Origin of the sequence: Pseudanabaena sp. UWO311, assembly GCF_006937785.1 — a bacterium.
Classification (GTDB): domain Bacteria; phylum Cyanobacteriota; class Cyanobacteriia; order Pseudanabaenales; family Pseudanabaenaceae; genus Pseudanabaena.
Genome location: NZ_SJEE01000013.1, coordinates 1 through 57,671, shown reverse-complemented (window position 1 = coordinate 57,671; position 57,671 = coordinate 1). Strand labels below are relative to the sequence as shown.

Here is a 57,671-nt window from a genome sequence, read left to right as displayed (position 1 = left end):
GTAATTATTTCGCTCTCTTTAGGAAACGAAGGACTAGCTTACTGCCGTCCCCATGATCGCCGTGCCGTCCAGCGCCGCTTCGAAAGCGGTTTGCAGCAACTGATTAAAATGACCCAAGATTTGGGGGCGATACCTGTGATTGGAGGTTTATACCCCAATGGAGACTATAACCCTGAGCATAACTGGCTTTTGCGGGATACCCACTATCGCATGTTGCGATGGGGCGTTCCGATTCTCGACTGGCTAGATGCTTTAGATGATGGCTATGGAGGATGGAAATCTGGCATATCGCTGGATGTCGCACATCCTAATACTGCTGGTCATAAACTGATGTTTGAAGCGATCAACCTCGATATCTTTAAAATTAATCATGAGCAGCGATCGCAAGAGCAAGCTGTCAAATCCCATAGCAGTAACACCGAAATTGCTATCTATGTCGATAAATATGGATTTCAAGTATTTGCTAACCCCGAAGCTCAGACTCTACGAATCATTAACAATTCCAAACATGATTACAACATCACTCCAACTTGGAAGGAATTACAAGAAGCCCTGAAACGTAAAGCTGATTTAACTTTTGGTACGACGTATATTGCTAAAAATGATGAGCTAGGCACAGTTCCATTGCTTTCAGTGGGATTTAATGGAACAATTGAGAACACAGTTAAAATTCCAATTGGAGTCGATCTGCAATATTGCTCTGCGCTCAAGTTTTTTGCTCCTCAAAACGCAGAAATTCTTTACTATGATGGACATCTAGGTATTCTTAAGGAAGGCGATCGCACAATCCGTATTATCAATGAATCTGAAGAAGAATATAACATCCATCCGATGTGGAAAGAAATTCGGGCGGCGTTAGCTGCTATGCCTGCGGGAGTTTATCACGATCCTGCCAATCCAGAAGCACCATTTCGGACAATGATGATTGGCGAGCAAGGTTTAGAGAGCAGAGTCAAGGCTCCAGTCAAATCGACAATGTTGCTCAAATACAAATGTAAACTATCAGAAATTAACCGTATTGCCATTTTGCCATTAGGCGATCGCTGTGCGGCGAGAATGCTCCTGTACAAAATGGAATATGATGGGCCAGCGTTCCCCTTTGATTTGGCGCGTTCCACAAATCTAGGCGATGTGTCAGATATGGTAATGAATGATTTCCGAGACATGTGGAACCCTGATTATCTTCATTATAATATTGAAGAGGGGAGGGTCTATCATTCCAAATGGTCTGGTCTATCCTTTGGTCATGAAGTCGAAGACACTGACGATCCTGCGAATAATATGCAGCCGATTCATGAAAGAATGCGGGTTCGCTATTCGGCGCGGGCAAAGAGATTTTTATACACTCTGGATCATTGCGATGAAGTTTTATTTGTGCGTACTGGCGTAACTAATCGAGACTATGTGCTAGACCTGATCGAGAAGCTAACGATTAAATGCAAGGGCAAGCCATTCCGAGTATTGCTTATTTCCAAGCAAACATCTGACGAGTTTGCGAATATTCCCAATCTACTCCATTACGATCTTCACTTCAGTCCCGACTGGATGTATGACAACCAAGACTATTGGATGGAATGTACTAAAACCATGAAGGAGATTCTCGAATCTCTTGGTATATCTAGTCAAAATCTATTCTGGTGTCCACCAAATCCTTAAACGAAAAAGCCGCGCTGAGAGCGGCTTTTTCGTTTACAGTAATTACCGACCAAACGAACCACAAGAAAACATTTAAAAACATTGCTAAGCAATGTTTTTAAATGTTTTCTTGGTTTGGGTTTAAGCGCAAAGCGCTGTAAATTTAACGTTCCCAGCGAAACTTGCGATCGCTTTCTTGGATAGCCAGATCGTTAATGCTAGCAAAGCGCCGCATCATCAAACCATTTTCGGCAAATTCCCAATTTTCATTGCCATAGGCACGATACCAAGAGCCAGATTTATCATGATATTCATACTCAAATCGCACCGCAATCCGATTATCCATAAAACACCACAGTTCTTTTCTCAAGCGATAATCAAGTTCTTTCTCCCATTTACGCTTGAGAAATTCTCTAATCTCATCGCGTCCATTTACAAATTCATTGCGATTACGCCATTCGGAGTCTTCGGTATAGGCAAGAGCTACGCGATCGGGATCGCGAGTATTCCAAGCATCTTCGGCAGCTTGGATTTTGGCTTTGGCAGTTTCTAGGGTAAATGGTGGCAGTGGTGGTTTAGTTTCCATGATGTTTAAGATTTAGGTAAAAGTTAATTAGATGCGTTAATTAGAGGCGATCGCAGTTTCGATGAAGTTTTGCCAAGTAGCGTTGGGTTCCCAGACGGTCGTCATGGTTGCACGAGCCTCTGATACAGGGACTCCTAGCTTCAAGTAACGATAGAGATACATAAATGCTGATACGCGCATATTCATCGCACAATGGACAAAAATTGGTTGGTCTTTATGATTTGCCATCACATCGCAAAACTGGTTAAAGTCTGCCATTGTGGGATTATCCCAAACTACGGGGATATTGATATAATCCATTCCTAAACTAGTTGCGATCGCCTGTTCCTCTGGCAGAGCATTGGACGCAGTCGGGGGTGCTAAATTGAGAATAGTCTTATAGCCAGCTTGACTAATTAATTCCAGCTCTGCGGCAGTTGGCTGACCGCTTGTGGCTAAATTGGTCGAGATATATCGATAGTTCAGAATATCTTTTATCCCTTTTTTAGGACTAAGACGCGATCGCATTATCTGCCATGTCGAGCGACCATATAGAACAATGTTAGAAAGAATACTTTGTGTCTTCATATTTTTAAAAGCAGTGACAAGCACAGAAAATAGATTAGCTCAGATGTCCAACTTTGACATAAATTAGACAGCCTGACTTACTAAACGGAGTATGCCGACTACCACTAGGATTCCGCAACCAAGTACCCTTGGGGTAAGCGCCAAACTCATCTTCAAAGACTCCATCAACCACAAAAATTTCTTCGCCGCCTAAATGCATATGAGGCTGGAACTGAGTACCCGCATCCCATTTAACTAGGGCGACATTTTCGGTTCCATAGCTATGCAGGGGCATTACTTGTAATCCCTTGACTAGTCCATTAGCCCAAGGCGTTTGCTTCGTGGCGATCGCAACTCGTTGTTGGTCATCAGGATGCATTTGCCAGAGCTTGACTAAAATTGTGCAACCCTCTTTGCTAAAAGGCGTATGGGTTGACCCAACAGGATTACGAATATAGGTTCCCGCAGGATAGTCGCCATACTCATCGGAGAAAATACCTTCTAAGACCAAAAACTCTTCGCCGCCGCCATGGGTATGCGCGGAGAAATTACTGTTTGGAGCATAGCGCACGACTGATGTTGCTCTAGCCACTTCTTCGCCATCTCGTTCGAGCATTCGGCGCTGGACACCAAACATAGGAGCATCCACCCAATCGAGGGATTCACTTTCGATGACAACGCGCTGACTCAAATCTGCATGAAGTTTCATAATCATGAGTTTTTAGCCTCGGCTAGAAGTTGCTCTAATTCACTAATTCTAGCTTGCATTGCTTCTACCTCTACTTGGGAATAGCGAACGGGAATATGTTGCGGACAGTTCCAATCACAGCCTTCGATTTCAAAAACGATCGCACGTTCTACAGTAGCTGCATAGTCAGGATCTTGGACTTGAGCAAGGATCATAGGATCGTCTTCCACAATCCTTGCGCGACCAAGGATTTTCAAACGGCGGCGATTCCGATAATCCATTAAAAATAGAAATGCCTTATCATGTTCTGAAAGGTTGCCCACCGAGATATACTGCACATTGCCGCGATAATCAGCAAAGCCCAATGTCTTCTCATCCAGAACCTTTAAAAATCCTGCCTTACCGCCGCGAAACTGAATATAAGGATAGCCATTGGAAGTAACAGTACCGAGATAAAATCCTTCCATACTCGCGATAAACTGAGCAACATCGGGAGTAACCGTATTATTGTCAGCCCCATTCGCCACAAAGCGCTCGTAGTTCTCACGGGAACCCATTTTTTCTTGCATGGCTTTCACGGCTGGAGTGAAAGCGATCGTGCCAAATTGTCTGGGCATAGGTTTAATTCCTTGTGTACTTATGGAGTTCTTGAAGGTACTGTTGACATTCCATCGTGCTGTTTGATCGATCCCACAAATTAGTCTGAAAGAGATTGGCAAACCATTTCCACATAAAGCTAGTTACTCCATGCTAGATTACTGAGAATTTGACTGATTAATTAATGAAACAAGAGCATCTAAAACCGATCGCAATGCAATTTCTGTTGCAGGATCAATTAATTTACTCTCATGGTTTAGCTTCGCAGAAATAGCGGGGATACAGAGTATTGTATCTTCGGCGATTGCTGCCATCATCACTCTAAGTGTCTGAACAAGAGAAGCATTTGCCTTGGCTCCACCATCAATGGAAGGAGAAGCACTGATTACAGCCGTGGGCTTATGCATAAACTCGCCCGATGAAACGATCCAATCGAGGCCATTTTTGAGAACCCCAGGTACGCCGTGAGCATATTCAGGTGTACAGAAAATTATGCCATCAGAATTTTGAATCTGCGATCGCCAATCAATCACTGAGACTAAGGCGTTTTCACTGTCAATATCAGGATTGAAGTGTGGCAAATTGGCAATACCATCATAAATTTCGATATTCACAATATCGGGTGCTAATTCTTTCATGGCTTGCAAAATAGCTGAATTAGAAGATTTAGCGCGAATACTGCCAGATATTGCCAAGATTTTCATAATATTGTTGGTTCTAATGATCGGAATTCGCGATCGCGCTCATGCCCTAGTTTTATAGCATAGGAACATAGCCAGAAAGTTTCTGAAATCTCTCCATCCAACTCAAAACATGAGAGTAAGCATCAAGTTCAATTTTGCCATCCTTGGCTAGTGAAATATAGGGATAGATAGCAACATCGGCAATGGTAGGGTGATCGCACTCTAACCAAGTTCTAGTACTCAAATGTTGGTCAAGTTGCTTGAGAATGAAATGAGATTTTTCAGTAGCGCGTTCAATATTTATCTTAGTTCCTGCCCCAAATAAATAGAAAAGTCTGGCATTCTCTGTGCCTTGCCGCACTTCACCCGCAGCGGTAGATAACCAACGAACCACTTGCGCCATTGGTAATGCATCTGTAGGAAACCATTGTTCGCCGCCATACTTTCTTGCTAAATAAACCAAAATCGCCTGAGCATCAGCAAGTTGAGTTTCGTCATCGATCAGCAAAGGTACTTGTCCAAATGGATTCATTGCCAAATATTCTGGAGATTTATGTTCTCCTTTCATTAGATCGACTCTCACCCATTCGTACTCAAGGTTGAGTAGTGACAACATTAAACGCGCTTTGTAGCTGTTCCCAGAGATTTCGTGACCATATAGCTTAATCATTAATTTGCCTATTTTTTTTGTGAGGAGCAAAGTTAAATTTACTGTACCGTTCGCTCGGTATATTGATACTGTACTGTGCGTTCGGTATAGTGTCAATAGGTAAATATAGTTCTCGCAAAAAACAGCCCCTAAAGAATGATTAGCAGAGCTAATCATTCTTTAGGGGCTACACAAACAAATCTATGTCCAAACAAACCCATGTACCAACTTTGCTCAAGCTGTTTCGTCAGTTTGGTTATGAAGGTGTAACCCTTTCCAAAATTTCTCAAGAGACGGGACTGGGGAAAGCTAGTCTCTATCACCATTTCCCTAGAGGCAAGGCAGAAATGGCGGAGACAGCTCTTATGCATGTCAACAATTGGCTAGAGACGAGCATTTTGGAAATTCTCGATCGCCCCGAACCACCGATCGCTAAATTTCAGTCCATGAGTGAGGAAGTGGGCAAATTTTTTAATGAGGGACAAAATTCTTGCCTCTGGGCAGTTTTGGTGATGCAGCAGTCGAGTGATGACTTATTTCACGCAGAGATTCGAGGTGCTTTTTCGCTATGGATTGATGCGATCGCCAAGGTTCTAGTCACCGCAGGATTAGATGAAAAATTGGCAAAGGAACGCGGCGAAGATGCGATGATTGGTATGCAGGGAGCTTTGATTTTGTCGCATGGTTTGAGAGATTTCGCCCCGTTTCAGCGAGTTCTTGAACAGTTACCACAGCAGCTCTGTCGGGATATTTACAGCAATTTGCTTTCAACCCCGCCACGAATAAGAATATAAAACCCATTGCGGGGCTTTACCCTGCGCCATTTCTTGTGGCGGGTTTGATCGAACAATGCTGTAAATATTGGGCTGAGCGAAGTAATCAAAATCCCATAAGGGTTTTGCAATTTTTTAGCGGATTTTCAACCGATGGTGATTAGGATAACTAGAACGCAAGGCGCTATATTGGAGTTATAAAAAAGCGATCGCCTTTTAAATAAATTTCTGGCAAATTTCTGGGCAAATGACTAGGATTAAACAAGTAACCCGTCTGCAAGCACAAATTAATCAAGCAATTCAAGCTAATCAGCAAGAAGCGATGGAACCTTGTGTTGTCGCGGCTTTTTATCATTTTACAGAATTGCCAGATTATGAATCATTGCGGAATCCGCTTAAAGAATTTTGTGACGCTCATCAACTCAAAGGCACGATCCTGCTTGCCAAAGAAGGCATTAACTCCACGATCGCAGGTAGTCGTGATGCGATCGATGCCGTACTAGTGTATTTACGAAAAGATCCTCGCCTTCAGAACTTAGAGCATAAGGAATCCTATTGCCAAGGAGTTCCATTTCAAAAAATGAAAGTACGACTCAAAAAAGAGATCGTCACTTTGGGCGTTCCCGACATCGATCCACGGTATCGAGTTGGCACTTACGTAGAACCTAAAGATTGGAATGAATTGATTGCTGATCCTGACGTGATCGTCATTGATACGCGCAACACATACGAAGTAGAATTTGGCACATTTAAAGGAGCTATCAATCCAAATCTAGATACCTTTGGAGAATTCCCTCAATATGTGCAAGAGCAACTAAATCCAGAGAAGCATCAAAAGGTTGCTATGTTCTGTACAGGCGGAATTCGTTGTGAAAAGGCTAGTGCCTATATGCTTTCTCAAGGCTTTAGTGAGGTATATCATCTCAAAGGAGGCATTCTTAAATATATTGAAGAAGTTCCGACCGAAGAAAGTGTTTGGGAAGGTGAATGTTTTGTGTTTGACGATCGCGTCAGTATTGATCGAATTTAATGGATAAGCTTTCACTTTTTCCCACCGAAGACGGCTCAGTCACCTTTTGGTCAGAAACATTTCAAGAAACATTCCATAGCTCTCACGGCGCAAAACACGAAGCCGAAGCTAAATTTGTCATACCCGCCAAAATCGCCGAAAAAGCCAGCACCCAAACTCAACTTAACATCCTTGATGTTTGCTATGGCTTAGGCTACAACACCGCCGCCGCGATCGCCTGTGTATCAGAATTACAAGATCGCGCCGCCAACCTCCACATTATCGCCCTCGAAAACAACCTCGAAGTCCCCCAAAAAGCGATCGCATCAGGATTAGTAGATATCTGGCAACCTGCGATCGCCCAAATCTTAAAAATCGCTGCCGCAACTCAAACCGTAACCACCGAGAATTTATCTTTGCAATTACTCATCGGTGACGCAAGGCAAACCATTAGCCAAGTCCCATCCAAATGGGCTGATGCCATCTTTCTCGATCCCTTCTCCCCGCCCCATTGTCCTCAACTCTGGACAGTAGAATTTATCCAGCTTTTAGCCAACAGCCTCAAACCTGACGGCTATCTTGTTACTTACTCCTCGTCCGCCGCCGTCCGTGCCGCCATGCTTATGGCAGGATTGCAAATTGGTGCGATCTCCCCCATCGGACGCAAATCCCCCAGCACGATCGCCGCCTTTGCGCCCACAGCATTACCCCCAATTTCCGAAAACGAGGCTGCTTTTTTAAAAACTCGTGCGGCGATTCCCTATCGCGATCAGACCTTACAAAGCTCTGCCGCCGAAATCATCGCCATCCGTAAAGCCGAACAAAACAATAGCCAACTTCCCCCCAGCTCCAGCCTGCGCAAAAAAGTTTAGATATAGCGCTAAGCGCTATATCTAAACTTTTTTGCGAAAATTATAGACATCGAAGCATTCATGCTTTAACATAGATGATCGCGACTTTTTTGGCATTCCTCATGAACGCTTCTGAAATCATCCGCTCAATTGAAGCGGAATATATCAAAACGGATCTCCCCACAATTTATGTAGGAGATACTGTCAAGGTTGGAGTTAGGATTAAAGAGGGCGGCAAAGAACGTACTCAGCCATACGAAGGCGTAATCATCGCGAGACGTGGTTCTGGCATTAACTCTGTCATTACTGTCCGTCGAGTATTTCAAGGGATCGGAGTAGAGCGAGCCTTCTTGCTACATTCTCCTCAAATTGAAAGCATCAAAGTGATTCGTCGTGGTAAAGTCCGTCGTGCTAAGCTCTACTACTTACGTGACCTAGTTGGTAAAGCAACTCGTCTTAAACAACGATTTGATCGCCCACTATAGATCCATCTACAGTTATACTAAGTATCAAATACTATTTTTATATAGCAATTGATACAGTACATATAACTGGTTGCGTATCGAAATCGTGTTTTCATTACGTGCGTCCTTAGTTCAGTTGGTAGAACGCAGGTCTCCAAAACCTGATGTCGGAGGTTCGAGTCCTCCAGGGCGCGCTTCACCATTTTAGAGAATTGCACTTAAACGTATCGCATTTACAAAGATTGCAAAGGAATCGCAAGAGTTGCCGCTATGACGAAAAACGACCTGAAAGAGCAACCAAAAGAAGTTTCTAAAGTTGAATCAGATGCAAAATCTGAGCCAACTGGAGTAGCTAAACTTTTTGTAGAATCCAAAGCCGAATTCGGCAAGATCGTTTGGCCCACGCGCCAACAGCTCATTAGTGAGTCTGCGTCCGTTCTTTTGATGATCGTTGCAGTAGCAACCTTTGTTTATTTGATAGATGCTTTGTTTAAGGTGATCGCATTGCAGGTGTTTCAATAATGTTTACCGAGGATATCGACCACTCATCTAGTAGCCAAGAAGATGAAGACATACTCTTTAACTGGTATGCCGTTCAAATTGCTTCGGGCTGCGAAAAAAAGGTTAAGTCGAGCCTAGAGCAACGCATCAAGACCCTTGATGTAGAAGATAGGATCAAGCAAATTGAAATTCCGCAGACAGCGACCGTCAAACTGAGAAAGGATGGCAGTCGAGCAACATCTGAGGAAAAGATTTTCCCTGGTTATGTTCTGATTCAGATCAAAACTGTCAGAAATGAAATCGGGCAGTTAGAAGTTGATGATGATGCATGGCTTGCTGTCAAAAGCACTCCCCATGTAATTAACTTTGTCGGCACAGAACAAAAACGTCACTACGGTCGCGGTCGAGGACATGTTAAACCTCGTCCTCTTACCGAAAAAGAGGTTGAAAGAATTTTCCGTGTCACCGTCGAGCAAGAGCCAGTTCTCAAAATCAACATGGCTCAAGGCGACAAGATCAAAGTGCTTAATGGACCTTTCAAAGACTTTGAAGGTGAAGTGGTGGAAGTTAGCCCAGAACGTAGCAAACTTAAAGCACTGCTTTCAATCTTTGGTAGAGATACACCAGTTGAACTAGAGTTCACTCAGGTGCAAAAGCAAAACTAATTCACTCAAACGCAGGTTTGTAGTTTCTTAAACGGCTAAAATTAACGGCTAAAATTAATGGCTAAGAAAGTTACAGCAATTATCAAGTTGGCACTTAATGCTGGTAAGGCTAGCCCAACTCCACCAGTTGGTCCAGCTCTAGGTCAGCATGGTGTCAACATCATGATGTTTTGCAAGGAATATAACGCCCGTACTGCTGATCAAGCAGGCATGGTCATTCCTGTAGAAATATCTGTGTATGAAGACCGAAGCTTTACCTTCGTTCTCAAAACACCACCAGCATCAGTTTTGATTCAAAAAGCGGCTGGTATCACCTCTGGCTCAGCAGAGCCTAACCGTAAAAAAGTAGGTTCAATCTCCAGAGATCAACTTCGTCAAATCGCTGAAACCAAAATGCCTGATATCAATGCAAATGATATCGACGCAGCGATGAAGATTATTGAAGGCACGGCAAAGAACATGGGCGTTACAATTAGCGCTTAGTTGCTAATTTTGCTGATTTTCAATATCTATAAAATTCAAATAAAAATTTTAGTTGGGGGAGGGAATTAATTTTTCCGATCGCACCCCGTAGGAGCAATCATGGCAAAGAAAATCTCAAAACGTCTTAAGGAAGCTCTCAGCAAAGTTGAGGATCGCCCTTACGCACCAATCGATGCGTTGGAACTAGTTAAGGTCACTGCAACTGCTAAGTTCCCTGAGTCGGTAGAAGCACACGTCAGACTAGGTATCGATCCGAAGTACGCCGATCAACAATTGCGGACAACGGTAACTTTACCGAAAGGAACGGGGCAAACAATTCGTGTAGCAGTTATTGCTCGCGGTGAAAAAGTTGCCGAAGCAACCGCTGCAGGCGCAGACATCGCTGGTTCTGAGGAACTAATCGATGAAATCAGCAAGGGAAGAATGGATTTTGATTTGCTGATTTCAACGCCTGACATGATGCCTCAAGTGGCTAAGCTTGGTAAGTTGCTTGGTCCAAGAGGGTTGATGCCTTCACCTAAAGGTGGTACGGTAACTACTGATTTAGGTGCTGCAATCAATGAATTCAAAGCTGGTAAGCTAGAATTCCGTGCCGATCGCACAGGGATCGTCCATATTCAATTTGGCAAGGCTGCCTTCACTGCTGAAGACTTGCTAATCAACCTGAAAGCTTTGCAAGAAACGATTGATCGCAATCGTCCTTCGGGAGCAAAGGGTAGATACTGGCGCTCGCTATATGTATCTGCAACTATGGGACCCGCGATCGAAGTTGATGTTACAGCTCTGCGTGATCTCAAGTTCGCAGATTCGTAATCAAAGCCTTTCAAAGTCATTTAACTGTAGACTGTTTGCCTTGAGTGGACAGTCCACAAGAAAAAGTAAAAGCTAAGTCTAATTGTTGTAATAAGCCTAGAAAGAAATTTCGACAACTGAATATCTCCATAGACAGCAGGTGCTCATGGCTTAATTTCCTGCCGAGGTGTTTTAAAAAAGATTCTTGAAAGAATACTTTTTTAGCCTCGGCTTGTGAAAAGACGAGGCTTTTTTAATGACTTTAAAGATTACATAGCTAATTAAATGGCGCATCGCGCCATTTAATTAGCCCCAAACACAAGGAGGTGAGAACCATATGGGTAAGACCCTAGACCAAAAGAAATTTTTAGTCGGAGAAATGTCCAAAGAGTTTGAAGGAACTCAGATGGTCATGGTAATCGATTACTCAACTTTGTCAGTTGCTGAGATTACTAAACTCCGTCGCTCACTCCGTCCCACGGGAACGGTGTGCAGAACTACCAAAAACACTTTGCTCAAGCAAGCAATTTCTGGAACTCCTGAATGGAAGCCTCTTGAAGGTTTCCTAGTTGGACCTTCGGCTTGCCTATTTGTTAAAGATGACATTGGTGGTGCTGTTAAGGCATATCAAGCATTCCAAAAGGAATCTAAGAAAACCGAACTTCGTGGCGGTGTCTTAGAAGGTCGGGCATTGACTGCAAAAGACTTGCAGGCAATCGCTGATCTACCTTCCAAGGAAGTACTGTTTGCGCAAATTGCTGGTGCAATCAATTCTGTTACCGCCAAAATCGCGATCGGTATCAAAGAGGTTCCTCAATCTCTGGGCAGAGCTGTCAAGGCTGTTTCTGAGAAAGAAGCTGCGTAGAAGGATTGGTAATTACGAATTACGAATTATCAATTACGAATTACGAATTATCAATTACGAATTACTAACCTAATCTAATTAATTAAAGAGAAAAATTATGTCTGCAAAAATCGATAGCATCATTGAAGAACTAAAGTCTTTGAGCCTTCTTGAAGCTTCTGAATTGGTCAAAGCTATTGAAGAAACCTTCGGCGTTTCGGCTGCTGCTCCAGTTGGTGGCATGATGATGGCTGCTCCTGGCGCTGGCGCTGCTGCTGCTGAAGTAGAAGAAGAAAAGACTGCTTTTGACTTGGTACTTGATGAAGTTCCTGCTGACAAGAAGATTGCTGTTCTTAAGATCGTTCGCGAAATCACAGGCTTGGGCTTGAAAGACGCTAAGGATATGGTTGAGTCTGCTCCTAAGACCATCAAAGAAGCTATGCCTAAAGCTGATGCTGAAGCTGCTAAGAAGCAAATCGAAGAAGCTGGTGGTAAGGTTTCCATCAAGTAATTGTTGGCAACATTTAGCTTGCTTGAATGTTCTGTTTTGCAGAACATTCAAAAACAATAAAGGCACGCGGGGCGTGCCTTTATTATTAAGATTGTGAGTCGCTTTGCGTCTCACAATTATTTTTTATAAATATTTTTATTTTATGAACGATCCACTCTCAGAATTATTTGCAGTAATTGTCGATCGCCGCGAGAATCCGCAAGAAAGTTCTTATACCTGTAAATTATTCGCAGGTGGCGATAACAAAATTTTAAAGAAAATTGGTGAAGAGTCTGCTGAAGTTGTGATGGCTTGTAAAGATGATGATCCTGATGCGATCGCATCAGAAGTCGCTGATTTGTTTTACCACACGTTAGTAGCGATCGCGCATCACCATGTTGATCTGCAATTGGTATATGACAAACTTGCGCAACGACGCTAAAAGTCAAAACTTAAGGTTGTGCTTGTCACAACCTTAAGTTTTTAGTACGCAATACTTAATTAATGCAGTAAGATTACCTATGAATTGATCAAAGGGTAGATAGCTGTGGCATCGAATAGTGTAGAGCGTTCTCAGTCTCTTACAGGCAGTATTTTAAAAGGCACTCTCAAAGCTGTTGGTGGCACGCTGCTGGGCATTATCATGATTGGTGGTGCGGCAGTAGCTGGTGGTCTGGTTGGCTTAGCGCTAAGTTTTCGAGATCTGCCCGATGTCAGAGTCCTTAAAGGCTATGTACCAGTTGAAACCACTTATATATATGACATTAACGGTGGCTTAATTGCCCGTTTGCATGGTGATGTCAACCGTGAAGTCGTAACGCTTGATCGCATTTCACCACATCTTAAGCGATCGGTTCTAGCCATGGAAGATGCATACTTCTATACCCATAAGGGTATTGATCCCAGTGGTGTTGGACGCGCAATTTTAGCTAACTTTAATGCAGGAGGAACCGTAGAAGGAGGATCGACCTTAACGCAACAATTAGTTAAAAACTTGTTTCTGTCCAACGAGCGTAGCCTCAATCGCAAAGTTGCCGAAGCAGTTTTAGCAATGCGTGTTGAGCAGGTATTTACTAAGGAGCAAATCCTTGAGATGTACCTCAACCAAGTATTTTGGGGAAAAAATACGAATGGAGCTGAAACCGCTTCACAGAATTATTTTGGTAAATCTGCCGCTGATTTGACCCTTGGAGAGGCTGCTATGTTAGCAGGTACGATTCAAGCGCCTTCAGTATTCAATCCAGTAGACAACTTTAGTGAATCCAAGAAGCGTCAGGGTTTAGTGCTTGATCGACTTCTAGAGCTTGGATGGGCCACCCAAGCTGAAGTCAAAGCCGCCAAGGCACAGAAAATAATAATTCGTAAGCAGGGGATCTCTTACGAAGCTAGTCGCGTTCCTTATGTGTCCCAGGCTGTTACGACTGAGCTAGAAGAAAAATTTGGTCGTGATGTCGTTCTTCAAGGTGGATTGCGTGTCCAGACAACGATTGACTTAAAGATGCAGCGTATTGCCGAAGAAGTTGCTGCCGAAGGTCACAAGGATTTAGTTGATCGCGGAGCCTATGCCGACCAATTGTCTTTAGTAGCTGTTGATCCACGCACAGGATTTGTAAAAGCTTTAGTAGGTGGTGTTGGAGACTTTGACAAAAATCAATTTAATCGTGCGGTTTTAGCAAGACGACAGTTAGGTTCTTCGTTTAAACCTTTTGTGTACTATCTTGCTTTTGCATCAGGTAACTATACTCCTGACTCAATAATTGATGATAGTCCAATGACTATTCCTGACGGTGATGAACCTTATGTACCTAGAAACTATGACAATAAGTTCTCAGGAGCCATGAGCATTCGTCAAGCGATCGCCGTTTCTCGAAATATTCCTGCGCTTAGGTTAGGGATAGAATTTGGTAATGAAAATGTTGTAGCTCTTTGTCGAAAATTGGGGATCAATAGTCCGATTCTCCCTGTTGTTTCTCTACCGCTTGGTGCTGCCGATGTAACTCCAATGGAGGTAGCAGGAGCCTATGCAGTATTTGCCAGTGGTGGCTATAAATCTAAAACGACATTAATTGCCCGTGTCACTGATCGCAATGGCAATTTGGTGCTGGATAATACACCCAAACCTGAACTAATCCTTGATCCAATCGCAGTTTCTTACTTAACTGATGCCTTGCGTGGAGTGGTTACCAACGGTACGGCAACCGAAGCGCAAATGAGTGACGGGCGACCTGTAGCGGGTAAGACGGGTACAACTTCAGACTTTAGAGATGCTTGGTTTGTAGGCTATGTACCACAGCTAGCAGTTGCGATTTGGATCGGTAATGATGATTATTCACCGATGGCAAATGGTGTGACAGGCGGTGTTTATGTGGTTCCGATTTGGCGTAAGTTTATGGAAAGAGCCCTAGCTGGGCAGCCGATTGAGCAGTTCCCTGTGCCAAGTGAAATCCAAGACAAAGAAGGCGGCAAAAAGAAAAACTAAAACAAGAGCGGCGTAAAAAGCGCCGCTCTTGTTTAAATATCTGTGGGTAAGCGGCGGAGCTGCGCACCGATTACTAATACAAAACACAAAATGGCGTAGCCATTTTGTGTTGTTAAAACCCTTACGGGATTTGCTTTTTATTCACAAAAGTGTCGCCACATTTTTGTGAATTGGTATAACTGAGAAGAGATTATGTGGCAACAAATTTTATTTATTTTGCGATTATTTGTGTATTCAACGATCGCGTCGGCAGTAATTAAATATGCTGCACCCACTTGGGGCTTATTGACAAATAATTTGACAGTAGATGTAATGAATGCGATCGCAATATATGCCATTACTTTACCCGTAGGTTTATTTGCCTTTGTACTATGGCTTAAGCGCTAATTCAAAGCTTGTTTAAATGAGAGTCCGCACTTTTTTGCGTCGCCTCTCATTTAAACAAGCTTTGAAAAACTTTTGCTCATCACAAAACAATTACGACCGTCAGGCAAAGTCTCGTATCTGATATTGTCAGCAACTGTCTTTGCAATCATTAAACCTCGCCCACCTGTGGGAATATCATCAATACTTTCAAAATCTTGGCTCTTTTGCGCTTCTAAAGCAGCCCGATCAATTTCTGATTGCAAATCAAAAGGTTCACCAAAGTCCCAAATCCTCATTTCTAGTAGATATTCAGCAACATTAATCATAATTTCAATATCGATGGGCGTTTCTTCAGAAAGTCCCTCATGTGCATAAGACACTACATTGGTAAACACTTCAACCAGCACGAGATTGCATTGCATCCAAGTTGGTTTTGGTAATAAATTTTGAAATTGCTGAAACCACTCTTGCAATTTAGAAAGAGCATAAATATCACTGTTAACTTGAATGTGGTATTTTTCTAACACTGATGAATTAATCTGACTGACTTTCTAAATAATCTGACATTTTGACATTTTGACATTTTTGTATAAAAATCCAACTACTGACGGTTATACCAGCGCATTAAGACACCTGCAAGTTTTTCTGAGTCATGACATACTGTTCCGTTGGGTTTCTCTCGCATGATATTGGCAATCAAAACAGGACAACCTATAGCAGCGAGACTATCACGATCTAGAACCGTAAAATGTGACCCAGATGAGGCATAGTGTTGTAGCGATCGCTCAGAAGGTGGATGCTTCTGGGCTAAAACTACATCAAACAGTCTCACACCAGCTATCTCATCTAAAACTCTTACATAGTCAGATACAGCATAGCCGTCTGTTTCACCTACCTGACTCATAATATTACAAAGATAGATCGATGGTACATTGCGATCAATTAATGCTTGAAGTATTTCAGGTACGAGCAGGTTAGGAATAATACTCGTATATAAGCTGCCAGGCCCAATGACGATCAGATCTGCTTCGTTGATATCTTCGATCGCTTGAGGTAACCCCTTAGGATTATCTGGCTTGCAACCAATATGCCTAATCTTACCTTTAGCTTCAGGAATATTCGACTCTCCCTCTACATAGCGTCCGTCTTCAAATTCGGCCCATAACACCATGTGATCAAGAGTTGCTGGCAGAACGCGACCGCGCACCGCCAATACCTGTGAACTAGCCGCGATCGCCTTTTCCAGATCACCTGTTACTTCGCTCATCGCCGTAAGAAATAAATTGCCGAAACTATGCCCAGATAGACCTTCCCCCGTTTTAAATCGATATTGAAATAGCTCGGTCACTAACTTTTCTTCATCAGCAAGGGCGGCAAGACAATTACGAATATCACCTGGAGGCAATACACCATGCTCGCGGCGTAACCGTCCAGAGGAGCCGCCATCATCAGCAACGGTGACGATCGCGGTAATATTGGCGCTATATTGCTTGAGTCCACGCAATAAGTTTGATAACCCAGTACCTCCGCCCACAGTAACAATTTTGGGGCCACGATTGAGTTTGCGATGGGAGACTAGCAACTCTAATAGTTCTTTGTCTTGATTGGGCATCAAAACTTGGGTGATCGAGCCGAGCGCTCGTTTCTGTCCCAGCCATAATAGTCCGATGCCAATTGCAAAGGCGATTGGCCCACTCATATTGCGTGGCAATATGGCAACCAAGGTGTCGATCGCGTTACCAATCAGGCGTGATAGAAATAAGATCGGGGTTAGCTTAGCGGAGATGGCAATCCCTAAAACGATTAGTAAAATGCCAATGATACTAACTAGTAACCATCGCTTGACAAATAGTCCTGGTAAAAACCACTGAAACCCTCTCAGCCACTTTTTTCTTTTAACGGCTGGACGATATCGATTTGCTGGTGGCTTTTTTGAGGGCTTCATTTAGCATCCTGTAATATGTACCAGCACTTCGCGGGTATGCCCCAAATTGCGATGTTCCCAGACAAAGATTCCTTGCCAAGTGCCGAGGGCAAGTTTACCATTAGCGATCGGGATCGTTTCTGATGTTTTGGTTAGGGCGCTGCGAATATGGGATGGCATATCATCAACCCCTTCCGAGATATGACGATATTGACTGGCATCTTCGGGAATCAGTTTCGCAAAAAATGTTTCTAGATCTGCTAACACATCAGGATCAGCATTTTCTTGAATAATTAGACTTGCTGAGGTATGTCTCAAAAACACATTACATAGCCCTATCTTTATCCCAGATTGGTCTAAAACTGCTTCCACTTGGCGGGTAATGTTATGCAATTTTTTGCCATTGGTGTGCAGTACTATGTTCTGCTGCAACATTTGCACGGTGTGTTGTTGATTTGTAGTCATAATTCGTGGACTCATAGTATTTATAGAGCGTTGTGTTTAAGTCCAAATTCCGACATTTATCACCATAAAGAACTGCACTGGGGAAACATTTTCGTAGCTCATCATTTTGGAAATTATCGACAAAGCGACTGTTGATGATAATAACAAAGCGTTCAAATGGGACATCTGGAAATTGCTCAGTAATTCTATCCACATTGTGAAACAATTTGTCGTCACATAAATGCAGAATATCGCCTGCATTCAAAACAACTGTGGCAATTGGCTGAGTACCTTCTTTATCATTGTAAAGATAATTAGTTGCTCCATATACGTTTTCGCGAGAAAGTAAAACAATACTCAATGCTGTGCATCCGTCCGCATGAATACCCTGCCCTTGCAAAGGGTCAATTTGCCCATTCCCTCTAACACCCGTGATCTGCATCAGAATCGGCTCCCCTACACCTATTCCCCAAAGCTTCGCCCAATCGGCAACAAATGATTGCACATCCTCTCGTTCAATGAAAGCGCTCTCTAGAGGCTGGTAGTAGCGATTCTTATTTGCCATCGTACAAGCATCGTTGTAGTTGCCACCCTGCGCCATAGCACATTCACCCATATCTTGGACGCTACCGTCTCTCAGTATATGCAACCAAGACATCCGCTTAAATCTAGACTCCACATATGGATCTGGAGGGAGATCTCGAAGAAATGAGCGCCATGCCGATAAATCAACACTTTGTGAGATATTGCGAATACTCCAATACTGCGTGTCAAGTTCTTTTTTTACTGCAATTGGGTTGATAAGTGTGTCAAACCTAGTAATTGGAGGAAATAGCGTCTTTTGTTGCATTGAATTGGTTAATTCTAGTAAAGATTTTTTAGCAAGTTTTACTAGAATTTAGCATAAAAAAAGAAGGAGTAAAGGAAGATATTCATAAATAATACCCATATTCAAAATGGCGTTGCCATAGCACTTTTCACACAAACCCAAACCCGCAAGGTTTCGCCCCGCAGGGGCGAAACCTTGCGGGTTTGGTTACATAAGCTTGATCCCCTCGGGGGCAAAACCTTACAGGTTTGGCTACATAAGTTTCGCCCCACAGAGGCGAAATCTTACAGGTTTGGTTACATAAGCTTGCGCCCCGCAGGGGCGCAAGCTACTGGTTTGGTTACACCTTATCTACAGTCACTGAATGCGCTGACTATAGATAAAGCTACTACTGGTGCAGTGACAGCAGATAACACCCGATCGCCTAATGACACAGGGACAAAACCCGATGCGATCGCCATTTCTTCTTCTCTAGCAGTCCAGCCCCCTTCGCAGCCCGTAGCTATAATTATTTGCCCTTTGTTTTCAGCAAAGTCTGATGAATAACTTGATCCTTGTAAGCTCGTAAGTAGATGCGTCACATGGGGACTAATCACGCAAATATATTTCAAGCTTGATGATGGCGAATTAGCGAGAAGCTCAAACCAAGAAGTTAATGATGTTGGATTATTTATTTCAGGCACGTAGGTACGCATCGAAAGTTCAGCAGATTCTTCGGCAATGCGTTGCCAGCGATCGCGTTTTTGATTACCAATTTGATTGTCTGGTTTCAAGACCGTGCGATCGCTAAATAACGGCACGATTTGTCGCACTCCCAATTCCGTAGTTTGCCTAATTACTGACTCGATATTGCTACCTTTGGGCATGGCGATGCCAAGGGTAATCTGGGCAGATAATTCCGAATTATTTTCTAGCTTGGCAATAATCTTGGCATTATCTAGATCTGCTGACAATTGGGCTAACCACCATCCACCTTGGCGATCGAGGGCGATAAATTCAGATTCAGATTCTAAACGCAATACATTGCATAGGTAATGTCTTTGCTCTGGGGTGAGGGCGATCTCGCTATTAATTTGTAAAACTGGTGAGACTTGATGCGCTTGTAAGGTCACCCTTTGCAGTCTGCGCTTGTGAGGTTGAGGAAGTAACACAATAAAGTCAGAATCGCGGATTATGTGGATTATTGAATTTCACGGATCTTATATCAATCCACAAAAGTATGACGTTTTGTGGATTAAAACCCAAGCCCTGTAAGGGTTTTCAAAACATAAAATGGCATAGCCATTTTATGTTTTGAAGTAACTTTATTTTGGGCTAAATAGCCAGCCTTTTTTCCAAAAGAAAAATAACAATCCCCCAGACATCGATAGCATTAGTAGCCAACAGAGAGCATAACCATACGGTAATTTCAATTCGGGCATATTTCCTAATTCAGTATCAAAATTCATGCCATATACCCCTGCCACAAAGGTAAGCGGAATAAACACTGTGGAAATCACAGTTAAAAAACGCATGATCTCGTTGGTGCTATTGCTCAACGATGACAGATAAATATCCATCAAGTTGGCTGCAAGTTCGCGGTAGGTCTCAACCATATCCATAACTTGGACAGTGTGGTCATAGCAATCACGTAAGTACACGCGCACCTCGCGATCAATCATTGGACTTTCTTCCCGAATTAGCGAATTAATTGCGTCGCGCTGCGGCCAAATTGCACGCCGTAATAGTAACAGTTCACGCTTGATTTTATGGATTTTATCGAGAGTTTGGCGGGTGGGTTTATCAACCACCTCATCTTGTAAATCTTCAAGACGTTCGCCATAGTCCTCCAGCACAGGAAAAAATCCATCCACGATCGCATCAATCAGGGCATAGGTAAGATAATCAGCCTTTTGCGATCGGATTACACCACGATTGCGATGAATACGCTGCCTAATTGGCTCAAATACATCAGTTTCGGGTTCTTCTTGTACGCTCAGTACATAGTTTTTTCCCAAAATCAAGCTCACCTGCTCATCATAAAAACCTCGACCGTCTTCGCGACTAGTCACCATGTGCAGAATGATCAATTCTTGATCCTCAAAACTCTCAACCTTGGGGCGCTGAGGAATATTAACAATGTCTTCCAACACAAGCTCATGGAGTCCAAACACTTTCCCCAAACGTTTTAGTACATCTTCAGAACCTAAACCCTGTACATCAACCCATGAAACTGAGTGGGTATCTAGATAAGGAAAACATTCTTCAGGAGTCGCAAGCTGAACTCCTAGGGCTTCATCGGTATTGTAATCAATCAAGAAAATATTGGGAATAGTCGCATCTTCATCAATGATTAGGGTTCCAGGTGGGCTACCTGGTTCGGGTTCATTGAAGTCATAAAACTCTAATTCTTCATCATTTTCCTCAGAATCATCTTCGATAGGGCTAGGCTTAAATCTGGCAGGGTTATGGAGCATGGTGAGGAGAGTCGGAAATACACTTGTCAGTTTGCCACATTGTTAAGCCTAGTTCGTCTATAAAAACTTAGATGGGATAGGATTTGTTTCTATACGATTTCCTGATCCCGAACCTTACTATTTCTCAAGTCTATGAAATATAAAATAAACCAGAAAAAGATTAATAAAAAGCTTAATAAATTTAATTTGCTTTCGATCGCTTCTTTTGCTTGTTGTTTAAGTACAGTCTTTACTGGGAATGCGATCGCGGGTGCATTACCTGACAAGATTTTATGGGGCAAGCCCACCTGTGACGTGGGTACTGCGGAAATTTTGCGAAAACATGAACTGCGAAAATCAGCTTTAGTCATAAGTCCTCGCGATCCAAATGCCCAATCTCAATATCAGGCGATCCTTCAAAAACACAAATCAGAATTGCAAGCCTGTCGCGATCGCAATACACCCCAAACTCAAGCTACTTGGTTGCGGCTATATCCCAATGATGTCAAAGCAGGTGTATTAGAAGATGTTTTCGATAAAATGGCAAATCGCGGCTATAACCAAGTTTTTATCGAAGTTTTTTATGATGGGCGGGTGTTACTGCCAGTTGCCGATAATCCTACGCCTTGGCGATCGGTGATGGAAGAGTCGGTCAAGGCGGGGGAAGTACCTGCGGACTATGATCTGTGGAAACAAGCGATCGAAATCGGCAGAGCTAGGGGGATCAAAGTTTATGGTTGGTCTTTTACAATGAATTTTGGCTATGGCTATAGCGAAATCAAGGGGCGTTCGGGAGCCTTAGCACTTAATGGTCGAGGTGAAAATAGTATTGCCAATACCAATTTTGACCGCAACTTAGTTAGTAATGGGCGAGCTTTTTATGAAGATGCCTATGAGGTCGATCATCTATTCGTCGATCCGTACAATGCGATCGCCAAAGCTGATCTGACATCTGTAGTCAAAGCGCTGATGCAACGCAATCCCGACGGAATGGTATTTGATTATGTACGCTATCCCACTAATTCCACTGGTGAGTTGATTGATAACGTCAAGCAGCTATGGATTCATGGAAAAGCTTCGCGAACAGCTTTGCTGAATAGTATTGACAATAGAACTGTTCGAGAACTCATGGATATCTATCTCCAAAATGGTGACCTGACGGCTGATGATGTGGTTCAGACTGAGAAGAAGCTGACAGATAACATTAAGGTGAGACCGACAAATATTAAAAATCCTAGAGAAACTGCTGCGATCGCGGAAGGTTTACTCTGGAATATCGCCACAAACCATGTCTATAAAGGTGTGATTAATTTTGTAAACACAATCACGGCTCCTCTTAAGCAAAATAATGTTCCCATTGGCACGGTTTTCTTCCCCAATGGCAATCGCGCTGAGTCAGGCAAATTTGAGGCAAGAATGCAGCCTTGGGATCGTTTCCCAAATTACATGGAGCGGCATCCGATGACCTATGCACTTTGTAGTGATGGTAGCTGCGTTGCCGATCAAGTCGCTGAAGTTGTCCGCCAATCAGCACCTGAGACATTGGTTTGTCCAGTTCTGGCGGGAACTTGGGGACAGGGATTTGATGGACATCCTAGTTTTGAAATCCAAACGAGGGCGATATTGGCTAGACAGCCAAAGATTAATTGCATTAGTCATTTTGTCTATGCTTGGATGGAACCCGAAAGCGATCGCCTTCGCAAATTTGGGAAAGCAACAGGTTTAGAACCAGCGACGACACCAAATTAGCCCTGCACTCAAGTGCGGGCTAAGAGCTAAAACCCGTTTCAACGGGTTGAAATGGGTTGATTTTATTTAGTCATCTTTAGATGACTTTAGCTTTTAGCCAAGAACTTGAGTTCTTGGCTACTTGTGTGCACAGATCAGGAAATCGAATAGACAATGGGCAAGTTCTAATTTTGAGCAGAGGGGCGTGAATTGCGTATTGCCATTCTTATGGATAAATGTGGCTTGATTAGTATCAGTTCCAAAACCTGTTTGAGAACTATTAACTGCATTAGCCGCGATCGCATCTAGCCCTTTTCGCGCTAACTTCTCTTTTGCCGCTGATAAGATCTCTGACTCATTTCCAGTTTGAGCCGCAAAGCCCACTAGCAATTGATCAGAACGTTTACGGCTTGCAAGATCGGCAACAATATCGGGAATATATTCTAGCGCTAGATTTAAAGGAAGTTCTAATTTGGGTAACTTGTGATCGCTCTGAAATTGCGATCGCACATCACCGATAGCTGCGGCTGCGATCGTGATATCAGCTAATGGGAATTCTTCGAGCATAGCTTTGTGCATTTCTGCGGCTGTGCGAACTACCCTCACGCCTAGCCCCTCTCCCATAGAGAGAGTCATACTAGAGGCAGTTATGAGCGTAACATTTGCACCACGATGCATGGCTGCTTTAGCGATCGCAAATCCCTGCTTACCTGTGGATGGATTGCCGATAAAACGCACAGGATCGATAAATTCGCGAGTTCCGCCAGCATTCACTAAAATCTTCTTTCCTTTTAAATCTTGTTTTCCCTTTGTAAATAGAAAAGATTCTAAATATTCCAAAATTATTTCTGGTTCTGCCATTCTTCCAGTGCCAACCGCATCACAGGCGAGAATCCCATCCGTCGGTGCGATCGCTGTATATCGAATATTTTGTAATAACTTATGCCAATTCTCTTGGACAGAGGGTTGGAGCCACATGGTCGTATTCATCGCAGGAGCAAATAGAATCGGACAAGTAGAAGCTAGGACTGTATTTGTGAGCAGGTTGTCTGCCATTCCATAAGAGAGTTTCGCCAAGGTGTTGGCGGTTACTGGTGCTAGCAAAAATATGTCAGCCCATTCTGCTAACTCAATATGTAATGGTCTACCATTGCTCGGCTGCCAAAAGTCAGCATCGGTATAGGCAGGTTGGCGTGAGAGTGTGGCAAAAGTAAGCGGAGCAACAAATTCTGCTGCTGATTTCGTTAAGATCACTCGCACCTCAATACCGCGTTTTGCCAAGCTTGAAACAACTTCGCAAACCTTGTAGGCGGCAATGCCTCCTGATATTCCAATTAATACATGACTCATACTTACTTACAGCTACTCTACGGATTTACAAAGCGGTTGATCAGTCAAACTTCACTCGCTTATACAAATCTCTTAATCTGATTCCTATCCGCATTGATACCAACTCAATCATAGATTCTTCTCCCTTATAGGTCATCAATACCCATCGATCCTCCGACTCCTTGACATAGTGATCAACTTCATAGCCATGTTGATATACCAAAATATATTCCTGAAAACTAGGAATAGAGCGATATTGACGAAATTTACTGTCATGATCATAGGCTTGGGTGGAGCTAGATAGAATCTCAATAATCAAACAGGGATTAGTAACTTCCATCTGTCTTTGATCAACAAAAGCTGGCTCACCTGCAACCACCATCACATCAGGATAGGTATAACGACTATATTCAGGAAGCCATAGCCGCATATCACTCATGAATATCTCATAGGTTTGCTCACCAATTGCTAGAGGTAATAGCCGACACAAATTTAAGGCAATTTTATTGTGATTTGCGGAAGCTCCTGCCATTGGGATAATTTCTCCGTTAATAAATTCGCTTTTAAATTCGGCTTTTTCCTCTAGAGCTAGATATTCTGACGCGGTATATCGCTTAGTAGCTGCTAAAACCATATGCGATTACCTCCTAAAAATTGACTATGAAACGATTATAGCTAATCGCGATCGCGCTAAATGTAAAATAGGTTTAGCTCATATTGTCGTGAAACCATGCCCGTACCCGTAGAACAGTTACTTAACTCCGAAATCCTTAAACCAGCCCGTTATCTTGGCAACGAGTTTGGTGCAGTGCGCAAACCTTGGGACGATGCACTCGTACGTTGGTCGCTGACTTATCCTGAAATTTATGAGGTGGGCGCGTCCAACTTAGGACATATCATCCTGTACAGCATTATTAATTCTAAAGATGGTCAGCTATGCGATCGCGCCTATTTACCCGCACCCGATCTATCCGCAAAATTACGCGAAACTAAAACTGATTTATTTGCCGTTGAGTCAAAGCGATCGCTACGGGAATTTGACATTTTGGGCTTTAGTCTTAGCTATGAGCTAGGCGCAACCAACGTTTTAGAAATGTTGGATCTGGCAAATATTCCAATGACATGGCAAGAACGCAGTGAATTGAGTATTAAAGAATGTCCTTTAATCTTTGCAGGGGGACAAACGGCGACTTCTAATCCTGAACCTTATGCTGACTTCTTTGATTTTTTTGCTCTTGGTGATGGCGAAGAATTATTACCTGAAATTGGTGAAGTTCTTAAAGATTCCAAATTAGCAGGTAAAAATCGCCGCGAAACCCTGTTAGCGCTTGCTAATGAAGTCGATGGCGTATATGTGCCTGAATTTTATGACATGGATATCAAGACTGGCGCGATCGCACCCAATCGTCATGATGTCTCGCCTCGCGCCCTGCGCCGTGTCGCCACTCCGATGCCAGAACATAGTATTGGACTTGTTCCCTTAGTGGAAACTGTTCACGATCGCCTAACCATCGAAATTCGACGCGGATGTACACGCGGCTGTCGCTTTTGCCAACCAGGGATGCTGACTCGTCCCGCCCGTGATGTCGATCCTGAAAAGGTTGTGGATACGATTGAGAAGGCATTGCGGGAGACAGGATACAACGAGTTCTCTTTACTTTCTCTCTCTTGTTCCGATTATCTGGCGCTGCCATCGGTGGGCGTACAGATTAAAAATCGCTTCAAAGATGAGCATATAACTCTCTCATTGCCGAGCCAGAGAGTGGATCGCTTTGATGAGAATATCGCGCATATGCTTCGTAGTGGAGATGGTCGTCAACAGCAGGGGCTGACCTTTGCGCCTGAAGCAGGTACACAGCGTTTGCGCGATGTGATTAATAAGGGTTTGACCGATGAGGAACTGCTGCAAGGGATTAAAACTGCCTATACCCAAGGTTGGGACAAAGTGAAGCTTTACTTCATGATTGGCTTGCCGACGGAAACCGATGAAGATGTAATTGGGATTGTCGATACTGTGGCATGGTTGCAGAATGAATGTTCGGAAAAAGGGCGCAAGAAACTATCGGTGAATATCACCATTTCTAATTTCACTCCCAAGCCCCATACCCCTTTCCAATGGCATACTGTGTCTAGTGGCGACTTTGTGCAGAAGCAGAAATTATTGCGCCAAGAGTTTCGCCGCTTGAGTGGAGTGAAGGTCAACTATACCGATATTCGTATCAGTGCGATGGAAGATTTTGTCGGACGGGGCGATCGCCGTTTGGGTAAAGTCGTGTATCGGGCATGGCAACTGGGCGCGGGTATGGATTCATGGTTTGAGAATACGGAGAAGGCGTTTGGAGCATGGACTCAGGCGATCTCGGAAGCCGATCTAGTTTGGGATGCACCATCCTTAAAAATCCCCGATCCTTTACCTTGGGATCACATTGATACTGGCATCGATAAACAATGGCTAATTGAAGACTGGGAAAGGGCGATCGCGGCTCAAACTGTTCCTGACTGCTCCTTTGGTGGCTGCTCAGCTTGTGGAGTTTGTGGTCCCGCCTTTGGACATAACATCGTGATTCCACCACCCGAAATTCCTGCCATTTCCCTAGAGAAGCCGATTGTTCCTCCCAGAGTCCAGCGTATTCGTCTGAAGTTTGGCAAGCTGGGCGATATGAGTTTGATTTCCCATCTAGACTTACATCGCTTCTTCCAACGTGCGGCTCGTCGTGCAGCGATACCTGTCGCTCATACAGAGGGATTTAATCCTTTACCGCGTATTTCTATAGCCAAGGCTCTGCCCCTCGGTCAAACCAGCAATGCTGAATTTGTTGATTTTGAATTAACGGCGCATATTCCCATTGCCGAGTTTCAGCAACGTTTTAGTGCAGAACTTGATGATGATTTACCAATTTATGCGATCGAGGAAGTGGAAGTACATTCACCATCCTTAGATTCTATTCTTGAAGTTGCGGAATATACGTTAACGCTTGCTTTTATTACGCCCAAAGAGCGCAATGCTGCTGACATCATGGATTTACTCGAAGGCGCAGGTTACTGTGTCCTCGCCGCAACTTCGATCCAAATGCCAAAAGTTTCAAAATCGGGGCGCAATCAAATGTTGGAATTACGCGATCGTATTTTTGCAATTAATGTCACTAATCCCGATCCTGAGTTTCCGAAAATTCATTTCATGGGTAGTTGCAAGCCAGACAGCAATCTCAAACCTGAGTATGTTGTTTACATGATGAATAAGTATCTTGCTGAAGAAGATGAAGTTAGGTTAGTCAAAGTTCATCGCGAGTCGATGCGTTAAGAAACTAGTAACAATTTTTTGTTGGCGTGGCTTAGCCACGCCAACAAAAATTGGTTCTTTATGACATTGGTAATGTAAACCAAAAGCGCGAACCGATATTAATCTCTCCAGTTACCCCGATCGCACCGCCATGAGCTTGGACAATTTGGCGACAAATGTACAGCCCTAAACCAAGACTGAGCGATCGCCGATTAAGTTTAGTTTGATGCTTGCCCTGAGCGTAAAGTTCAAATAGATGTTCACTTTGTTCATTTGTCATACCTACGCCATCATCAGAAACCTCGCAAAGGAGACTATTCTCAGGACTTATCTTTGCCGAAATTGTGAGTTTGAGATTTGGTGGATTATGTTTGATCGCATTAGCAATCAGATTTTGAAAGACTCTACAGACATGAGCAGCATCAGCGAAAACAAGTGGTAATTCAGGGGAGATTTGCACAACAACTTCCGCTTCTTCCTTATCTAAAAGTGGTTGCAGATCATCGATCGCAGCTTGGATGACTTCCATAATCGCCACAGGCTGAGGATGAATGATAATTCCATGGACATCATTCACATGGGACTCCAGCAATGAGTTGATTAATGCTAACTGTCGATTGCCACTTTGTTGCATTCTCTCAAGCGTAGATTTTGACAACAGAATATTTGTGTCAGCGCTGCTTGCTGTCTTCGCTAAATTATCCAATACCATCAATAAACCTGTTACAGGATTCCGTAGGTCATGGGAAACTGCGTGGAGAAAGATTGTTAAGGATTCTTCAGCCCGTTTGCGATCGCTAATTTCAGCTTGCAAATCCAGATTTTGAGACTCGATAGTCTGGCGCTGTTTCGCGATCGTTAAATGGGTACGAATTCTCACTAAAACCTCTTCATGCTCAAAAGGTTTAGTCACATAGTCCACAGCACCCAAGGATAAACCGCGCACTTTATCCACTGTTTCTGAGAGCGCAGTCATAAAAATAATCGGAATCTTTACGGTTTCAGCATTGCTCTTGAGCCTTTGACAAGTCTCAAAGCCATCGATACCTGGCATCATCACATCTAACAAGATCAGATCGGGCTTGACATATTCAGTCTGCTCGATCGCACTTTCGCCATCGGTTGCCACCAAGACTCGCAGCCCCACATCTCGCAACAAGTTCACCAACACACTCAAGTTGGTGGGATTGTCATCGACAACCAACACACAGCCATCTAAGGAATGACATAAACTTGATATTTCAAGAGATTTGTCTATGTTTTTAGTGGAATCGATTGGAAGGCGATCGCTCATAAAGTTAGGCTGTAGTTAAGCTCAATTATGGCAGCTTTTTATCTCAAAGCACAAAATGGCATAGCCATTTTGTGCTTTTAAAACCCTTACGGGGTTTGGTTTTTAATTCACATAAGTGTGACAACACTTTTGTGAATTGGTGTAAAAGGTTTGATCGGGACATAAAACCCCAAATAAGAGTGGCGGCGCTTTGCGTCGCCACTCTTATTTGGGGTTACGCAAACTTGCCGATAGCGATCGCCCAGTACCGCCACGCCGCAGCATGATTAACTCCGCGCCAATGCTAACCGCGATCTCCGCAGGAGTTAAAGCCCCGATATCTAGACCAATCGGCGCATAGATAGATTTAAGTTTATCCTCAGAGATTCCCATTAACTTAGTTTGCTCGTACACCTGCATCACCCTCCTCTCACTGCCAATCATACCGATATAAGCACAGGGTAAATCGCGATTTAGTAAAGCCGTTAAAGCATCCAAATCATAACGATAGCCGCGTGTGACTAGCGCCACATGGAGACTCAGATGATTTGAGAATGCTTCCAAAGCTTGCTCGATATTGGAGTAGATAAAAGCAGCTTGTGGATATCTCTCTGAGTTTGCCCATTCAGGACGATCATCCTGAACCGCAATCTGAAACCCGACTAAGTGGGCGACCTTAGCAAGCTGCTCACCCACATGCCCCGCACCCACGATCAACAATATCGGCACAGGCTCCAAAACCTCAATAAAAGCTACCGAATCTTTTTCCTTTTTCCTTTTTCCTTTCTCCTTGAGTAAGTAGGGATGTCCATCACCAAAAGGAGTAACCAAAGTAAGAGAACGCCCTAATTTTAATTCTGCAATTATCTGCTGCGCGATCACGATCGCCGCATCTCCCTGCCATCGCTCTAAAAGTATCTCCATCCAACCACCACAAACTCCCTCAGTCTGACGCTTGGGCGATCCAGTTAGGTCGATTTCTATGCGCCTTTTTTCTCCAGTTTGTAGAACTTCCTTTGCCTGCGCGATTACCTTAGCCTCTCCTGCACCGCCCCCGATCGTATCAATGCAGCGATCGCAGGTAATTAGCATTTTCGCGCCCACCTCTCGCGGGACAGAACCCTTAGTGCTAATTACCGTTGCCACGACCACAGCGTCTTGACTAAGTAATGATAGAAGCTCATCGTAGATCATACTTGCAAGGCAGATAGAGAAGCCGCCTTCACTGACTCGATCGCCCAGAGGGTCGCCTCAGGTGTAGCAGGAAGCGCCAAGGGCACATAGTCAGCATTACCAAAAGCGGCGACAGCATTGCGAATGGCTTCTCTTACGGATATCGCCAGCATAAATGGAGGCTCACCGATCGCTTTACTACCAAAAATTACACCATCTTGAGCGGCGCGTTCTAGTAGATTGACGTTGAATTGTTCGGGGATTTCGCTAACGGTGGGGATTTTGTAAGTGCTTGGCGCGTAGGTCAGCAATCGACCGATTTTATCCCAGACTAGTTCCTCCATAGTCAGCCAACCCATCCCCTGCACAAAGCCACCTTCGATCTGACCTTTATCAATCAATGGATTAATCGATTCGCCAGCATCTTGGACAAGATCCACCTGTCGCAGTTTAAATGTACCCGTGAATCCATCTACTTCTACTTCACTCACAGCCGCACCGTAAGAGAAGTAATAGAACGGACGACCCTTATTCAGTTTGGCATCCCAAAAAATATTTGGCGTGCGATAGAAGCCATTTGCCGAGAGGCTAATCCGTTCGTTGTAGGTTTGCTTTACTACTTCTTCAAAAGCGATCCTTGCGCTGGGATAGGTGCGGCAATAAATCCAATCATCCTCGAAAACAAGATCTTCGGGGGCATCAAGATTGAGCATTTTTACAGCTACGGTAGACATGCGTTTCCGCAAGATTTCACAGGCATCTTTAACTGCTTGACCATTGAGATCGGAGCCACTGGAAGCCGCTGTTGCGGAAGTGTTTGGGACTTTATCGGTACTTGTGGGCATGATCCGAAAGCGATCAAGTTTGACACCAAGGGACTTGGCGGCGACTTGGAGCATTTTAGTATGCAGCCCTTGACCCATTTCTGTACCACCATGATTTACCTGAATACTGCCATCGGTATAGATGAGAACTAGTGCACCTGCTTGGTTGTACTCGGTTTTGGTGAAGGAAATCCCGAACTTCATAGGAGTAATCGCTATGCCACGTTTTTTGTAGGGACTAGTTTGATTGAATTGGGCGATTTGGGCTTGCCGATCGCTAAAATTCGATTTTTCTTTAGCTTCAGTCCAGACCAGATCGATGCGGTTATCAACTATATCCTGTCCATAGTGAGTAGTGCCAGTTTCGCCAGTCCCATGATAGAAGTTCCGTTCGCGGACGACTTCGGGCGACAAACCAAGGTTACGTGCTATGCGATCGACGACTTCTTCACATACGACCATGCCCTGTGGTCCCCCAAAACCACGGTAGGCAGTATTAGAAACTCGATGGGTTTTGGCAATCCATCCTTGTACTTCTAAATTAGGAATGTAGTAGGCGTTATCGATATGCATCATCGCCCGCATGATGATGGGTGGTGACAGGTCAAGGCTCCAACCTCCATCTGCGTATAGCTCAGCTTTGAGCGCCGTAATTAGCCCATCGTTAGTAAAGCCAACTTGATATTTGCCTAAAAAGTTATGCCGCTTGCCTGTAACAATCATGTCTTGATGTCGACGTAAACTGACTCTGGCAGGACGACCCGTCTTATATGCTGCCAAAGCTGCCGCTGCCGCAAAGGGGTTAGCTTGAGACTCTTTGCCGCCAAATGCGCCGCCCATCCGCAGACAGGTGACAACAACATGACTGCTGGGCAATCCCAAAACCCGCGCTACGATTACTTGAGTTTCACTGGGATGTTGGGTGGAGCTATAGACCTTGTAGCCATTCTCTCCATCAGGAATTGCCCAACTGGTATGGGTTTCCAAATAGAAATGATCCTGTCCGCCGACTTCTAGTTCACCTTCGAGGGTGCGATCGCAATTTTGGATAGCCGTCTCAGGTTCACCGCGTTTAATCGCCTGTTTTTTAAGATGGTAACTCTCCGCCGCGATCGCATCTTGAATAGTGACAATTGCTGGTAGAGGCTCATATTCGACAACTACTTTGGCAGCAGCTTGACGAGCCGCATCTTCAGTCTCACCGACTGCCCAAACTACCACCTGTCCCCAATAACTGACCTCATCGGTGGGCAGCAATACTTCATCGTGAATGATTACACCCGTATTGTTCTCTCCAGCTACATCATCCGCCGTCAAGATCGTCACTAAACCTTCAATTTCATAGGCGGCGGTGCAGTCAAGCTTGGTGATTTTGGCATGGGCATGGGGCGACAGCACAGGATAAAGGGAAAGCATTCCTGCGGGGAGGAGTTGATCGTCTGTATAGACGGCGCTGCCGCTAACGTGACCTGCGGCGCTTTCGTGGCTTTTTTTGTTACTGACTTTTTGATCTGTAATCGTCATTTTGTATTCCTTCCATATCTACAAAAAATCCATCACATACCAGTTGAGGCTTTGCCTCAACTGGTATCTTCAACTATGTTCAACAAAAAACTTCTCAAATAGATTCCCTACTAGCATCTTTCGATAGTCAGCACTTCCACGCAGATCGCTAAGAGGAGTAAATACTTCATGCAGAGCAGGCTTCACCGATCGCACAGTTTCCATTGTCCAAGGCTGACCGACTAGCATCGATTCGACTGCGATCGCTCGAATTGGAGTTGCCGCGACACCACCATAGGCTAGACGGGCATGGAGAATTTTTTGATCAGCATCTAGATCAATCACAAAAGCTGCTGCCACGATACTGATATCGTCAGTGCCGCGTTTGCCAATTTTATAGGACTGACTGAGACGTTTAGTTGCCCCAGAGGCGATCGCTTTGGGGATTGTCACAGAATGAATAATTTCGCCTTGCTTCAGTTCTGTTTGTCGATAGCCTTTAAAGAAATCAGCCAAAGGCAAACTGCGATCGCCTTCGGCACTAACTAACTTCAAGGTCGCATCAAGGGCTAACAACACAGGTGGCAAATCGCCAATGGGAGAAGCCGTGCCAATATTGCCGCCCAAGGTCGCCCGATTGCGGATCTGCCTTGCCGCAAACCAATGCAACATTTCATCAAGGCTAGGAAAAACGCCATGCAGCAAGTCTTCAATATGGCTGAGGGGAACTGCCGCGCCAATTTCAACATAGTCATCGGTTTGGTGAATCTGCTTTAGATCGGCAATTGCTTCCAAGGAAATCAGCACTGGATAAGCCCGTCGATGCCAACTCATTTCTAAGCCCAAATCTGTTGCACCCGCCACCAAAGTCGCTTCGGGATATTGCTGAAGTAGTTGCAGTGCTTCTGACAGCTCTGTGGGGCGATAAAATTGCTGCTGCGCATTTACATAGGCGATCGCAGCCAAATCAGAATTTTTTTGAGCTAGCTCAGTGCGGAATTGATCATCGGGAATTGTTGTCGCTAATTGTTGCGCTGCTTTGCGGATCGGTATATAGCCTGTGCAGCGACAGAGATTTCCCTCAATGCAGATATCATTGCTCAGGCTGCCATTGTAGTAAGCCGCAAACATACTCATGATGAAGCCAGGCGTGCAATATCCGCATTGAGATCCTGCCGTTTCTACCATCGCGGCTTGGACTGGATGCAGTTGCCCATTGGCGATACCCTCGGCAGTAATCACCTCTCGTCCTGCGATCGCGCCGATGGGAACTAAGCAACTATTTACTGCTTGATACTGGGGCTTACCATGACTATCTTTACCCACGATAGTTACAGTACAAGCACCGCAGTCACCATCACCACAGCCTTCTTTGGTTCCCACATAGCCGTTTTGTCGTAAATAGTGCAGCAGTGTGGTCGTGGGCGCAATGTCTTTAACGCGAGAAGCTGCACCGTTGAGGGTGAATGTAAAATCAGTTACGGAAATAGGGTTTACCTGTTGAGTCACGGGAATTTCTCTGCTGGAGTAACAAATTTAGGGCTTGCGTAAATAACCCAAGAACTCAAGTTCTTGGCTAAAAGCTCAAGTCCACTGAAGTGGACTACAGAATACTGTTAGTGACCCGTTGAAACGGGTTTAAGCTTTAGCGCACTTGAGCGCAGGGATACTGCGTAAGTCATGAAATTGACAGGCTTGTATAAGTTAATTAATTAATGAATAGACTTTGCTTAAAGTGCGCCCAGATACAAAAGAAGAATAATTAATGTTGCGAGGTAAAGCCTCGCAACATTAATTATTCTTCTTGATATTTTTTGGAAAGCCTACGTAAAGACAAAACTAACACCGCGTGAAATTGGGTTTATATTATGAATAGTAAAACTCAGCTACTCATCTATGAATATCCGCATTGGCAATGGTTATGACCTACACCGACTCGTTAGCGATCGCCGCCTAATTCTTGGAGGTGTCGAAATTCCTTACGAAAAAGGACTACTAGGACATAGCGATGCCGATGTGCTGACCCATGCGATCATGGATGCCATGCTGGGAGCGCTTGCCCTTGGCGATATTGGACATTATTTTCCACCCACTGACCCCAAATGGGCAGGAGCCGATAGCATCATGCTATTGCAACAAGTACAGGAGCTAATCGGAGCACAGGGTTGGCGCGTGAATAATCTTGACTCAATGGTGATTGCCGAAGCGCCCAAACTCAAACCACATATTAAAGCAATGCGCGATCGCCTAGCTCAAGCAATGAATTTGCCGATTGATTGTGTCAGCGTCAAGGCTACCACTAACGAAGGCATGGATGCGATCGGGCAAAAAGAAGCGATCGCAGTTCACGCTGTAGTTTTATTAGTTAAAAGCTAATGGCTAAATGTAATTGTGTTGCGGGCGCTTCGCGCCCGCAACACAACTGCTAAAAAATTACTTTGTTTTGTTGAATTTTTAGGGAAGATGGCGATCGTGAGAAAAAGTATTCAGAAACGAGCAAAGGTCAAGCAATGGAAGGCATTGGTATTACTACTACTGATTAGTATCTGTTCCCTACTGCTTTGGGGGTGTGCGATCGCACCTGAAACTATAAAAAATCGCTTGGTTGTGCCCCTTGATGGCGACATTAAAACCTTTAATCCAGTCTTAATTCAGGAAGCTTATAGTGGCATTGCGATCGGCTATACACTTACTGGGATGCTCACTGAGAATCCACTTACCAAAGAGGTTGAACCAGAACTAGCGGAAAAATGGGAATTTCAACAGGAAGGTAAACAACTAATTTTCACGATGCGCCCTGATTTGAAATGGTCAGATGGTCAACCCCTCACTGTTGATGACGTTTTATTTACCTATCAAAATGTGATCTTCAATGAGAAAATTCCCAATGGCACTCGTGATGTCCTGCGAATTGGACAATCCCAAACTCTTCCCAAAGTTGAGAAGCTCGACGATCGCCGTATTTCCTTCTTCTTGAGCGAACCCTTTGCACCTGCTTTACGCACCATCGGCGGGATTGGTATTTTACCTAAACATGTTTTTGAACCCACTCTCAAGGAAGATCCGAAAGTTCCTAATCAGAAGCTAAAGTTTTTAGAGACATGGACTCTCACGACACCTGTAAATCAACTAGTTGGCAATGGGCCCTATGTAATCCAAGAATATCGACCTTCGGAACGCATCATCTATAAGCCTAATCCCTACTATTGGAAAAAGGGATTGCCATATATCAAACAATTTGTCATGCAGATTGTGGAATCTCCAGATACTGCGCTGCTAAGATTCAGATCGCAAGACCTCGATATGTATCGCTTACGCGGTGAAGACTATCAATTGCTAAAGCGTTTTGAACAGCGCGATCGCTACAAAATCTATAATGCTGGCCCCGCCACAGGTCAGGCTTTCATTATGTTCAACCTCAATAAGGGCAAAAATCCTAAAACTAATGAACCCTTTGTCGATCCAAAAAAATCAAAATGGTTTAACGATGTTATCTTCCGTCGCGCTGTCGCCTATGCGATAAATCGTGAAGCAATAATTACCAATCTGTCGAGAGGCTTAGCCCAGACTCAAAATTCACCAGTTTCGATCCCTAGCCCCTATTTCTTCCCTCCCGAAAAAGGACTAAAAGTTTATGATTATCAGCCTGAAAAGTCAAAAGAGATTCTTTTGCAAGCAGGATATAAATATAATTCTGAACAACAACTTCTGGATGCTCAAGGTAATCTGGTGCGCTTTACTTTGCTGGCTCCTGCGGGAGGTAGGGTTGCGATGGGAGCACAAATTAAAAGCGATTTAGAAAAAATTGGCATGAAGATTGACTTCACTCCAGTTGATTTTCGGATTATCTCCGATAAGCTCGACAATTCGAAGCAATGGGATGCGACGATTCTTGGCTTTACTGGAGGTGCTGAACCGAATAGCGCGATTAATCTTTGGGCAACTGATGGTGATTCCCATATGTTTAATAAGGGGCCAGTTGGGGATGAGCAACCTTTCCCAGGGCGTGAAGTTGCTGATTGGGAAAAGAAAATTCACTCTTTAATGATCCAAGGAGCACAGGAACTAGATGAAACTAAGCGTAAGGCTATCTATGCCGAATATCAACAATTAGTTCAGGAACAATTACCACTAATCCATTTAACGATGCCTCTTTATTTGGTTGCTGTACGCGATCGCGTTGAGAATGCGCAACCATCGGCACTAGCTGGTAGTACTGGCGTGACGGGAGCATTGTGGAATCTAGAACAATTGAAATTGAAGTCCTAGAAAAATAACAATGCTTGGCGCTCCAACCCGAAACAACAAAATTTAAAAAGTGTTGCAAAGCAACACTTTTTAAATTTTTATTGTGGTTCGATTGATTGAACATTAATTAATCGCCCCCTAGCCCCCAATTCTGGGGGAAAATGAAAATAACATTCCTTCAAAGCCCCCCAGAATTGGGGGGGGTAGGGGGCTTAGATACATTGAAACGAAGACAGAGAGACTTGTTGTACAAGGTAGCTTTGCAACTACAAGCTAAACGCTCAACCCAATTGAAACTGTATGTCGGAAACTCAACATAAACTTAATGATCCTTCTGTTACGGTAACGATCGCTAGACGAGTTAAACCAGAATGCAAAGATGAATTTGAAGCTTTTTTGACTGGAGTTACCAATGCTTGTGGACAATTTTCTGGCTATCTGGGCAGCAATGTATTTCGTCCAGTCAATGCTGATGACCCAGAATATCGCATCATCTTTAAGTTCGATCGCTTAAGTAATTTACGCCATTGGGAAGCCTCGGCAGAACGCCAGCACTGGTTTGCGATCGCTGAGCCTCTCACGGTGAGTCCACCCCAGATTCAGGTGTTAACTGGTTTAGAAACTTGGTTTACGCTTCCAGGGAAACCCGCGATCGCACCACCGCCTCGCTATAAGATGGCTTTAGTGACTTGGCTGGCTGTATTCCCTTTAATTACAATGATTTCTGCAATTTTTCAACAGTTTTTGGGGATGTTGCCTTTAGTGCCTCGTGTGGCAGTCGTGACCGCGATCGCAGTGCCCACGATGACCTATCTGCTGATGCCCCAGATGACAAGGTTATTTGCTTGGTGGCTGTATCCTTCTACGGAAATGACTTTACCAACCAAGAATGATATTCCTGCAATCGCTGAAAATTCTCAAGCGATTCCACTACCTAATTTACAATCACCAAACGAGGAAAAGCAGCAGATTGCTATTTCCCTAAATTCGTAATATGGCTGTCGCCAGACATACATAAAACCAAAAAGAGGAATTGCGGCGCTTCGCGCCGTAATTTCTCTTTTTGGTTTTATAAAGGATAGATTTTAATTGGGAGGAGTCGCATCAGTTCTTGACCTAGTCGATAGGCTTGAGTGTCATACATTGGCAACTCGATCGCAGCAGGGAGACTTTGCATAAAGCGACGAGCCAGCTCTAGATCGCAACCTGAAATATTTTTTAGCTTATTCCCAGCATCAAGCAACACACTGGAATTAAGAGGGGGCTTGGCGCGTAACTGCCAACGTTTTGGCAAATGAAGATTGCCTAACTCGATGCGCCTTAGTCCTGAGATAGAAGCTAAAAGCGTTAGGCGATCGCCTACTTTCATCACCTCATCATCGGAAGGCATATAAAACTCACGATGTCCATCTGCTTTCGAGGCGCTCGTCTTGAGATAAACTGGCACAACGGTATAGCCATAGGCGATTTGCGAAAGATTTTTGCCGATCAATGTATCATTCTCTACAATGATATATTCAGCAACTAAGACCGTACGCTGATTGAGGCGAAACAGACTCAACATATTCTCGCCAAAAGCTGCTCCTGCAAAGGCTTCGGCAGAAAGGGCATAGGCGCAAAAAGATTGAGAACTTGGCAAAAGCTCTGCTAAGTTTTCGCTGAAGTAGCGATCGTAGGTGCGAATCGCGAGGTTCATTTGCCCATTGATTTTTTTGGCTGCATCACGAGCTAATAGAGCCGCTTCAAGATTGAGCATTTGATCGTCGGTGACGGAGAGAATACTTTTTGCTTTGGCAAGATTGGTTTTCGATAATTCTTCGATGATATTGCCAGTGAACCAAGGCACTTTATCCGCAAGATCGCAGTCGTGAGGATTCTCACTGACGATCACAAATGGAATTTGTAATTTAAATAGAAGATCGGCAATTCTCTGTCCTAGTCTCCCAAACCCGATCAGGACAATATGATCGCGGGTCGGCAAAGGTAGCGATCGCTTAAAAAATTCAAACTTAGAACTGAGAATGCTATCGGCTATCAATCCGACTACACCCAAAACGAAGAGTAAGCTAATCAAAGTAATCGACAAGCAAAATATCACTACCCACAAAGGTACTTGGTCTTCGCCTAGTCCGCCAAAGACATCACCAAATCCACCTAGCAACAAAATCATGCTTGCGGAAATTGCCTTTTGCCATGAAATATTCGGCACATTAAAGAATAAAACTACTGAGCTAATTCCCCAAAGTACAATTGCGGTAATAATTCCCCATAGAATTAGGCGGCGCGATCGAACTGCTTGAAACCAAGCGACAATCTGATGCCATTTAGTCTTCCAAAATACTGAACCTGTAATTTTTTGGATTAGCTGATTGATTTTCTGAAAAGAGGATGAACCCTTATGTAAAGGACGCTCAGTTAGTTCTGAATATTGGCGGCTAGTCGTGGAGAAATCATTTTCGACAAATTCAATGAAGGCGACTTTATCACCAATTTGGACAATGGTGTCAGGCTCCCATTGAAAGAATAAGCGCTCAGAATTAGGATCGGCAATACTTAAAAGCCGCGCATTTTTTTTGTGTAACAGATAAGCAGGCGTTCTCAAAAAACGATAGTCGTCTGACTCTATAGAGCGTTCTACTACCCGTAATTTGCGATCGCCTAATTGAAATAGTCCTAATGTGCCTTCGCCCAAGCCTGCTACCGCAAAGGCAGCCGCAGGAAGATCCACAGGATCGAGGGCAACAAAGTTTCCTAGTTGATCTTTTAGTAACTGATTGAGATTTTGACGAGAAGAGCGCACAACAATATGTACATTGGGGTTGAGACGACGGGCGGCGATCGCTGTTTCAATATTTACATTCTCGTTGCTAGTAACTAGCAAAATCCCTCGACAGCGATCGATTCCTGCTTTGATCAATACTTCAGAGCGCCGACAATCTCCGACAATTATGGGTTGATCGAGCATTTCTGAGAAGTTATCGAATTCCATGATCTCTGGCTGGACTCGATCGATTGCAAAAATTTTTACTTCATATTCACGGTAGGCAAATTTCTTTAAGTTAAATACAGAGTGCTGTCCGAGGCTGCCCAAGCCACAAACGATAAAACGATCGCATGCGCTCTCGTGATCTGAGCCTAAATTTATAGCTGGCTTTTGTAGCTCTTTCTCTGGGATGTTTATTGATACTTGCTCTTGCTCGAACTCAATTCTTTCGATCCAGAGTGGTAGTGGCTGCCCAAACCAGAATGCATAAATTCGCGCCGCGTTAAAATTTCGGTCTTCAAAGTCATAGCAACATTTGGCGATCGCCTCTACTAACAATTGGCGATCGCCAAAATTTGTGGACTCTAGCAGGATATGTAATTCTTTACGCTTTTGCCTGACTGTGATATTTACTTTGATTTCTAGGTCAAGTAAGCAAGTTTTGATGAGGGGTGCAAGCGATCGCATTCTTTATTCACTTTCTCAATCTAATAATTTCGCCAAAAGCTTAATCATAAACCATGAATATTAATAGAAGGTTATCTTAACTCTTTAGTAAGGGTTTCGGATCGTTGCTATTTGAACCTATATCGAAATGATGTGGTTTTGGAATTGTTTTGTTTTCTGCTGTGGCGGCTTCTAACCATGCAGTTTTAGCAAGAATTACTTCATTGAGTGCTTGCTGAGGAGTTTCTGCGATCGCTGAGCAATATTTCAAGTCAGGTATATCAGCAATATAGGCTTCATCATCTTCGCTGTAGAAAATGTTGATGTGATAGTCTTTCATGGGGTATTTAGTATCTCGATAACTTTAGCGATCGCTTGATTAGTTTTGATAGATTTGAGATGTCCAGCAATGGATAAAATAATCGACTGATCGGCGGTAAATATGCGATTGGGTCTGATATTACTGGGTTTGTTTAAGCTTCCTGTCTCAAAGTCGTTGTTGTTGATAGCTACTGCATAGGAATCGGTAAGATTTTGGCTGGTAATCTGACACAAGATTAGATCGTCACCGCGTAAGTTTGCGATTACTAAGGCTGGGCGGCGTTTGCTTTGCGATAGGTCAGAGAATGGGAAAGGGACAATCACGATATCTCCTTTTACAAATCTTGCCATGCTTCGTCTTCCTCTGGGCTAAGCCAGTCTTTTGCTAGAGATGATTCGCTCATCATGGTAATTTCTAGTTTCTCTTGTTGGTATTGAGATTTGAGGGATAGTAAAAATTCTAGTACTTGTTCTAATAATGGTTCAGGTACTTGTTCGATTTCATGGGCAATCGCTTCTTTAGTGTTCATTTTATTTCTCCTGTCTTACATTTCCAATAGCCAAGCATTGATTTGACTGATAAGTTCTTCGGTGGTTTGTCCTCCTGTGAATGAGCGCATTGGGATTGAATCTGTGAGGTTTTGGCAGAGTTGGGCAATCGCCTCATTAGCATTTTTGCCATAAAGGGCGATCGCTAATTTCTCAAAACCAAGCTCAAACTTTAGATTAAGTAATTCACGCTTTAAACTGGAGACTCGCTGAATTTCTGGAATCTTGCGCCCTAAAGAGTCAAAGATTTTGATGGCTATTTCTTCGGCAATTACATTAGGATTGCTTTCTTGTTCAAGATGGCGGATATCGACAACTAAACAGCGTATTTCGGGATGGACAGTATTGCGGTCAAGTTCTTCTTGAACTGCATCACGATCAATTAGCTGACTCTCTAAACAACCTAAATCTAATATCGCCTTAAATAGTTTAGGATGCCATGAATCGTAAAAATCTTTATAATTCATCAATTCTGAGCATCGCCATAGGAAATGATATGCAAGGCAATCAGCTTCAGAAGATCTATCTTCAAGTGTAGTCAAAAACCATTTTGAAAATTCGCCAACTATTGCTCTAACTAATGATGGTTTAGTTGTTTTTGGTATACAGTAATTAATCAGGTAAGGATTGATGTCAAACCATTCATAAAATGGTATATCATCTCTGATTTCATCATCTCCGATTGAATCAATAAGTTTAATGATTTCTTTGGGATTCGTAAAATCAATTTTAATTAGTGATTCAATAACTTTATCTATTTGATGATTAGACTCGATTGGGTTAGAAGATTTATATATTGTGTAAACATTTATACCATCAATTTGCCCAAGCAACTGCTCAATTTCAAAAACTATAGATCCCAAAAATTCAACTGTTTCGTCTTTATCAATGCTATCTAGTGAAAATCTTATATGTGCCATAGATGGACTTGATCCATAACAATTTAAGTTGCATTCAAGGAAGGATTGAATATCATCATGATTATCTATTTCTATAGCTTTTAATAATAGATTCTTGATATAATCTAACTCATCTTTAACTCTTGTATGATTAGAATAGATTAAGGCTTGTGTCGCACATTCTTGAATAGGTAATAAGAATCTTATCCAACTTTGAGTTTCAGCATCAAAGAATCCAAATGAATACTGGCACAATTGCCACATGACATTATTTATGTCATCCTGAGAACAGCCTATATACTCTGCCATTAATCTCGCTGCTAAAGCTATAGATTGATAGCCATAAAAATATTTTCTAAATTGAATAAAACAGTAATTGTTCTCTTTAAATTCAGCCAGTTCACAAATTAATTTGTTTTTCTCGTCCCTAGCTTTGGAATATGTTCCAATCCAGAATAATGCAACCTCTAACCACTTTGATTCAAAGATCTTGTAACAGCCAGAAATTACATCATCAGGTTTGTTTTCGAGAAAAAAGCTATGTTCATTGATCGCTAAAGCAGCAAAATACTCTTGAAATGATGGGTGATAAAAAGCATAAACAGTCTCTAGAGGGTTTTCTGCGGCAACACCAATCTCATTTAACCAATTGAGTTTAAGCGCAAGATCGAATAGATCAATATCAAAATCTCTAAAAACATTCTCAATAAAAGTCTTAGTCAAACGAAATCGCGAAGTTTCCCCATCTATAGCTCGCTTTGCTAACTCCCCCAAAGCTTGATTTAGTTTCTCTTCCTGACTGCGAGAAAGTTCAATCTGAGCTTTGCCCTTGTTCCATTTATAAAATGCCTCCACAAACCACGCATAAAGCCCCGCCTTAGTTTCAGGTAGTTCCCCATGCTTCAACTGCCAACTATAACAAAGCAAAGTCAACCGCAGAGGATTTTTCACCATATCGCGAATGCGTTCTTTCCCCGACTGTTCCAAAGCTTGCGTTAAACTTCCAGCCAAATCTGGAGCATGAACAAACCACTTACCAATAAATTTATATACATCATTAGGATAATCAAAATCTAAATTTCGATAAACATCAAAACCTGTCAGAACTTTACCACTATCCCAAACATTCACCCGACAAGTCAAAACAACTCGCACATTATTGAGACAGCCTTCTTTTAATTGAGTTGCCAGATTGGAAAGCGGATTGCTATCCGTCATCTCATCAACACCATCAAGCAATAACCAAACCTTCCCAGAAGCGATCGCGTCCTCAAGCGAATCTTTCCACTCTTGCGGCGCAGTTCTTTTCCCAGAAGCATTACGCACCCAATTTTCAAATATAAATTCCTCTAAAGGTTTTGTTCCTAAATCAGTCAAGGAAATCCAAATTGGAATGTCATCACTTTCTTCCAGCAACCAAGAACCAATTTTCTGTAACTGCGTAGTTTTCCCTGCTCCCGCCTCCCCAATCACCGCAATCCGTTTACCGTTGCTATTTTTGGTATTACCCCGCAAAAGTACATCTTCAAAGAAGTCTTTATGCGTAATCGGCGTTACCTTTTCTTCATACAACTCAGATCCGCGATCGGGCGCACCATCATCTTCTTTCCGTTTAGTTTTTTGTTGACGCTCAACCACGCCCAAAGGCACAAAAATATCATCAAAGTCAAAGCGAATCCCATCCCCAGCAGTTAAAGCCTCAGTCGTCAGCCTCTTTAAATTATCTAGCATTCCCTTACTCACGCTTCGCCAATCCACTAAACTTGTTTTTGTCTCACTCGCTTTAGTTGATGAAATCCATTCATCAGGATTGACTAGATCGATTGGCTTAAGTCCTAATCGCTTTGCGATGATCTCTATATTCTTTCTTTGAGGAGGACGTTCACCCCGCAAATACCTACATATTGATTCATAGGAAATTTCTACTTGTTCCGCAAGTTGATTTTTATCCCAATCTTTTCCTTGCATCGCTTCTTCTATGAGAGCAATACCTTCGGGCGAGAAATGTAAACTGCGATCGCGTTGTTGTCTCATAGTTGCAGTAGAAATTAACAAACTAAATCAATACTCAAAGCTTGTCACAAGTGACTTAAACATGGAAGGACGAATAACGACAGTTAAGGACAAATAAGCAATATCTAAGGTTTAACCGTTACCGTTAGCTTTAGCCCCAAACTATCCAGCCACGCCGCAAACTCATACACTGCTTGGCTTTTATCACTTGTGCCAAAATCTTGCACCCATTGCCGATCGCCATCACCACCCAAAGCGATCGCCACATCATCAAGCGCTGAAGCCAACAACTCAGGCTCAGGATCAGATTCCTCCAAAATTGCCGCAATATAGCCAGCCGCCCTATCAGGATCTTTGAGCGAATTAACTAAATACTCTTGATAATCTCTACTAGTCGGAACCTTCACGCTTTGCATAATCTCTCCAATACTCTTTAGCTAACTTAATATCTCGATCCTGCGTACTCTTATCACCACCACACAGCAACAGCACCACCACAGAGCCAACTTGTCCAAAATAAATCCGATAACCCGCACCATAATCGATCTTGAGTTCGCATACACCCTCACCAACAGATCTGTAATTGCCTAAATTTCCGAGCGTTACTCTTTTAAGTCTAGCCGCTATTTTATCCTGTGCCACGCGATCGCGTAAGCTATCAAGCCATTGAGTAAAAGGACGCGATCCATCAGACTTTGTATATTCACGAATTTTCTTGGGTTGCGACTCCATAAAACAAATGATTGAGTGGGGACAGATAACGACATTTAAGACAGATATTATCTTCCCTCAAATGTCCTTCACTTCAACAATTACAAACGCTAAGTTAAGCACATCGAACTCAACTTAGTTATGAACACCCACAAACAAATCCAACAGATCGCCGCCAATGACGATCGCCTAACATCAAAAGTTGACTTTACCCCCATCTGTAAATTAAAAGACCTTAACCATCTTCAACGCCGTCAACAGCAACGCGCCATTAGTAACGATATGATCCAAATAGCGATTGCCTATGGTCAAAAGCGCTTTGATAATCATGGTGCGACCGTTTATACACTTAGCGATCGCCTACTCAAACATAGCCCCTATGCTAAGTTCACCAATGCCCTGAGAGGCTTACAAGTTATCTGCATCCACAACCTAAATAGCCATCAAATCCTCACCACATATTGGAACTTCACCACCAAGCGCCGCGTAAGAATCTAAGTAATATCGCATTCAAGATCTCCGACTTTTTCTCTGCTATTACAGAACAATTCTGCTAATCACAAAAAAAGTCGGAGATCTGAGCCTTCACACTTTCAGCTTTTTTCGACACAGTAACGTGATATGAAGGATAATTGGATTTTATAACGTTTACAAATTCATGTCTGTTCGAGTTCGCATTGCACCAAGCCCCACGGGTAACCTACATATCGGCACAGCCCGTACCGCCGTATTTAACTGGCTGTATGCCCGTCATCACAAAGGGACATTTATCCTGAGAGTCGAAGACACCGATCGCGAACGGTCTAAGGACGAATACACCCAAAATATCTTAGAAGGCTTGGCATGGCTAGGGATCGACTTTGATGAAGGCCCATTTTTTCAAACACAACGTAGCGATCGCTATATTGCCACCGTACAGAAGCTCCTAGCCGAGAAAAAAGCATACTTTTGCTACTGCACAGAATCTGAGCTAGAGACAATGAGGGAAACGCAAAAAGCCAACAAACAAGCCCCACGCTACGACAATCGCCATCGTAACCTTACCGACGAGCAACGCCAAGCCTTTGAAGCCGAAGGTCGTCGCCCCGTAGTTCGTTTCATAATCGAAGAGCCACGCACAGTTGCATGGAATGATCTAGTACGCGGCACTGTCTCATGGAGCAGCAGCGACCTCGGCGGTGACATGGTAATCGCCCGTGTCGATGAACAGGGCAATATTGGCTTACCTCTGTATAACTTTGCCGTAGTTGTCGATGACATCGATATGGAGATCACCCAAGTCATTCGTGGGGAAGATCATATTGCCAACACCGCCAAGCAAATTTTGATTTACGAAGCATTAGGCGCAACACCACCTCAGTTCGGACATACACCGCTCATTCTCAATCAGCAAGGCGCGAAAATCTCCAAACGAGATGGCGCAACTTCCGTTTGGGAATTTCGGAACATGGGTTATATTCCCGAAGCCTTTAATAACTACATGGCGCTGTTGGGATGGTCGCCTAGCGATGGCAAGGAATTATTCACTTTGCAGGAAGCCACGGAAATCTTTAGCTTCGATCGCGTCAATAAAGCAGGCGCAAAGTTTGATTGGGACAAACTAAATTGGATTAATAGCCAATATTTGCACTCATTGCCGACAGAAGATGTTTGCGATCGCCTCACGCCATTCCTCAAGGAAGCTGGTTATGATTTGGAATCAGTTGATCGCCAATGGTTGCTCGATCTCACTAAACTAATTGCACCAAGCTTAACGCTGCTGACCGATGCCGCAACGATTAGCAAGTTCTTCTTCACTGAGTTTGAAGACTATACCGATGAGGCGAAAACTACTCTCCAAGGCGATGCGATCGCGGGTATTATCACAGCACTAATCGAAGCACTAAAAGAAACTTCAGAACTAGATGCGGATAGCGCAGGAGAAGTCATTAAAACGGTCATGAAATCTCAAGGTGTCAAAAAAGGAGTCGTGATGAAGTCCCTACGGGCTGCCCTCACAGGCGATTTACATGGTCCCGAGATCTTGCCGACCTTTGTCTTACTCCATCGCAAAGGTATAGCATTGTCACGATTGCAACGCGCCTTAACTCCTTAGGTGAAAAAAGCCACGCTGAGCGTGGCTTTTTCTGGTTTTAACTGATGTTAAATGGAAGGAATTCCTTTTACGGCATAGGACTGTGGCTGGCACGGGGGCACAGCCCCTACCAAATCTAAATTGTTCAGGTAGGGGCAATGCCCCCGTGCTTGCCCTGTCAATCTAGCAGCAAGAGATCTATCATCTGAGTTCCACGTAACATCAGTTTTAAGATGTTCAGTATTAACCTTTTACACAAATAATCTGTTTCAAAGTAGCGACTACTTCCATTAGATCCGATTGCTGTTGCATCACTTGCTCAATCGGTTTATAAGCAGCAGGAATCTCGTCAATAATTCCTGTATCCTTACGACACTCAATTCCTTGAGTCTGTTGAATTAAGTCATCTAATGTGAATTGATCCTTCGCCTTACTCCGCGATAGCAATCGCCCAGCTCCGTGAGAGCAAGAACAATAACTTTCAGCATTTCCTTTTCCTTTGACAATGAAAGACTTCGCTCCCATTGAACCAGGAATAATGCCATAGTCTTCTGTTCTTGCCCTTACTGCACCTTTGCGAGTGACATATACATCCTCACCAAAGTGAACTTCCTTTTCTGCATAATTATGATGGCAATTTACAGTCAGTAATGGCTTTACGGGCTTACCGCCACTAGCATATTTCTCGATAATCTTCTTAAATCTTGCCATCATGACATCTCGATTAAAACGGGCGTATTCCTGCGCCCATTGCAAATCGCGCCAGTAAGCAGCAAATTCAGAAGTACCAGCAACAAAATAGGCTAGATCCTTATCGGGCAGAGAAGTTCCTGCTAATCTGGCTAGTTCCTTAGCTGTCTCGATATGTCTTTGGGCTAGCATATTGCCAATATTTCGAGAACCAGAATGCAGCATCAGCCACACTTGATTATCAGTATCTATGCAGACTTCTATGAAGTGATTTCCACCGCCGAGAGATCCCATTTGCTTCATGGCTTTACCTTCAAGGTGCTGAACCCCATCATGTAAATCACCAAATTCTCGCCATCCTTGCCAGTTGAGCACTGGCTTTTCGACTTCTTTGTTGTCATTAAAGCCCACGGGAATTGCAGCTTCAATTTCAAGACGAATTTGCTTGAGCTTCCCTTCTAGTTGTTGATAACGAAATGGAGTTTTGATAGCCGCCATGCCGCAACCAATGTCCACTCCTACAGCCGCAGGGATGATCGCTTCTTTAGTCGCAACCACAGAACCGACGAGAGCGCCTTTGCCAAGATGGACATCGGGCATTAGGGCTACATGTTTAAACACAAATGGTAAGGAAGCGACATTCTTCGCCATTTTGGTTTCTTCATGGCCAAGTGCATGATCTGCCCAAGACAAGACGGGCTTGGGCGTTGAGATATTTAACTGTTGATAAGCCATAATCTTAAATTCATGATGTAGTATGCATACTACATCATGAAACATAATCGTGCAATAGCCTGCACTTGAGTGCAGGCTAAAATCTCAAACCCGTTGAAACGGGTTAGGTTAATCAACATATATTATGGAGTCCACTTCAGTGGACTTGAGCTCTTAGCCAAGAACTTGAGTTCTTGGCTCTTTGACAAGCCTTAAGTTGATCAAGAAAGTTCAAATTTTCCTAAGCCTTGGCGCAAAATCTGAGGATGGAGATCGTCTGTTAAATCGAGGATTGTTGATACTTCATAGGTGCGGTCAGAACCATCATCAATGATCAAATCCACTAATTTATAAAAGCGATCGAAGAGTTCTATTTTAGGTAATTCGCAAACATTACTTTGTTTTCCATTCTTGGGTTGAGGCATAAAATCTTCATCATCAAGATTTGCTTTCGACTGATTAGCAGAAGTAGAAATGATCGGATTTCCAAGCGCTTCAATAAGAGTCTGCGATACGCCATGATCAGGAACTCGAATCCCTGTAGTTTTACGCTTGGGATTTAACACCAATTTTGGTACAAGCTTGGTAGCAGGCAAGATGAAAGTAAAAGGTCCTGGCACAAGACTCTTCATAGTTCGATAGTTAGCGTTAGAGACGATCGCATATTCAGAAATATTCGATAGCGATGAGCATAAAAATGTAAGCGGCTTATCGTTCGACATCTGCTTGAGCTTGCGCACACTTTCTATACCCGACTTTGACATCAGATCACAACCGATCGCATAGACAGTATCCGTGGGATAGAGCATGATCGCGCCATCGCGTAAAGCGGCTACGATTTGGGCGATCGTCCGTGGTTGTGGATTGTCAGGATGCAGTTTGTGAATCGTAGCCATGGTTGCGCCTCGCGCTATATTTTTTTAACAGCACGCTAAGCGTGCTTTAAATGGAAGCACGCTTAGCGTGCTTCCATTTAAAGATATTCTTTGTTCATGAGAGGTTGCAGTACTTCAGGAATCAAGATGCGTCCGTCAGGCTGCTGATAGTTTTCGAGAATGGCGGACATGGTGCGTCCGACGGCTAAGCCTGAGCCATTGAGGGTATGCAAAAACTCAGTTCCCTTCTTGCCCTTACTCTTAAAGCGAATATTTGCCCGACGAGCCTGAAAATCATGGAAATTCGAGCAGCTAGAAATTTCGCGATAGGTATTTGCGGTCGGTAGCCAAACTTCGAGGTCATAGCATTTGGCTGCACTGAAGCCGATATCGCCAGTACAAAGTTCGACAACACGATAGGGAAGTTTTAAGGCTTGCAAAATCGATTCGGCATCACGGACTAGTTTTTCATGCTCCTCAGCCGAGTTTTCGGGAAGGACAAATTTTACGAGTTCGACTTTGTTGAACTGATGTAAGCGAATTAAGCCTCTAGTATCGCGTCCATAACTACCTGCTTCACGGCGAAAACAAGGAGTATAGGCGCAATGATGAACTGGTAGGTTCTCTCCATCAAAGATTTCATCTCGATACAGATTCGTAACAGGCACTTCAGCAGTAGGAATCAGCCATAGATCATCGTCAATACATTTAAATGAATCATCAGCAAACTTCGGTAGTTGCCCAGTGCCTGTCAAGCTTGCCGTATTAACCAATAGCGGTGGTGCAACTTCGACATAACCATTGGCAGTATGGGTATTCAGCATGAACTGAATGAGCGCCCGTTCAAGGGCTGCTCCTGCTCCGATTAAGTTAACAAAGCGAGCTTGAGCAATTTTGACTGCACGTTCAAAGTTGAGAATCCCTAATTTTTCGCCGATTTCCCAGTGAGGCAAAATATCGGTGCGATCGCTTTTATATTCATCACCCCAATGTCGCACTTCGACATTTTCGGTTTCATTCGCGCCAATGGGAGTTGTTTCGCTAGGCAAATTTGGCAAAGTCATCAAAATGGCATTGCTTTCTTCTCGGAGCGCTCTTTCCTTCGGTTCTAGTTCCGCTAGCAGTTGTTTGACTTCAGGCGATCGCGCTTTTAGTGCTTGGATTTCTGATTCTGGCGCACCAGCTTTCATTTTGATGCCAACTTGCTTACCGATGTCGTTGCTTTCGGCTTGCAAATGCGATCGCTGAGTTTCAAGTGCACGGACTTCCTGCTCTAGTTCGACCAATCTACTAATGTCGTAACCTTTGCCTCGACTGTTGAGGCGAGCTTGCACCTGTTCTGGCTGCGATCGCACGAGCTTAATGTCTAACACGAACTTTTATTTAACCTAAACGCATTCAAAGCATCATACAGCGCTTTGCGCCCAAAACCAAAGAGTGAGTCGCCCGCGTAGCGGGCGACTCACTCTTTGGTTTTGGCTCACTTTAGAGCCTTTATGCCAACAATTAGACCTTGGCAAACATTAGTGAGAAATTCTAAATCTAGTGTTTTAAGGCGATCGCTACTTTTATGATAATGAGGATTTCGCATATTCGCAGTATCAGTAATCATCAGAGCTTTGTAACCAGCATCCCAAAAAGGCGCATGATCGCTACGACGAGTATCGGGGATAACTAAACCACGCCAACCCGCAGGAAGCCATTCACAAGGCACAGTTGATTTCATGTGATGTTGTAAATGGATCAGATCGGGAATTGTCGGAATACTCCCGATCAAGCCAATAAAATCACCAGTGTTAGGATAGAACTTGTCTAAGCCTGCGGGATAATGTTGCGAATTTGGACTGCGATCGCAATATCCCAACATCTCCAGAGAAATCATCAGCCGCAATTTTTGCTTGTCATCTTTGAGTTTTTTCGCATAAGCGGCACTTCCACTCAAGCCATATTCCTCCATATCAAAGGCGATTAATTGGATCGGATATTTAATTGGATTTGTCGAAAAATATTCAGCGAGTTCGAGCAGTACGGCAACCCCAGATCCATTGTCATCCGCTCCCACGCAAGCAGGAACCGTATCGTAATGTGCGCCAATAATCAAAGGTGATCGCTGTTTCTGGTTATTAGCAGCAATATTTAAAATCAAGTTCTGATGCTTATTACCATTGACTTCAAACTCATGGGTGACTACTTCACCAAATTTAGCAAAATGCGATCGGATATATTCCCTAGCAAATAAATGTCCAGCTGATGCATAGTAGGGATTACGCTCTATAACAATTTTTTGGAGATGATCAAGTAATCGATCTTGGAGTTTTTTCATTCGACTAGGTTTTAATCTAATAGTTCTCTAATTAAAGCTTTTAATTCTTGTTCCTCTGGTCGCTTCTCATATTCAGCATGAGTATAAATCCAAGCTAATTTGATGATTTTTTGATTTTGACTCACTAGATACATCAGCCTCCCCTGCCCAGATGCGCCAGCGAGACTCGGCATCCGAAACCTAAGTTTATAAAACTTCCAGCTATCCGATATCACCAATCCTTTTGGTAATGGTTCAAGATTTGCATCAGACAAATAAGGATTAGAAGCGAGGCGGTTTATAAGCTCACTGATGGTATCGATAAAAGTTTCTTTCTGACGGTCACCTTTACAATGGCGTTTTAGTAAAAGTTTATAGCTGCGTTGAAATTTACTTGATGCTTCAATCTGAAATGGAAACAAGCCAGTCACGAAAATCACTCCCGTTTGTAAATTTTTGGTTTTGAGACTCATCTAAAGCGGATTGCACAGCTTGAGTCATCGTGACGTTATAAGCAGGGTGTTGTCTTTCAATTTCATCCAAGATTAACTCATCATCACCTGTGTAAATTTCTATAGACTGATTGATTTGGCGATCGAGTAATCTCTTTAATTGGATAATTTCTCTCAGCCCCAATTTAGTGATGACCTCAACAAGATCCTGATAGGAGAGAGACAAATTCAAGACAACATGTGGTTGCGCTACATCAGTTAATATTTCTGTAGATGTCTCTGACATTGAATTAGCTATCTGTGGCATAAGTTCTAGGGACTCCTATTTTTTGAATTCCTTGATCTATAATCTAGCAGAAATTGAAATATAAGTAGCTAATAGTTAACAACAAGCCAGTGCCAACGCCCTCTCTGGTTTTAGTTTAGAATGTGATTTTAGATTGATTGCTATAGAGGCTCCTTCTCATTTTGCCAGATGGCGCGAATTATCTTGATTTCATCGTAGCTATATTCCTCACGCAGGTGATCAAAGAGATTGCGTAAAGAATCACCGCCGATCGCATCTAATGCTTCATAAATTACAGTTTGACGCTCTGGAGCAACAAGGCGATCGCAGTTAATCGCATAGCCAGCTTCAATTAGTTGGACTAAATGCGTCCAGACAGTTGCGGGTTTAAGTCCGCGATCGCGAGCTATATCGTCAATATCTAAGCCATTCTCATACATTGCAAGGGTTTCGCGTTGTGTACTTGCCTTTGATAATTTTGATTTTGGCGTGGCTTCCTGTTTGACTTTGGAGGGAGTTGATTCGGTGATTTCCGCTGGAGGATATTTGAGATGATGGTCGAGAATAATTGCGATAAAATCATCGGCATATTGTTCTAATTTCTTTGCGCCAACCCCTGACAGCTTCGCGAAATCTTTTCGATCCGTTGGTTGCTGCTCTGCCATTTGATTAAGCGTGGCATTACTGAAAATCACATAGGGCGGGACTTCCTGCTCATCAGCAAGATTTTTGCGTAACAGCCGTAATCTCTCAAAGAGAATATCCACATCAACAGGTCTTTCTCTTGACCCTTCCCGATCAGTAGTTTTTGCATGCTCAGCATCACGTTCTATTGGCAATAGCACATTACGCTGATTTCGCATTACTTCCCAACTGCGATCGTTGAGCTTGAGAATACCGTAGCCATCAGTAGTTTGGGTTAGAAAACCTTGATGAGTTAGCGATCGCGCAAGTTGTCGCCATTCATCCAGACTGCGATCTTTACCAATGCCATAGGTCGATAGGTTCTCATGTCCATGTTGGAGTACTTTCTCTTTGCGCGAACCTCTCAACACATCAATTACATGCCCTGCTCCAAATCTCTCCTTTGTCCTAGCTACACAGGATAAAAATTTTTGAGACTCCACTGTCCAATCTTCCATTGGCTTCGGGGAAAGACAGTTATCACAGTTGCCGCAATCACCTTGGAAATGTTCGCCGAAATAACGAAGCAGAATCGTGCGGCGACAGGCGACTCCTTCAGCATAGTCCACCACCTGACGTAATTGCTGCTGCGCAATTCTCTGTTCTGCTTCCAATGGTTCATTGGTTTGAGGATCGACTTTTTGAGCTATGAGAAACTTGATCGTTTCTAAATCTCCATAGCCTAAAAACAATGTACAGTGAGAATCTTCGCCATCTCGTCCTGCTCGTCCTGATTCTTGATAATATCCTTCAATATTTTTGGGTAAATCGTAATGAATCACAAATCTTACATCAGGTTTATTAATGCCCATGCCAAAGGCAACTGTCGCCACCATTACCTGCACATCGTCACGAATCCAACGAGTTTGATTTTCTTCCCGCTCTTTATTTCCTAATCCTGCGTGATAGGGAATTGCTTCGATGCCATCTTCTCTCAGGCGACTGGCTATTTCATCGACACGTTTACGACTGAGGCAATAGACTATGCCAGATCCTTGCAGTCGCTTAATTTGCTGTAAAAGATTTACATAGGTTTGCTCATTCCCTTGTTTGGGAACAACTTCATAGTAGAGATTCGACCGATTGAAGCTCGCTACATGGATGTATGGCTGCTTCAGTTGTAATTGCTGACTTATATCTTCGCGCACCCGCTCTGTCGCCGTAGCGGTCAAGCCAATCACGGGTACATCAGGATGGAGTTGGCGAATTCGACTTAGTTGGCGATATTCTGGTCGAAAATCATGTCCCCATTCCGAAACACAGTGAGCCTCATCCACCGCAAACCCTGCGATACCCATTTTCCCTTTAATGATATTCAGGAATTCGAGAAACTGCTCCGCAAATAGGCGCTCAGGTGCTACATAAACTAATTTGATCGCACCATTGAGAATTGCTTGCGATCGCTGAGTGCTTTCTCTATTTGTCAGCGTACTGTTGAGAAATGTCGCGCCAATACCGTTTTCTTTGAGTGCCGTAACTTGATCTTGCATCAGTGCAATTAGAGGGGACACGACTATTGTCACTCCAGTCTTGAGCAATGCTGGTAACTGAAAGCAAATCGACTTACCGCCCCCAGTTGGCATAATCGCCAAGGTATCGCGACCAGCCATACTTGCTTCAATAATCTCGCGCTGACCTGCCCGAAAGGATTCATATCCAAAATATTGCTTCAGCGCCTGCTGCAAAGAATCACTGTTTGACATAGCTGTTTTAGATTGGTAAATTTCAGGTAAGGGGATTAACTCCCTAAAAGAAACCTAATAAATGCCCAGATCTCCGACTTTTTCTGTGACTAACAAAGACGATCTATGATTGCACAGAAAAAGTCGGAGATCTCAATCTTTGCATCTATTGATCTTCTTCCGTGATTTGCAAGCGAATAGTTCGTCCTGACTGATCATTACCAATCTGGACAGTGACATTTTGACTGGCTAAGGAATCAAGAGAATTAAGTAGATCTAGTAAATTAGGAGTGCTTGCACCCGACTCCACATATAGCTGATCGGCGGATGTAGCAACGCGCTTCCAGATACCGTAGAGTTTAGCGATCGCCTGTTCAAGTTGTGAGGCTTGGCTGACCAGATCAGATGCGAGTTTGAGGCATCCAAGTCTTAGAGCTTCCTCAAGCGCAAGATCGATGTTAACAGAACGGTTTGCGATCGCTTGTACTTGTCCCGTATTGGAAAGATATTTGGTCAACCTTTGAGCATCAGCGGTAACGAGCTTAATATTATCGAGATCAGAGGCATCGGCGATCGCTTCTTTTAATGGTTTTTGATAAGCTTCAGGCAGCTTGTCAATTTCGCGAACTAGTGGCGCGACATAACGGGTCGGAATAGTGTGAGCGGCAACCTTCTCTTTTAGCTCATCGGGAAGATGATCAGAACTCATTGATGTCCATTCATCGGAGAGCTGCCGCACTTCACGTCTAGTAATTTTTTCTCCATTTCTAGCGGCATCGACAATTAACTGCTGTACTTCTGAAGAAGCTTGGGCAGTTTCTAAGAAAGCTCTTTTACTAAATTGACGAATATCATCAGCATCTAGCTGACCATCTGCCATTAAAGTGTCAGCACTATTGGCAAGCTGAATCCATGAATAAGCCTGAGACTTACTGATTTCTCGCTCTTGCAGCCATTTCAAGAATCCCGTACCGCGCCCTTCGCCATTTGCCTTCTCGCGATCGCGTACAGTTCGCAAGATTCTACCCCGCCAAATATCTGTCTGCAAATCGAAGCGATCGCATACTTGCCAAGCTAGATCGACTTCTTCGAGAAATTGACCTTCTGCAAGTCCTTCATCATTGGGATCGGGTAAGGAAAGCGAAAAATCTGTCAGATCGAGATTTGCTAAAGATTCATTGGGAATAGATGTGACGGAAATAGATTCGAGTAGAGTTTCACTCACGGACACAGACAACCTTTGATTTAATGACTTTGAAGCATGAGCAACATAAAAGTTACCCATCTAATATACTAACGGATAGAAAATAAATAACTCGTGTAATTAAAATCCAAAACTATTGGGGCGGGCAAAGCCCGCCCCAATAGTTTTGGATTTTATTAAATTTTCATTCCTAACGAATCTGAAAATTGATAAATAGGCAGCTTAAAAAAGTGAGCTGAGCCGTGAGTAAAAACATATAGATCACAGCGCGCTTTTTGAAAATAGTTAAGATCAAGCCGATCGCCTTGAGATCGATCGTTGGGCCAAAAACTAGAAATGCTAGTAGCGATCCGCCCGTAAAAGTGGAGGCAAAGGACAGCGCAAAAAATGAATCCACAGTCGAGCAAATCGAAACAATCGCCGCCAAGATCATCATTGCGACAATTGAGCTAACTGGCCCCTGCCCCAAACCCAGTATGATATCGCGGGGAACCCAAACCTGAATTATTGCGGCGATCGCACTACCCATCACGAGGATTGCCCCTAGCTCACGCATTTCTGCAAGCGTATTGTCTAGCAATAGATTTAAGCGATCGGGCAAAGACTTAGTGACAATTTGATTACTTGACGATAAATAACCCGCAAAGTCTAAAGGTTGATTGCGATCTTCTCCCAAGAAAAATGTGCCCACAGGTACAGCACCCGCCTTAACCTTTGGTGCTGGTAAAGCAAGGGCAATATTCGGTTGCAAAATAGCTCGCAAATCTTTTTGAGAACTAAATACCATGGCAACAATTGTAGCGATCGCAAATGAAAGCACAATTCGCAATACCGCAATTTCAGGCTGATCGCGAAAGGCTGTCCAAGTTGCCCAAATTACCACAGGATTAATCGTTGGAGCTGCCATTAAGAAGCTCACCGCCACCGAAATCGGTGCGCCTTGAGAAATAAGTCTCCGCGCCACAGGCACATTGCCACATTCGCACACGGGGAACATAAATCCGAGTAGACTTCCAGCTAATGCTCCTAAAAAAGGATTTTTGGGCAAAATAGCTATAAGCTTGCGCTCATCTACAAATATTAATAAGACTCCAGACAGCAAAACCCCCATCAACAAAAACGGGATTGCTTCCACGAGGAGGCTCAAAAACAAAGTAAAGGCACTGAGAATTTGATTCATAGTTGCGCTATTTGGCATTCCCAGAGATAAATAAGGGCGCAAACCGCCATTTTTATTTCTAGGGTTTAAGGCGTTTGCTAGTTTGTTAATTTTTAGCTTAACAATTATAGAGGCTTATAAAGTGCTGTACGTTTTAAAATTTTTTGGGACTCTTCTCGTAAAATGTAATGTTAATACAGCAAAACTAAAAATTAAAATTTGCTGCAATGGGTAACGGGACTAAAAACATGCACCAATGCTTAATAGGAAACAGCCGCCATGACCGCACCAGATCCGCAACTACCCACAATTCCTGTCGCTTCTAAAATCACCCCGCCAAAGTTAGAAGATTACCGGATTCCCGTATCTCCAGGATATGCCATCCCCGAAGATCGCTATGCGATGTCCGCTCCCGATCTAGGTGGCGAGTCCGCAATTTTAGCTGAGTTTGATGCGGCTGTGCGCTCTGACCAATTTTCCTTAGCATTACAAAAAATAATTCGTTGTCGCGATAATGTCTTACCTGCTTTGCTAGAGCGACTCGAAAGCGATGAAATAGCTATATCCAAAAAAGCAGCGATCGCCTTAGGTTATTTGCGATCGCCAATAGCAATCCCACCGCTAATCGCCGCCACCAAAAATCCCCACCGTCAAATTCACTGGCAAGCAGCAGCAGCACTAAGTTGGATTGGCAGTGCTGAAGCGATCGGGGCATTAATAAAGTTATTGCGACATCCATCTATTCAGGTACAAGCTGCAAGCGCTAAGGCTCTGGGACGAGCTAGTTTACCTGCGGTATCACCTTTAGTGGAGGCACTAAAACACAATGACGATATGGTAAAAGTCCATGCCGCTCACTCCCTTGGGCAAATTAGTTCCCCCTTAGCGGTTACCACCCTTATCGATGCTCTGGAGAATGGTAGCAAGTCCGTTCGTTTTGAAGCGGCTTGGGCGCTAGGTCAGATTAAATCGCCTCTATCGGCTAATTCTCTAGCTCGATTACTTACTGACAATGACATTAGTGTCCAGTCTCAAGCCGTACAAGCTTTAAAGAATATAGGTACTCCCGCGATCTCGCCTGTTTCCAAAATGCTCTACAACACCTCTAGTCATACTCGCAGTGTTGCCGCTCGCACTTTAGGGCATATTGGCATGGAGGAAGTTGTACCATTGCTTGCCCAAGTTTTGAGAGATGATGAATATGCCTATGTGCGTTGTGATGCTGCATTAGCATTGGGGGAAATTGGCTCGCATGATGCTGTGTTCTATCTTTCACAAGCAATAAAAGACCGCGATCGCTCAGTCCGCAATGCTATTTTGAGAGCCTTAGCACAAGTAAATTCGCCTGAAGCTCAGGAAATCTTAAATAATATTAAACACACGGTATCTATACCAAATTATTCTGTCTCCAATCTCCGAGATTTTGGCGATGAGTCAGACTTTACGACAATTCAGGGATAAGTTTCTAATAGAAATATATAGAAATATATAGTAATCAAAGGTTCGCTTAAGACATAAAACCCAAAATCAAAGTG

Annotated in this window: 55 protein-coding genes, 1 tRNA gene, 1 pseudogene and 1 other annotated feature (1 of these 58 running past the window's edge); of the genes and pseudogenes, 23 read left to right on the top strand and 34 right to left on the bottom strand. The window is 43.5% G+C overall.

The window, feature by feature from the left end:
* Positions 1-1,656, top strand: the 3' portion of a protein-coding gene (locus PseudUWO311_RS11860; protein ID WP_142655441.1) for a DUF1796 family putative cysteine peptidase. 618 nt of this gene lie to the left of the window's left edge; the window shows 1,656 of its 2,274 coding nt (coding positions 619-2,274); its start codon lies off the left edge, out of view; it ends in the stop codon at positions 1,654-1,656.
* A 142-nt stretch (positions 1,657-1,798) separates the two neighbouring features.
* Here PseudUWO311_RS11860 and PseudUWO311_RS11855 read toward each other — a convergent pair whose 3' ends face one another.
* From PseudUWO311_RS11855 to PseudUWO311_RS11830, 6 genes are all read right to left on the bottom strand, one after another.
* On the bottom strand, positions 1,799-2,221 hold the full coding sequence (locus PseudUWO311_RS11855; RefSeq protein WP_142655440.1) for a DUF1348 family protein: 423 nt from the start codon (positions 2,219-2,221) through the stop codon (positions 1,799-1,801).
* A gap of 36 nt (positions 2,222-2,257) precedes the next feature.
* Positions 2,258-2,788, bottom strand: a complete 531-nt coding sequence (locus tag PseudUWO311_RS11850) for a protein tyrosine phosphatase family protein (RefSeq protein ID WP_190303472.1) — start codon at positions 2,786-2,788, stop codon at positions 2,258-2,260.
* Positions 2,789-2,822: 34 nt separating this feature from the next.
* Complete coding sequence (locus PseudUWO311_RS11845) at positions 2,823-3,476, bottom strand: cupin domain-containing protein (RefSeq protein WP_142655439.1); 654 nt, start codon at positions 3,474-3,476, stop codon at positions 2,823-2,825.
* Positions 3,477-3,478: 2 nt separating this feature from the next.
* The gene (locus PseudUWO311_RS11840; RefSeq protein ID WP_142655438.1) at positions 3,479-4,072 is read right to left on the bottom strand and encodes a pyridoxamine 5'-phosphate oxidase family protein; all 594 of its coding nucleotides are present in this window, start codon (positions 4,070-4,072) and stop codon (positions 3,479-3,481) included.
* A 138-nt stretch (positions 4,073-4,210) separates the two neighbouring features.
* Positions 4,211-4,756 carry an NADPH-dependent FMN reductase gene (locus tag PseudUWO311_RS11835; RefSeq protein WP_223807544.1) on the bottom strand — a complete coding sequence of 182 codons (546 nt, stop codon included), beginning with the start codon at positions 4,754-4,756 and terminating at the stop codon, positions 4,211-4,213.
* Positions 4,757-4,808: 52 nt separating this feature from the next.
* Complete coding sequence (locus tag PseudUWO311_RS11830) at positions 4,809-5,405, bottom strand: glutathione S-transferase family protein (RefSeq protein ID WP_142655436.1); 597 nt, start codon at positions 5,403-5,405, stop codon at positions 4,809-4,811.
* Between the two features lie 182 nt (positions 5,406-5,587).
* Here PseudUWO311_RS11830 and PseudUWO311_RS11825 point away from each other — a divergent pair, with 182 nt between their 5' ends.
* From PseudUWO311_RS11825 to PseudUWO311_RS11760, 14 genes and pseudogenes are all read left to right on the top strand, one after another.
* Complete coding sequence (locus tag PseudUWO311_RS11825; protein ID WP_142655435.1) at positions 5,588-6,178, top strand: TetR/AcrR family transcriptional regulator; 591 nt, start codon at positions 5,588-5,590, stop codon at positions 6,176-6,178.
* 226 nt (positions 6,179-6,404) lie between these two features.
* Positions 6,405-7,187: a rhodanese-related sulfurtransferase gene (locus tag PseudUWO311_RS11820; protein WP_142655434.1), complete on the top strand. Its 783-nt coding sequence runs from the start codon at positions 6,405-6,407 to the stop codon at positions 7,185-7,187.
* Positions 7,187-8,038: a tRNA (5-methylaminomethyl-2-thiouridine)(34)-methyltransferase MnmD gene (locus PseudUWO311_RS11815; protein ID WP_142655433.1), complete on the top strand. Its 852-nt coding sequence runs from the start codon at positions 7,187-7,189 to the stop codon at positions 8,036-8,038. Before PseudUWO311_RS11820 ends, PseudUWO311_RS11815 begins: the two co-directional genes overlap by 1 nt.
* Positions 8,039-8,139: 101 nt before the next feature.
* Positions 8,140-8,502 carry a 50S ribosomal protein L19 gene (rplS, locus tag PseudUWO311_RS11810; protein WP_094529846.1) on the top strand — a complete coding sequence of 121 codons (363 nt, stop codon included), beginning with the start codon at positions 8,140-8,142 and terminating at the stop codon, positions 8,500-8,502.
* A gap of 100 nt (positions 8,503-8,602) precedes the next feature.
* A tRNA-Trp gene (locus PseudUWO311_RS11805) sits at positions 8,603-8,675 on the top strand.
* Between the two features lie 76 nt (positions 8,676-8,751).
* A complete protein-coding gene (gene secE, locus PseudUWO311_RS11800) occupies positions 8,752-9,003 on the top strand; it encodes a preprotein translocase subunit SecE (protein ID WP_142655432.1) in 252 nt (83 codons plus the stop codon).
* Complete coding sequence (gene nusG, locus PseudUWO311_RS11795; RefSeq protein WP_411729778.1) at positions 9,000-9,647, top strand: transcription termination/antitermination protein NusG; 648 nt, start codon at positions 9,000-9,002, stop codon at positions 9,645-9,647. Before secE ends, nusG begins: the two co-directional genes overlap by 4 nt.
* A gap of 57 nt (positions 9,648-9,704) precedes the next feature.
* Positions 9,705-10,130: a 50S ribosomal protein L11 gene (rplK, locus tag PseudUWO311_RS11790; protein WP_142655430.1), complete on the top strand. Its 426-nt coding sequence runs from the start codon at positions 9,705-9,707 to the stop codon at positions 10,128-10,130.
* Positions 10,131-10,229: 99 nt separating this feature from the next.
* Positions 10,230-10,943 (top strand): 50S ribosomal protein L1, encoded by a 714-nt coding sequence (gene rplA, locus PseudUWO311_RS11785; protein ID WP_142655429.1) that lies wholly within the window; start codon positions 10,230-10,232, stop codon positions 10,941-10,943.
* Positions 10,944-11,051: 108 nt separating this feature from the next.
* Positions 11,052-11,186 (top strand) — a sequence feature (ribosomal protein L10 leader region).
* Between the two features lie 73 nt (positions 11,187-11,259).
* Positions 11,260-11,787: a 50S ribosomal protein L10 gene (rplJ, locus tag PseudUWO311_RS11780; RefSeq protein WP_142655428.1), complete on the top strand. Its 528-nt coding sequence runs from the start codon at positions 11,260-11,262 to the stop codon at positions 11,785-11,787.
* 97 nt (positions 11,788-11,884) lie between these two features.
* Positions 11,885-12,277 (top strand): 50S ribosomal protein L7/L12, encoded by a 393-nt coding sequence (rplL, locus tag PseudUWO311_RS11775; protein ID WP_142655427.1) that lies wholly within the window; start codon positions 11,885-11,887, stop codon positions 12,275-12,277.
* A 148-nt stretch (positions 12,278-12,425) separates the two neighbouring features.
* Positions 12,426-12,698 (top strand): annotated as a pseudogene (gene hisE / locus PseudUWO311_RS11770) (phosphoribosyl-ATP diphosphatase); the annotation flags it as partial.
* 105 nt (positions 12,699-12,803) lie between these two features.
* Positions 12,804-14,735, top strand: coding sequence for a transglycosylase domain-containing protein (locus PseudUWO311_RS11765; RefSeq protein WP_142655425.1), 1,932 nt, complete (start codon positions 12,804-12,806; stop codon positions 14,733-14,735).
* A gap of 192 nt (positions 14,736-14,927) precedes the next feature.
* The gene (locus tag PseudUWO311_RS11760) at positions 14,928-15,122 is read left to right on the top strand and encodes a hypothetical protein (RefSeq protein ID WP_142655424.1); all 195 of its coding nucleotides are present in this window, start codon (positions 14,928-14,930) and stop codon (positions 15,120-15,122) included.
* Positions 15,123-15,172: 50 nt separating this feature from the next.
* Here PseudUWO311_RS11760 and PseudUWO311_RS11755 read toward each other — a convergent pair whose 3' ends face one another.
* The 6 genes from PseudUWO311_RS11755 to corA form a co-directional block, all read right to left on the bottom strand.
* Entirely contained in the window at positions 15,173-15,628 is a 456-nt protein-coding gene (locus PseudUWO311_RS11755) for an ATP-binding protein (RefSeq protein WP_142655423.1), read from the bottom strand.
* A gap of 74 nt (positions 15,629-15,702) precedes the next feature.
* A complete protein-coding gene (locus PseudUWO311_RS11750) occupies positions 15,703-17,046 on the bottom strand; it encodes a uridine diphosphate-N-acetylglucosamine-binding protein YvcK (RefSeq protein ID WP_142655422.1) in 1,344 nt (447 codons plus the stop codon).
* The gene (locus tag PseudUWO311_RS11745) at positions 17,047-17,460 is read right to left on the bottom strand and encodes a secondary thiamine-phosphate synthase enzyme YjbQ (protein WP_190303475.1); all 414 of its coding nucleotides are present in this window, start codon (positions 17,458-17,460) and stop codon (positions 17,047-17,049) included.
* Positions 17,411-18,319, bottom strand: a complete 909-nt coding sequence (locus PseudUWO311_RS11740; protein ID WP_142655421.1) for a 2OG-Fe dioxygenase family protein — start codon at positions 18,317-18,319, stop codon at positions 17,411-17,413. The genes PseudUWO311_RS11745 and PseudUWO311_RS11740 overlap by 50 nt, the downstream gene beginning before the upstream one ends.
* Before the next feature lie 326 nt (positions 18,320-18,645).
* Positions 18,646-19,410 (bottom strand): RsmE family RNA methyltransferase, encoded by a 765-nt coding sequence (locus PseudUWO311_RS11735; RefSeq protein WP_142655420.1) that lies wholly within the window; start codon positions 19,408-19,410, stop codon positions 18,646-18,648.
* 192 nt (positions 19,411-19,602) lie between these two features.
* Positions 19,603-20,754, bottom strand: a complete 1,152-nt coding sequence (gene corA, locus PseudUWO311_RS11730) for a magnesium/cobalt transporter CorA (protein ID WP_142655419.1) — start codon at positions 20,752-20,754, stop codon at positions 19,603-19,605.
* A 132-nt stretch (positions 20,755-20,886) separates the two neighbouring features.
* On the opposite strand from corA, the gene PseudUWO311_RS11725 reads away from it, so the two are divergent.
* Positions 20,887-22,482 (top strand): hypothetical protein, encoded by a 1,596-nt coding sequence (locus PseudUWO311_RS11725; RefSeq protein WP_142655418.1) that lies wholly within the window; start codon positions 20,887-20,889, stop codon positions 22,480-22,482.
* Between the two features lie 117 nt (positions 22,483-22,599).
* On the opposite strand, the gene coaBC is transcribed toward PseudUWO311_RS11725, so the two are convergent.
* Positions 22,600-23,811, bottom strand: coding sequence for a bifunctional phosphopantothenoylcysteine decarboxylase/phosphopantothenate--cysteine ligase CoaBC (gene coaBC / locus PseudUWO311_RS11720; protein WP_142655417.1), 1,212 nt, complete (start codon positions 23,809-23,811; stop codon positions 22,600-22,602).
* Between the two features lie 40 nt (positions 23,812-23,851).
* Positions 23,852-24,424: a Uma2 family endonuclease gene (locus PseudUWO311_RS11715; RefSeq protein ID WP_142655416.1), complete on the bottom strand. Its 573-nt coding sequence runs from the start codon at positions 24,422-24,424 to the stop codon at positions 23,852-23,854.
* A 96-nt stretch (positions 24,425-24,520) separates the two neighbouring features.
* On the opposite strand from PseudUWO311_RS11715, the gene PseudUWO311_RS11710 reads away from it, so the two are divergent.
* Complete coding sequence (locus PseudUWO311_RS11710; protein ID WP_142655415.1) at positions 24,521-27,091, top strand: TIGR03960 family B12-binding radical SAM protein; 2,571 nt, start codon at positions 24,521-24,523, stop codon at positions 27,089-27,091.
* Positions 27,092-27,149: 58 nt separating this feature from the next.
* On the opposite strand, the gene PseudUWO311_RS11705 is transcribed toward PseudUWO311_RS11710, so the two are convergent.
* From PseudUWO311_RS11705 to xdhA, 4 genes are all read right to left on the bottom strand, one after another.
* Positions 27,150-28,364 carry a hybrid sensor histidine kinase/response regulator gene (locus PseudUWO311_RS11705; protein ID WP_142655414.1) on the bottom strand — a complete coding sequence of 405 codons (1,215 nt, stop codon included), beginning with the start codon at positions 28,362-28,364 and terminating at the stop codon, positions 27,150-27,152.
* A 204-nt stretch (positions 28,365-28,568) separates the two neighbouring features.
* Complete coding sequence (locus PseudUWO311_RS11700) at positions 28,569-29,537, bottom strand: XdhC family protein (RefSeq protein ID WP_142655413.1); 969 nt, start codon at positions 29,535-29,537, stop codon at positions 28,569-28,571.
* Entirely contained in the window at positions 29,534-31,864 is a 2,331-nt protein-coding gene (gene xdhB, locus PseudUWO311_RS11695) for a xanthine dehydrogenase molybdopterin binding subunit (RefSeq protein WP_142655412.1), read from the bottom strand. Before xdhB ends, PseudUWO311_RS11700 begins: the two co-directional genes overlap by 4 nt.
* A 69-nt stretch (positions 31,865-31,933) precedes the next feature.
* Entirely contained in the window at positions 31,934-33,352 is a 1,419-nt protein-coding gene (gene xdhA / locus PseudUWO311_RS11690; protein ID WP_223807543.1) for a xanthine dehydrogenase small subunit, read from the bottom strand.
* A 387-nt stretch (positions 33,353-33,739) separates the two neighbouring features.
* Here xdhA and ispF point away from each other — a divergent pair, with 387 nt between their 5' ends.
* The 3 genes from ispF (at position 33,740) to PseudUWO311_RS11675 (ending at position 37,084) form a co-directional block, all read left to right on the top strand.
* Positions 33,740-34,219, top strand: coding sequence for a 2-C-methyl-D-erythritol 2,4-cyclodiphosphate synthase (gene ispF / locus PseudUWO311_RS11685; protein ID WP_142655411.1), 480 nt, complete (start codon positions 33,740-33,742; stop codon positions 34,217-34,219).
* A gap of 96 nt (positions 34,220-34,315) precedes the next feature.
* Positions 34,316-36,112, top strand: a complete 1,797-nt coding sequence (locus PseudUWO311_RS11680) for an ABC transporter substrate-binding protein (protein ID WP_142655410.1) — start codon at positions 34,316-34,318, stop codon at positions 36,110-36,112.
* 279 nt (positions 36,113-36,391) lie between these two features.
* A complete protein-coding gene (locus PseudUWO311_RS11675; protein ID WP_142655409.1) occupies positions 36,392-37,084 on the top strand; it encodes an antibiotic biosynthesis monooxygenase in 693 nt (230 codons plus the stop codon).
* Positions 37,085-37,160: 76 nt separating this feature from the next.
* On the opposite strand, the gene PseudUWO311_RS11670 is transcribed toward PseudUWO311_RS11675, so the two are convergent.
* The 7 genes from PseudUWO311_RS11670 to PseudUWO311_RS11640 all read right to left on the bottom strand — a co-directional run bounded on the left by PseudUWO311_RS11670 (position 37,161) and on the right by PseudUWO311_RS11640 (position 44,035).
* On the bottom strand, positions 37,161-39,542 hold the full coding sequence (locus PseudUWO311_RS11670) for a potassium channel family protein (protein WP_142655408.1): 2,382 nt from the start codon (positions 39,540-39,542) through the stop codon (positions 37,161-37,163).
* 76 nt (positions 39,543-39,618) lie between these two features.
* Positions 39,619-39,861, bottom strand: a complete 243-nt coding sequence (locus tag PseudUWO311_RS11665) for a type II toxin-antitoxin system HicB family antitoxin (RefSeq protein WP_142655407.1) — start codon at positions 39,859-39,861, stop codon at positions 39,619-39,621.
* On the bottom strand, positions 39,858-40,193 hold the full coding sequence (locus PseudUWO311_RS11660) for a type II toxin-antitoxin system PemK/MazF family toxin (protein ID WP_142655406.1): 336 nt from the start codon (positions 40,191-40,193) through the stop codon (positions 39,858-39,860). The genes PseudUWO311_RS11665 and PseudUWO311_RS11660 overlap by 4 nt, the downstream gene beginning before the upstream one ends.
* Positions 40,178-40,372, bottom strand: coding sequence for a DUF2281 domain-containing protein (locus tag PseudUWO311_RS11655; protein ID WP_142655405.1), 195 nt, complete (start codon positions 40,370-40,372; stop codon positions 40,178-40,180). The genes PseudUWO311_RS11660 and PseudUWO311_RS11655 overlap by 16 nt, the downstream gene beginning before the upstream one ends.
* Before the next feature lie 15 nt (positions 40,373-40,387).
* Positions 40,388-43,324, bottom strand: a complete 2,937-nt coding sequence (locus PseudUWO311_RS11650; RefSeq protein ID WP_142655404.1) for an NACHT domain-containing protein — start codon at positions 43,322-43,324, stop codon at positions 40,388-40,390.
* Positions 43,325-43,428: 104 nt separating this feature from the next.
* Positions 43,429-43,719, bottom strand: a complete 291-nt coding sequence (locus tag PseudUWO311_RS11645; protein WP_142655403.1) for a DNA-binding protein — start codon at positions 43,717-43,719, stop codon at positions 43,429-43,431.
* Positions 43,694-44,035 (bottom strand): type II toxin-antitoxin system RelE/ParE family toxin, encoded by a 342-nt coding sequence (locus tag PseudUWO311_RS11640; RefSeq protein WP_142655402.1) that lies wholly within the window; start codon positions 44,033-44,035, stop codon positions 43,694-43,696. Before PseudUWO311_RS11640 ends, PseudUWO311_RS11645 begins: the two co-directional genes overlap by 26 nt.
* Positions 44,036-44,155: 120 nt before the next feature.
* On the opposite strand from PseudUWO311_RS11640, the gene PseudUWO311_RS11635 reads away from it, so the two are divergent.
* Both PseudUWO311_RS11635 and gltX read left to right on the top strand, forming a co-directional pair.
* Complete coding sequence (locus PseudUWO311_RS11635) at positions 44,156-44,512, top strand: hypothetical protein (protein WP_142655401.1); 357 nt, start codon at positions 44,156-44,158, stop codon at positions 44,510-44,512.
* Between the two features lie 160 nt (positions 44,513-44,672).
* Positions 44,673-46,109, top strand: a complete 1,437-nt coding sequence (gene gltX, locus PseudUWO311_RS11630) for a glutamate--tRNA ligase (RefSeq protein ID WP_142655400.1) — start codon at positions 44,673-44,675, stop codon at positions 46,107-46,109.
* Between the two features lie 222 nt (positions 46,110-46,331).
* On the opposite strand, the gene PseudUWO311_RS11625 is transcribed toward gltX, so the two are convergent.
* The 9 genes from PseudUWO311_RS11625 to PseudUWO311_RS11585 all read right to left on the bottom strand — a co-directional run bounded on the left by PseudUWO311_RS11625 (position 46,332) and on the right by PseudUWO311_RS11585 (position 56,157).
* Positions 46,332-47,513 carry an RtcB family protein gene (locus PseudUWO311_RS11625; protein ID WP_142655399.1) on the bottom strand — a complete coding sequence of 394 codons (1,182 nt, stop codon included), beginning with the start codon at positions 47,511-47,513 and terminating at the stop codon, positions 46,332-46,334.
* A gap of 200 nt (positions 47,514-47,713) precedes the next feature.
* The gene (locus tag PseudUWO311_RS11620) at positions 47,714-48,388 is read right to left on the bottom strand and encodes an L-threonylcarbamoyladenylate synthase (RefSeq protein ID WP_142655398.1); all 675 of its coding nucleotides are present in this window, start codon (positions 48,386-48,388) and stop codon (positions 47,714-47,716) included.
* Positions 48,389-48,465: 77 nt separating this feature from the next.
* On the bottom strand, positions 48,466-49,740 hold the full coding sequence (gene serS, locus PseudUWO311_RS11615; RefSeq protein WP_142655397.1) for a serine--tRNA ligase: 1,275 nt from the start codon (positions 49,738-49,740) through the stop codon (positions 48,466-48,468).
* A gap of 107 nt (positions 49,741-49,847) precedes the next feature.
* Positions 49,848-50,690 carry a M28 family peptidase gene (locus tag PseudUWO311_RS11610; RefSeq protein WP_142655396.1) on the bottom strand — a complete coding sequence of 281 codons (843 nt, stop codon included), beginning with the start codon at positions 50,688-50,690 and terminating at the stop codon, positions 49,848-49,850.
* A gap of 11 nt (positions 50,691-50,701) precedes the next feature.
* Positions 50,702-51,100 (bottom strand): hypothetical protein, encoded by a 399-nt coding sequence (locus tag PseudUWO311_RS11605; protein ID WP_142655395.1) that lies wholly within the window; start codon positions 51,098-51,100, stop codon positions 50,702-50,704.
* The gene (locus PseudUWO311_RS11600; RefSeq protein ID WP_142655394.1) at positions 51,072-51,407 is read right to left on the bottom strand and encodes a hypothetical protein; all 336 of its coding nucleotides are present in this window, start codon (positions 51,405-51,407) and stop codon (positions 51,072-51,074) included. Before PseudUWO311_RS11600 ends, PseudUWO311_RS11605 begins: the two co-directional genes overlap by 29 nt.
* 161 nt (positions 51,408-51,568) lie before the next feature.
* Complete coding sequence (gene recQ, locus PseudUWO311_RS11595; protein ID WP_142655393.1) at positions 51,569-53,794, bottom strand: DNA helicase RecQ; 2,226 nt, start codon at positions 53,792-53,794, stop codon at positions 51,569-51,571.
* A 145-nt stretch (positions 53,795-53,939) separates the two neighbouring features.
* Entirely contained in the window at positions 53,940-55,058 is a 1,119-nt protein-coding gene (locus PseudUWO311_RS11590) for a hypothetical protein (protein ID WP_223807542.1), read from the bottom strand.
* Positions 55,059-55,167: 109 nt separating this feature from the next.
* Positions 55,168-56,157 (bottom strand): permease, encoded by a 990-nt coding sequence (locus PseudUWO311_RS11585; protein ID WP_142655392.1) that lies wholly within the window; start codon positions 56,155-56,157, stop codon positions 55,168-55,170.
* Between the two features lie 258 nt (positions 56,158-56,415).
* Here PseudUWO311_RS11585 and PseudUWO311_RS11580 point away from each other — a divergent pair, with 258 nt between their 5' ends.
* A complete protein-coding gene (locus tag PseudUWO311_RS11580) occupies positions 56,416-57,597 on the top strand; it encodes a HEAT repeat domain-containing protein (protein ID WP_142655391.1) in 1,182 nt (393 codons plus the stop codon).
* Positions 57,598-57,671 lie beyond the last annotated feature (74 nt).

Coding starts and splice junctions, on each gene's coding strand:
- PseudUWO311_RS11645 (WP_142655403.1), bottom strand. CDS start 43,719: ATGCAAAGCGTGAAGGTTCCGACTAGTAGAGATTATCAAGAGTATTTA.
- PseudUWO311_RS11705 (WP_142655414.1), bottom strand. CDS start 28,364: ATGAGCGATCGCCTTCCAATCGATTCCACTAAAAACATAGACAAATCT.
- PseudUWO311_RS11640 (WP_142655402.1), bottom strand. CDS start 44,035: ATGGAGTCGCAACCCAAGAAAATTCGTGAATATACAAAGTCTGATGGA.
- PseudUWO311_RS11620 (WP_142655398.1), bottom strand. CDS start 48,388: ATGGCTACGATTCACAAACTGCATCCTGACAATCCACAACCACGGACG.
- secE (WP_142655432.1), top strand. CDS start 8,752: ATGACGAAAAACGACCTGAAAGAGCAACCAAAAGAAGTTTCTAAAGTT.
- PseudUWO311_RS11745 (WP_190303475.1), bottom strand. CDS start 17,460: ATGTTGCAGCAGAACATAGTACTGCACACCAATGGCAAAAAATTGCAT.
- PseudUWO311_RS11715 (WP_142655416.1), bottom strand. CDS start 24,424: ATGGTTTTAGCAGCTACTAAGCGATATACCGCGTCAGAATATCTAGCT.
- PseudUWO311_RS11610 (WP_142655396.1), bottom strand. CDS start 50,690: ATGAAAAAACTCCAAGATCGATTACTTGATCATCTCCAAAAAATTGTT.
- corA (WP_142655419.1), bottom strand. CDS start 20,754: ATGCTCCATAACCCTGCCAGATTTAAGCCTAGCCCTATCGAAGATGAT.
- PseudUWO311_RS11750 (WP_142655422.1), bottom strand. CDS start 17,046: ATGAAGCCCTCAAAAAAGCCACCAGCAAATCGATATCGTCCAGCCGTT.
- PseudUWO311_RS11815 (WP_142655433.1), top strand. CDS start 7,187: ATGGATAAGCTTTCACTTTTTCCCACCGAAGACGGCTCAGTCACCTTT.
- PseudUWO311_RS11585 (WP_142655392.1), bottom strand. CDS start 56,157: ATGAATCAAATTCTCAGTGCCTTTACTTTGTTTTTGAGCCTCCTCGTG.
- PseudUWO311_RS11590 (WP_223807542.1), bottom strand. CDS start 55,058: ATGGGTAACTTTTATGTTGCTCATGCTTCAAAGTCATTAAATCAAAGG.
- PseudUWO311_RS11625 (WP_142655399.1), bottom strand. CDS start 47,513: ATGGCTTATCAACAGTTAAATATCTCAACGCCCAAGCCCGTCTTGTCT.
- rplJ (WP_142655428.1), top strand. CDS start 11,260: ATGGGTAAGACCCTAGACCAAAAGAAATTTTTAGTCGGAGAAATGTCC.
- PseudUWO311_RS11740 (WP_142655421.1), bottom strand. CDS start 18,319: ATGCAACAAAAGACGCTATTTCCTCCAATTACTAGGTTTGACACACTT.
- PseudUWO311_RS11675 (WP_142655409.1), top strand. CDS start 36,392: ATGTCGGAAACTCAACATAAACTTAATGATCCTTCTGTTACGGTAACG.
- PseudUWO311_RS11760 (WP_142655424.1), top strand. CDS start 14,928: ATGTGGCAACAAATTTTATTTATTTTGCGATTATTTGTGTATTCAACG.
- PseudUWO311_RS11665 (WP_142655407.1), bottom strand. CDS start 39,861: ATGAAAGACTATCACATCAACATTTTCTACAGCGAAGATGATGAAGCC.
- gltX (WP_142655400.1), top strand. CDS start 44,673: ATGTCTGTTCGAGTTCGCATTGCACCAAGCCCCACGGGTAACCTACAT.
- PseudUWO311_RS11825 (WP_142655435.1), top strand. CDS start 5,588: ATGTCCAAACAAACCCATGTACCAACTTTGCTCAAGCTGTTTCGTCAG.
- rplA (WP_142655429.1), top strand. CDS start 10,230: ATGGCAAAGAAAATCTCAAAACGTCTTAAGGAAGCTCTCAGCAAAGTT.
- PseudUWO311_RS11635 (WP_142655401.1), top strand. CDS start 44,156: ATGAACACCCACAAACAAATCCAACAGATCGCCGCCAATGACGATCGC.
- PseudUWO311_RS11830 (WP_142655436.1), bottom strand. CDS start 5,405: ATGATTAAGCTATATGGTCACGAAATCTCTGGGAACAGCTACAAAGCG.
- PseudUWO311_RS11710 (WP_142655415.1), top strand. CDS start 24,521: ATGCCCGTACCCGTAGAACAGTTACTTAACTCCGAAATCCTTAAACCA.
- coaBC (WP_142655417.1), bottom strand. CDS start 23,811: ATGAGTCATGTATTAATTGGAATATCAGGAGGCATTGCCGCCTACAAG.
- PseudUWO311_RS11820 (WP_142655434.1), top strand. CDS start 6,405: ATGACTAGGATTAAACAAGTAACCCGTCTGCAAGCACAAATTAATCAA.
- PseudUWO311_RS11725 (WP_142655418.1), top strand. CDS start 20,887: ATGAAATATAAAATAAACCAGAAAAAGATTAATAAAAAGCTTAATAAA.
- recQ (WP_142655393.1), bottom strand. CDS start 53,794: ATGTCAAACAGTGATTCTTTGCAGCAGGCGCTGAAGCAATATTTTGGA.
- rplK (WP_142655430.1), top strand. CDS start 9,705: ATGGCTAAGAAAGTTACAGCAATTATCAAGTTGGCACTTAATGCTGGT.
- PseudUWO311_RS11850 (WP_190303472.1), bottom strand. CDS start 2,788: ATGAAGACACAAAGTATTCTTTCTAACATTGTTCTATATGGTCGCTCG.
- PseudUWO311_RS11655 (WP_142655405.1), bottom strand. CDS start 40,372: ATGAACACTAAAGAAGCGATTGCCCATGAAATCGAACAAGTACCTGAA.
- xdhB (WP_142655412.1), bottom strand. CDS start 31,864: ATGACGATTACAGATCAAAAAGTCAGTAACAAAAAAAGCCACGAAAGC.
- ispF (WP_142655411.1), top strand. CDS start 33,740: ATGAATATCCGCATTGGCAATGGTTATGACCTACACCGACTCGTTAGC.
- rplS (WP_094529846.1), top strand. CDS start 8,140: ATGAACGCTTCTGAAATCATCCGCTCAATTGAAGCGGAATATATCAAA.
- PseudUWO311_RS11670 (WP_142655408.1), bottom strand. CDS start 39,542: ATGCGATCGCTTGCACCCCTCATCAAAACTTGCTTACTTGACCTAGAA.
- PseudUWO311_RS11650 (WP_142655404.1), bottom strand. CDS start 43,324: ATGAGACAACAACGCGATCGCAGTTTACATTTCTCGCCCGAAGGTATT.
- rplL (WP_142655427.1), top strand. CDS start 11,885: ATGTCTGCAAAAATCGATAGCATCATTGAAGAACTAAAGTCTTTGAGC.
- PseudUWO311_RS11845 (WP_142655439.1), bottom strand. CDS start 3,476: ATGAAACTTCATGCAGATTTGAGTCAGCGCGTTGTCATCGAAAGTGAA.
- PseudUWO311_RS11660 (WP_142655406.1), bottom strand. CDS start 40,193: ATGGCAAGATTTGTAAAAGGAGATATCGTGATTGTCCCTTTCCCATTC.
- PseudUWO311_RS11855 (WP_142655440.1), bottom strand. CDS start 2,221: ATGGAAACTAAACCACCACTGCCACCATTTACCCTAGAAACTGCCAAA.
- PseudUWO311_RS11580 (WP_142655391.1), top strand. CDS start 56,416: ATGACCGCACCAGATCCGCAACTACCCACAATTCCTGTCGCTTCTAAA.
- PseudUWO311_RS11835 (WP_223807544.1), bottom strand. CDS start 4,756: ATGAAAATCTTGGCAATATCTGGCAGTATTCGCGCTAAATCTTCTAAT.
- PseudUWO311_RS11700 (WP_142655413.1), bottom strand. CDS start 29,537: ATGATCTACGATGAGCTTCTATCATTACTTAGTCAAGACGCTGTGGTC.
- PseudUWO311_RS11840 (WP_142655438.1), bottom strand. CDS start 4,072: ATGCCCAGACAATTTGGCACGATCGCTTTCACTCCAGCCGTGAAAGCC.
- PseudUWO311_RS11600 (WP_142655394.1), bottom strand. CDS start 51,407: ATGTCAGAGACATCTACAGAAATATTAACTGATGTAGCGCAACCACAT.